The 57,671-nt window shown below is 43.4% G+C and carries 52 protein-coding genes, 2 pseudogenes and 1 other annotated feature; of the genes and pseudogenes, 40 read left to right on the top strand and 14 right to left on the bottom strand.

Translation table 11 applies throughout. The annotated features are described in order from the left end of the window. The first annotated feature begins 59 nt into the window (after positions 1–59). The 5 genes from ABLT31_RS19205 (at position 60) to ABLT31_RS19225 (ending at position 4,177) form a co-directional block, all read left to right on the top strand. The gene (locus ABLT31_RS19205) at positions 60–1,154 is read left to right on the top strand and encodes an AbrB family transcriptional regulator (protein WP_367754606.1); all 1,095 of its coding nucleotides are present in this window, start codon (positions 60–62) and stop codon (positions 1,152–1,154) included. A gap of 54 nt (positions 1,155–1,208) precedes the next feature. Beyond that, complete coding sequence (gene larE / locus ABLT31_RS19210; RefSeq protein WP_367754910.1) at positions 1,209–2,006, top strand: ATP-dependent sacrificial sulfur transferase LarE; 798 nt, start codon at positions 1,209–1,211, stop codon at positions 2,004–2,006. 209 nt (positions 2,007–2,215) lie between these two features. Beyond that, positions 2,216–2,509: a hypothetical protein gene (locus ABLT31_RS19215; RefSeq protein ID WP_367754608.1), complete on the top strand. Its 294-nt coding sequence runs from the start codon at positions 2,216–2,218 to the stop codon at positions 2,507–2,509. A gap of 106 nt (positions 2,510–2,615) precedes the next feature. Next, positions 2,616–3,896, top strand: a complete 1,281-nt coding sequence (gene aceA / locus ABLT31_RS19220) for an isocitrate lyase (protein ID WP_367754610.1) — start codon at positions 2,616–2,618, stop codon at positions 3,894–3,896. Between the two features lie 137 nt (positions 3,897–4,033). After that, on the top strand, positions 4,034–4,177 hold the full coding sequence (locus tag ABLT31_RS19225) for a hypothetical protein (protein WP_367754612.1): 144 nt from the start codon (positions 4,034–4,036) through the stop codon (positions 4,175–4,177). A gap of 157 nt (positions 4,178–4,334) precedes the next feature. On the opposite strand, the gene ABLT31_RS19230 is transcribed toward ABLT31_RS19225, so the two are convergent. After that, on the bottom strand, positions 4,335–4,781 hold the full coding sequence (locus ABLT31_RS19230; protein ID WP_367754614.1) for a MarR family winged helix-turn-helix transcriptional regulator: 447 nt from the start codon (positions 4,779–4,781) through the stop codon (positions 4,335–4,337). Between the two features lie 121 nt (positions 4,782–4,902). Between ABLT31_RS19230 and ABLT31_RS19235 the strand changes: the two are divergent. Continuing rightward, positions 4,903–5,331 (top strand): annotated as a pseudogene (locus ABLT31_RS19235) (iron chelate uptake ABC transporter family permease subunit); the annotation flags it as partial. A gap of 8 nt (positions 5,332–5,339) precedes the next feature. Further along, positions 5,340–5,609: a nitroreductase family protein gene (locus ABLT31_RS19240; protein ID WP_367754616.1), complete on the top strand. Its 270-nt coding sequence runs from the start codon at positions 5,340–5,342 to the stop codon at positions 5,607–5,609. Positions 5,610–5,728: 119 nt separating this feature from the next. On the opposite strand, the gene ABLT31_RS19245 is transcribed toward ABLT31_RS19240, so the two are convergent. The 3 genes from ABLT31_RS19245 to ABLT31_RS19255 all read right to left on the bottom strand — a co-directional run bounded on the left by ABLT31_RS19245 (position 5,729) and on the right by ABLT31_RS19255 (position 9,057). Continuing rightward, complete coding sequence (locus ABLT31_RS19245) at positions 5,729–7,189, bottom strand: aldehyde dehydrogenase family protein (protein ID WP_367754618.1); 1,461 nt, start codon at positions 7,187–7,189, stop codon at positions 5,729–5,731. A gap of 328 nt (positions 7,190–7,517) precedes the next feature. Further along, a complete protein-coding gene (locus tag ABLT31_RS19250) occupies positions 7,518–8,267 on the bottom strand; it encodes an IclR family transcriptional regulator (RefSeq protein ID WP_367754620.1) in 750 nt (249 codons plus the stop codon). 25 nt (positions 8,268–8,292) lie between these two features. Further along, entirely contained in the window at positions 8,293–9,057 is a 765-nt protein-coding gene (locus tag ABLT31_RS19255) for an IclR family transcriptional regulator (RefSeq protein WP_367754622.1), read from the bottom strand. Positions 9,058–9,206: 149 nt separating this feature from the next. On the opposite strand from ABLT31_RS19255, the gene pobA reads away from it, so the two are divergent. The 5 genes from pobA to ABLT31_RS19280 all read left to right on the top strand — a co-directional run bounded on the left by pobA (position 9,207) and on the right by ABLT31_RS19280 (position 15,135). After that, entirely contained in the window at positions 9,207–10,391 is a 1,185-nt protein-coding gene (gene pobA / locus ABLT31_RS19260; protein WP_367754624.1) for a 4-hydroxybenzoate 3-monooxygenase, read from the top strand. A 429-nt stretch (positions 10,392–10,820) separates the two neighbouring features. Continuing rightward, entirely contained in the window at positions 10,821–11,897 is a 1,077-nt protein-coding gene (locus tag ABLT31_RS19265) for a TRAP transporter substrate-binding protein (RefSeq protein WP_367754626.1), read from the top strand. Between the two features lie 74 nt (positions 11,898–11,971). After that, positions 11,972–12,457, top strand: a complete 486-nt coding sequence (locus tag ABLT31_RS19270; protein ID WP_367754628.1) for a TRAP transporter small permease — start codon at positions 11,972–11,974, stop codon at positions 12,455–12,457. Beyond that, positions 12,454–13,725 (top strand): TRAP transporter large permease, encoded by a 1,272-nt coding sequence (locus ABLT31_RS19275; RefSeq protein WP_367754630.1) that lies wholly within the window; start codon positions 12,454–12,456, stop codon positions 13,723–13,725. The genes ABLT31_RS19270 and ABLT31_RS19275 overlap by 4 nt, the downstream gene beginning before the upstream one ends. 213 nt (positions 13,726–13,938) lie before the next feature. After that, positions 13,939–15,135: an MFS transporter gene (locus tag ABLT31_RS19280; protein WP_367754632.1), complete on the top strand. Its 1,197-nt coding sequence runs from the start codon at positions 13,939–13,941 to the stop codon at positions 15,133–15,135. A gap of 126 nt (positions 15,136–15,261) precedes the next feature. Here ABLT31_RS19280 and ABLT31_RS19285 read toward each other — a convergent pair whose 3' ends face one another. Further along, positions 15,262–16,209, bottom strand: coding sequence for an amidohydrolase family protein (locus tag ABLT31_RS19285; protein WP_367754634.1), 948 nt, complete (start codon positions 16,207–16,209; stop codon positions 15,262–15,264). Positions 16,210–16,252: 43 nt separating this feature from the next. Continuing rightward, entirely contained in the window at positions 16,253–17,029 is a 777-nt protein-coding gene (locus tag ABLT31_RS19290; RefSeq protein ID WP_367754636.1) for an IclR family transcriptional regulator, read from the bottom strand. Between the two features lie 254 nt (positions 17,030–17,283). On the opposite strand from ABLT31_RS19290, the gene ABLT31_RS19295 reads away from it, so the two are divergent. The 9 genes from ABLT31_RS19295 (at position 17,284) to ABLT31_RS19335 (ending at position 26,467) form a co-directional block, all read left to right on the top strand. After that, entirely contained in the window at positions 17,284–18,759 is a 1,476-nt protein-coding gene (locus ABLT31_RS19295; RefSeq protein ID WP_367754638.1) for an aldehyde dehydrogenase, read from the top strand. A gap of 27 nt (positions 18,760–18,786) precedes the next feature. Continuing rightward, positions 18,787–19,566, top strand: a complete 780-nt coding sequence (locus ABLT31_RS19300; RefSeq protein WP_367754912.1) for a 2-keto-4-pentenoate hydratase — start codon at positions 18,787–18,789, stop codon at positions 19,564–19,566. Between the two features lie 39 nt (positions 19,567–19,605). Then, the gene (locus ABLT31_RS19305) at positions 19,606–20,490 is read left to right on the top strand and encodes an acetaldehyde dehydrogenase (acetylating) (RefSeq protein ID WP_367754640.1); all 885 of its coding nucleotides are present in this window, start codon (positions 19,606–19,608) and stop codon (positions 20,488–20,490) included. Between the two features lie 14 nt (positions 20,491–20,504). Then, a complete protein-coding gene (gene dmpG, locus ABLT31_RS19310) occupies positions 20,505–21,533 on the top strand; it encodes a 4-hydroxy-2-oxovalerate aldolase (RefSeq protein WP_367754642.1) in 1,029 nt (342 codons plus the stop codon). Between the two features lie 13 nt (positions 21,534–21,546). Then, positions 21,547–22,332 (top strand): 2-keto-4-pentenoate hydratase, encoded by a 786-nt coding sequence (locus ABLT31_RS19315; protein WP_367754644.1) that lies wholly within the window; start codon positions 21,547–21,549, stop codon positions 22,330–22,332. Positions 22,333–22,367: 35 nt separating this feature from the next. Beyond that, on the top strand, positions 22,368–22,562 hold the full coding sequence (locus tag ABLT31_RS19320) for a 4-oxalocrotonate tautomerase (RefSeq protein WP_367754646.1): 195 nt from the start codon (positions 22,368–22,370) through the stop codon (positions 22,560–22,562). Positions 22,563–22,591: 29 nt separating this feature from the next. Then, positions 22,592–23,395, top strand: a complete 804-nt coding sequence (locus tag ABLT31_RS19325) for a DODA-type extradiol aromatic ring-opening family dioxygenase (RefSeq protein ID WP_367754648.1) — start codon at positions 22,592–22,594, stop codon at positions 23,393–23,395. A gap of 246 nt (positions 23,396–23,641) precedes the next feature. Further along, positions 23,642–25,432, top strand: a complete 1,791-nt coding sequence (locus ABLT31_RS19330; RefSeq protein WP_367754650.1) for a thiamine pyrophosphate-requiring protein — start codon at positions 23,642–23,644, stop codon at positions 25,430–25,432. 93 nt (positions 25,433–25,525) lie between these two features. After that, entirely contained in the window at positions 25,526–26,467 is a 942-nt protein-coding gene (locus ABLT31_RS19335) for a ketopantoate reductase family protein (RefSeq protein WP_367754652.1), read from the top strand. Positions 26,468–26,795: 328 nt separating this feature from the next. Here ABLT31_RS19335 and ABLT31_RS19340 read toward each other — a convergent pair whose 3' ends face one another. Next, complete coding sequence (locus tag ABLT31_RS19340) at positions 26,796–27,575, bottom strand: IclR family transcriptional regulator (RefSeq protein ID WP_367754654.1); 780 nt, start codon at positions 27,573–27,575, stop codon at positions 26,796–26,798. 168 nt (positions 27,576–27,743) lie between these two features. Between ABLT31_RS19340 and ABLT31_RS19345 the strand changes: the two genes are divergently transcribed. The 4 genes and pseudogenes from ABLT31_RS19345 (at position 27,744) to ABLT31_RS19360 (ending at position 31,504) form a co-directional block, all read left to right on the top strand. After that, positions 27,744–28,514 (top strand): IclR family transcriptional regulator, encoded by a 771-nt coding sequence (locus ABLT31_RS19345; RefSeq protein ID WP_367754656.1) that lies wholly within the window; start codon positions 27,744–27,746, stop codon positions 28,512–28,514. 189 nt (positions 28,515–28,703) lie between these two features. Further along, positions 28,704–30,059 (top strand): aromatic ring-hydroxylating oxygenase subunit alpha, encoded by a 1,356-nt coding sequence (locus tag ABLT31_RS19350; RefSeq protein ID WP_462976512.1) that lies wholly within the window; start codon positions 28,704–28,706, stop codon positions 30,057–30,059. Beyond that, positions 30,059–30,559 carry a 3-phenylpropionate/cinnamic acid dioxygenase subunit beta gene (locus ABLT31_RS19355; protein WP_367754658.1) on the top strand — a complete coding sequence of 167 codons (501 nt, stop codon included), beginning with the start codon at positions 30,059–30,061 and terminating at the stop codon, positions 30,557–30,559. Before ABLT31_RS19350 ends, ABLT31_RS19355 begins: the two co-directional genes overlap by 1 nt. A gap of 204 nt (positions 30,560–30,763) precedes the next feature. Further along, positions 30,764–31,504, top strand: a pseudogene (locus ABLT31_RS19360) (ethanolamine ammonia-lyase reactivating factor EutA). A 796-nt stretch (positions 31,505–32,300) separates the two neighbouring features. Here ABLT31_RS19360 and kynB read toward each other — a convergent pair. Continuing rightward, on the bottom strand, positions 32,301–32,921 hold the full coding sequence (kynB, locus tag ABLT31_RS19365) for an arylformamidase (protein ID WP_367754660.1): 621 nt from the start codon (positions 32,919–32,921) through the stop codon (positions 32,301–32,303). Between the two features lie 19 nt (positions 32,922–32,940). Then, positions 32,941–34,056: an aminopeptidase gene (locus ABLT31_RS19370; protein ID WP_367754662.1), complete on the bottom strand. Its 1,116-nt coding sequence runs from the start codon at positions 34,054–34,056 to the stop codon at positions 32,941–32,943. A 170-nt stretch (positions 34,057–34,226) separates the two neighbouring features. On the opposite strand from ABLT31_RS19370, the gene ABLT31_RS19375 reads away from it, so the two are divergent. From ABLT31_RS19375 to ABLT31_RS19415, 9 genes are all read left to right on the top strand, one after another. After that, positions 34,227–34,460 carry a hypothetical protein gene (locus tag ABLT31_RS19375; RefSeq protein ID WP_367754664.1) on the top strand — a complete coding sequence of 78 codons (234 nt, stop codon included), beginning with the start codon at positions 34,227–34,229 and terminating at the stop codon, positions 34,458–34,460. A gap of 63 nt (positions 34,461–34,523) precedes the next feature. Beyond that, positions 34,524–34,904, top strand: a complete 381-nt coding sequence (locus ABLT31_RS19380; RefSeq protein ID WP_367754666.1) for a VanZ family protein — start codon at positions 34,524–34,526, stop codon at positions 34,902–34,904. Between the two features lie 304 nt (positions 34,905–35,208). Next, entirely contained in the window at positions 35,209–36,816 is a 1,608-nt protein-coding gene (locus tag ABLT31_RS19385; RefSeq protein ID WP_367754668.1) for a peptide-binding protein, read from the top strand. Positions 36,817–36,909: 93 nt separating this feature from the next. Further along, a complete protein-coding gene (locus ABLT31_RS19390) occupies positions 36,910–37,863 on the top strand; it encodes an ABC transporter permease (RefSeq protein ID WP_367754916.1) in 954 nt (317 codons plus the stop codon). A gap of 30 nt (positions 37,864–37,893) precedes the next feature. Continuing rightward, complete coding sequence (gene opp4C, locus ABLT31_RS19395; RefSeq protein WP_462976513.1) at positions 37,894–38,787, top strand: oligopeptide ABC transporter permease; 894 nt, start codon at positions 37,894–37,896, stop codon at positions 38,785–38,787. A 174-nt stretch (positions 38,788–38,961) separates the two neighbouring features. Beyond that, positions 38,962–39,960, top strand: a complete 999-nt coding sequence (locus ABLT31_RS19400) for an aldolase catalytic domain-containing protein (protein WP_367754670.1) — start codon at positions 38,962–38,964, stop codon at positions 39,958–39,960. 183 nt (positions 39,961–40,143) lie between these two features. Further along, complete coding sequence (locus tag ABLT31_RS19405; RefSeq protein ID WP_367754672.1) at positions 40,144–41,223, top strand: bifunctional 3-deoxy-7-phosphoheptulonate synthase/chorismate mutase; 1,080 nt, start codon at positions 40,144–40,146, stop codon at positions 41,221–41,223. A gap of 298 nt (positions 41,224–41,521) precedes the next feature. Next, positions 41,522–42,532, top strand: a complete 1,011-nt coding sequence (gene ccpA, locus ABLT31_RS19410; RefSeq protein WP_367754674.1) for a catabolite control protein A — start codon at positions 41,522–41,524, stop codon at positions 42,530–42,532. A 20-nt stretch (positions 42,533–42,552) separates the two neighbouring features. Then, positions 42,553–43,242, top strand: a complete 690-nt coding sequence (locus ABLT31_RS19415) for a 5'-methylthioadenosine/adenosylhomocysteine nucleosidase (protein ID WP_367754676.1) — start codon at positions 42,553–42,555, stop codon at positions 43,240–43,242. Between the two features lie 79 nt (positions 43,243–43,321). On the opposite strand, the gene ABLT31_RS19420 is transcribed toward ABLT31_RS19415, so the two are convergent. Together ABLT31_RS19420 and ABLT31_RS19425 are read right to left on the bottom strand one after the other, a co-directional pair. Next, positions 43,322–44,479 (bottom strand): acetoin utilization protein AcuC, encoded by a 1,158-nt coding sequence (locus ABLT31_RS19420; protein ID WP_367754678.1) that lies wholly within the window; start codon positions 44,477–44,479, stop codon positions 43,322–43,324. Continuing rightward, positions 44,476–45,120 (bottom strand): acetoin utilization AcuB family protein, encoded by a 645-nt coding sequence (locus ABLT31_RS19425; protein WP_367754680.1) that lies wholly within the window; start codon positions 45,118–45,120, stop codon positions 44,476–44,478. Before ABLT31_RS19425 ends, ABLT31_RS19420 begins: the two co-directional genes overlap by 4 nt. 217 nt (positions 45,121–45,337) lie before the next feature. On the opposite strand from ABLT31_RS19425, the gene acsA reads away from it, so the two are divergent. Beyond that, complete coding sequence (acsA, locus tag ABLT31_RS19430; RefSeq protein ID WP_367754683.1) at positions 45,338–47,053, top strand: acetate--CoA ligase; 1,716 nt, start codon at positions 45,338–45,340, stop codon at positions 47,051–47,053. Between the two features lie 284 nt (positions 47,054–47,337). Here the strand turns inward: acsA and ABLT31_RS19435 are convergent, their stop codons facing one another. After that, a complete protein-coding gene (locus tag ABLT31_RS19435) occupies positions 47,338–50,235 on the bottom strand; it encodes a transglycosylase domain-containing protein (RefSeq protein WP_367754685.1) in 2,898 nt (965 codons plus the stop codon). Between the two features lie 120 nt (positions 50,236–50,355). Continuing rightward, positions 50,356–50,534: a binding site (T-box leader), on the top strand. A gap of 81 nt (positions 50,535–50,615) precedes the next feature. On the opposite strand from ABLT31_RS19435, the gene tyrS reads away from it, so the two are divergent. After that, entirely contained in the window at positions 50,616–51,878 is a 1,263-nt protein-coding gene (gene tyrS / locus ABLT31_RS19440; RefSeq protein ID WP_367754687.1) for a tyrosine--tRNA ligase, read from the top strand. A 270-nt stretch (positions 51,879–52,148) separates the two neighbouring features. Here the strand turns inward: tyrS and rpsD are convergent, their stop codons facing one another. Beyond that, the gene (gene rpsD, locus ABLT31_RS19445) at positions 52,149–52,745 is read right to left on the bottom strand and encodes a 30S ribosomal protein S4 (protein ID WP_367754689.1); all 597 of its coding nucleotides are present in this window, start codon (positions 52,743–52,745) and stop codon (positions 52,149–52,151) included. 379 nt (positions 52,746–53,124) lie between these two features. On the opposite strand from rpsD, the gene ABLT31_RS19450 reads away from it, so the two are divergent. Continuing rightward, a complete protein-coding gene (locus tag ABLT31_RS19450; protein ID WP_367754691.1) occupies positions 53,125–53,724 on the top strand; it encodes a histidine phosphatase family protein in 600 nt (199 codons plus the stop codon). 25 nt (positions 53,725–53,749) lie between these two features. Beyond that, complete coding sequence (locus ABLT31_RS19455) at positions 53,750–55,564, top strand: sensor domain-containing diguanylate cyclase (protein ID WP_367754693.1); 1,815 nt, start codon at positions 53,750–53,752, stop codon at positions 55,562–55,564. Positions 55,565–55,605: 41 nt separating this feature from the next. On the opposite strand, the gene ABLT31_RS19460 is transcribed toward ABLT31_RS19455, so the two are convergent. Beyond that, positions 55,606–56,424: an endonuclease/exonuclease/phosphatase family protein gene (locus ABLT31_RS19460; RefSeq protein WP_367754695.1), complete on the bottom strand. Its 819-nt coding sequence runs from the start codon at positions 56,422–56,424 to the stop codon at positions 55,606–55,608. Between the two features lie 154 nt (positions 56,425–56,578). Between ABLT31_RS19460 and ABLT31_RS19465 the strand changes: the two genes are divergently transcribed. Both ABLT31_RS19465 and refZ read left to right on the top strand, forming a co-directional pair. Beyond that, complete coding sequence (locus tag ABLT31_RS19465) at positions 56,579–56,926, top strand: DUF4260 family protein (RefSeq protein ID WP_367754697.1); 348 nt, start codon at positions 56,579–56,581, stop codon at positions 56,924–56,926. Between the two features lie 36 nt (positions 56,927–56,962). Continuing rightward, positions 56,963–57,592, top strand: coding sequence for a forespore capture DNA-binding protein RefZ (gene refZ, locus ABLT31_RS19470; protein ID WP_367754699.1), 630 nt, complete (start codon positions 56,963–56,965; stop codon positions 57,590–57,592). Positions 57,593–57,671: the final 79 nt, after the last annotated feature.

Here is a 57,671-nt window from a genome sequence, read left to right on the forward strand (position 1 = left end):
AGTGTTAGTAGTGGTATAATTTTCTTTGCTTCATTTAAAAGGAATGGGGACCGCAGGTTATGAAAAAACAGTATTTTTCTATATTAGAAACAATAGGGATTGCCCTTTTAGGCGGACTCTTGTTTCTGTTCATTCATATGCCCTTACCGTGGCTGTTAGGTCCGTTAACTGTGGTCGCGATTTGGAGTCTTACAACAAGAAGATCTCTTGATTTGCCGCCTTTCGTTTTTGAGATCGCTCTCCTTATACTCGGCTATATGCTAGGGTCTTCATTCACCAAGGAAACAGCTCTTCAAATCGTATTGCAGCTCCCTTTTATGGTGGTAACAACGACTCTTATTGTATTGATCAGTCTAGGCCTCGGTGTGGTTACGGCCCGTCGGTCAAAGCTCGATCTCGCTAGTGTAGTAATCGGCAGTGTTCCCGGCGGATTAGCCCAAATGCTTGTATTAAGCAAGGAAATAAAAGGGATTGATCCAACCATCGTATTATTTACACAAGTAATCCGCGTATTAGCTGTTGTTTTTATTGTTCCATTTATCACCCTGCATGGAATAGGGGGAGAGACGGCTTCTCTTCCATCTTCGCCATCATCCAATACCATTGTGTCATCGGAAGGACAATGGTACCAATATATAATATATGGATTGGTTTCTATTTCTGGTTATTTCATTGGAAAACGTGTAGGTCTGCCCACTAGCGTTTTGACTGGGCCTCTTATAGCAACTGCGATGGTTGCAAGCTTATGGGGAGAAGCTGCACCGCCATTGCCATCCATCATCATTATTCTTTCACAGATAGCGACGGGGATCAACATCGGATTGCTAGTAAAACCCCATGTGTTTAAAAGTATAAAAACATTTGGAACGTATACAATTGGCGGAAGTATTCTTTTAATTCTATCCTCTTTGCTCATAGCCTATGGGATGACGATGGCCACCCCTATGAATCTTGCAACAGGATTTTTAAGTACAGCTCCTGGCGGTATAGCTGAAATGGGGATCACGGCCAGTATGATCGGTGCTGACATTTCTACAGTCAGCGGTTATCAGCTTTTTCGTATTCTTTTTATTTTACTAGTCATCTCACCGATTTTACAAAGATGGCTGAAGAAAAAAGAGGACAAGAATCTTAAGGAGAAACAAAGTTCTTAAGAAAGCAATGAATCTCATATTATGAACTATAACCTACGGGAAGGGTGTAATCTGATGATCATGGAAAAGTACAATGCTTTACAGAACATATTAAGGGAGATGGAGACGATCGTTGTCGCTTTTTCTGGCGGAGTAGACAGCACTTTTCTATTAAAAGCTGCTCTGGATACTTTGGGACCTGAGCGAGTACTGGCAGTCACAACGAATTCGGAATCCTTTCCTGCGGCAGAATTGGAGGAAGCAAAAAAAATTGCTATCCAATTAGGCGCCAAGCATTGCGTCATAGAAACATCTGAAATTGCCATTCCGGGCTACAAGGAAAATGATATAAACCGGTGCTATTATTGCAAAAAAAATCTGTTTCAGCTGCTTATACCGATGATGGAATCTCATGGATATAAAAATGTGGTCTATGGCTTGATTGCCGATGATCTGAGGGAACACCGACCGGGAGTGAAGGCCGCTAAAGAATTAGAGGTTAGAGGACCTTTGCAAGAAGCCGGCTTGTATAAAGAAGAAATTCGTCTATTATCTAAAGAAATGAACCTTCCCACCTGGGATAAGCCCTCTCTTGCTTGTCTGTCGTCAAGGGTCGCCTACGGGGAAGTGATTACATCGGAAAAATTAACAAAAATAGATCAGTCGGAAGAATTTATAAGAAGTCTCGGTATTCGGCAAGTACGCGTTCGAACGCACGAGGAAACTGCCCGGATTGAAGTCGAACCGAAGGATATGTCCACTGTTTTGAAAAACTATCAGGCTATCCAGCAAAAACTAGTATCATTTGGCTATACCTATGTTACTTTAGATCTTTCCGGATACGAAAGCGGGAGCATGAACAAGAAATTGTGAACATTGTAAGCTTAGTCTATTAGGACTAAGCTTTTTCTTTTGACTAGTTAAAAGGTTAATTATCTAATTATATTAGAAATAGTAGAAAAAAGGTGTAATCGACAGATATGTGGTGATGTTAGCGCTTTACACTTTGTATTATAACAGTTGTCAAATTATAATTATGTGTTATTATATAGTTAATACAGATTGAGGGAGGGTGTTACACAATGCCAACTACAAAGGCCACTGGAAAAGAATTAGTGCAGCGCTGGATAATCCAAAACGAAGGGTTAGGAAAAACAATGGATGAAATGATGGGAACCACCTTTGTATATGGAAATGAAGTATTGACCCTTGTCGCTGATGAAAAGGATTCTTTCAGAATCGAATCCCAAATAGGGCGTGTAGTTGTCTTCCGAAAAATCGATGAATTGGATTTGTCTCATTCCTGCAGAGCATGCGGACTGGAACATCACAGCCATAAAGAAGCGATAGAATGTTGTATGGATGTTGAATTGTAGTTTTTTTTTGGCCTGTCTGTTATATATCAATATATCCATATATATAACAATAGCGATGGTAATTCCCCCTCAGATTACTATATTAAAAGAATGGGAGAGATGAAAAATGAAAAGAGAAGAACAAATCCGTCAAATCGAAGAAAGCTGGAAGCAGGAGCGCTGGTTGGGTGTGGAAAGAACTTATTCAGCTGCAGATGTCGTAAAACTACGCGGTTCTGTGGTAGTAGAACAAACCTTAGCCCGTATGGGAGCAGAGCGTTTGTGGAATTTGGTCAATACGGAAGATTATATTAATGCTCTAGGGGCTCTTACCGGAAACCAAGCGATGCAACAGGTAAAAGCGGGTTTAAAAGCCATTTATCTCAGCGGGTGGCAGGTGGCAGCAGATGCTAACCTCTCTGGCCATATGTACCCTGACCAAAGCTTATACCCAGCTAATAGCGTTCCCCATGTTGTCAAGAGGATTAACCAAACACTTCAACGTGCGGATCAAATTCAGCAAGCGGAAGGAAAAGGGGATACGTATTGGTTTGCTCCCATCGTAGCGGACATGGAAGCCGGTTTTGGCGGTCCACTTAACGTATTTGAACTCACGAAGGCCATGATCGAAGCGGGAGCCGGTGGGGTTCACCTTGAGGACCAACTATCTTCGGAAAAGAAATGCGGCCATCTCGGAGGTAAAGTTTTGCTTCCCACTCAAACAGCCGTTCGCAATTTGGTAGCTGCTCGATTGGCCGCCGATGTCATGGGGGTTCCGACAGTCATCATTGCCCGTACAGATGCGAATGCAGCAAATCTGATCACCAGTGATGCGGATCCGTACGATCAAGCTTTCTTAACAGGAGAAAGGACTCCAGAAGGATTCTACTACACAAAACCAGGCTTAGATCAGGCGATTGCTCGCGGATTAGCCTATGCTCCGTATTGTGATATGATTTGGTGTGAAACATCTGAACCCAATATTGAAGAAGCTCGCCGTTTTGCAGAGGCGATTCATGCAAAACACCCAGGAAAGCTGTTAGCCTACAACTGCTCGCCTTCCTTTAACTGGAAGAAAAAATTGGATGATGAAACCATTGCCAACTTCCAGGCGGAACTGGGTAAAATGGGATATAAATTCCAATTTGTTACACTCGCCGGATTCCATTCGCTCAACCATAGCATGTTTGAATTGGCCCGTGGGTATAAAGACCGTGGAATGGCAGCATACTCTGAACTTCAAGAGGCTGAATTCGCTTCTGAAGTACATGGATACACCGCCACTCGCCACCAACGAGAAGTGGGTACAGGCTACTTCGATGAGGTTTCTCTCACGATTTCCGGAGGAAAGTCCTCGACTACCGCTTTAACTGGGTCTACCGAGGAAGAGCAATTCCAGCATTCCTAAATCAATAGGTTAATGAAAGGCGTGTCCAACTGTCAGTTTAGTTGACACGCCAATTTTTGGTTTTCGGCAATAATTCGTTTACTATTTCATCGAATTGTAATATTCTGATAGTACAGTGAGTATTGAGGGAGGTTTATATGGACTGTTCTAGGACCAAAACATTTTCAACGGAAGAGCTTGACGAAATGATGATGTTCTGCAAAGAGTTAGATTTAGATAGCGAAGAGATTCTTTTGCTGCTTGAGGCTAATGGAATGAAGAAGATCAAGGGTGGTTTTTAACCCGAAAAAGTCTGAAGGCATGTCCTTCAGACTTTTTTTGGATTACGGAATAAGATAGTATAAACTTAAACTACTTCGAATTAACATCCTTATTCCGCCTAAAAAGCTTCCTCTAAAGGTGGTCTGGCTACCTTGAGATGCTTCAATAAAGCTTTTTTTATTTGTCCTTTAAATTTTCAATCACACGATCCAAAACAGATAAGCAGACTTCCATCTCACGAAGGTCAATGCCAATGGCTGCTTCCTTTAAGGCGGTCATCACTTGGGCTATCAAGCCTTTTTGGATTTCTCTGCCGTAAGAACTTAAAAATATTAAGTTAATTCTACGATCCGTCGGATGAGGGACCCTTTTCACTAAGTCTCTTTTTATCATATTATCAATTAATCGGGATACGCTTGGTTGATCCTTGCCAGTAAGACTGGCTAAGTCATTTTGGGTAAGACCGTCATTTTCCCAAAGATGTACCATAATGGCCCATTGCTCAACGGTGATGGAAAAGTCGTTTTCCCTAAATCTTTGGTTCAAACGGTTCGTTAGAAGCCGGGAAGATTTCGCGAGCTTATGACCGAGGGATTTATCTAATCTATAATCACGATAATCCATAATTAGTCCCCTTTTTAACTTCTCATCTCATGATCATACAAAAAAATCCGCATTCCCGCAAGGATATACCTGAGTTTAACAGTTTCAAGGAAAAAAAGAGGATTGACAGTATAAGTGATACCTGATTCAAAATATTTCCTCCTGGCTGCAGGGTGATTTTTCTGTCATTTTAAAAGGTCGATACGAGCTTATATACCTGAGTATTCCGCTTGTTATCATTGCCTATCTTTATGCGAATCGGTTTACTGTGGCAGGGATGGGAGAAGAATTCTCTAAAAATTTGGGTCTCAATTACAAGCAAGTCGTCAACATCGGCCTAACTATCGTTGCCCTTATTTCATCTGTTGTCATGCTAACCGTGGGTATTATCCCGTTTTTGGGATTGATCATTCCCAACATTGTCACCCTCTGCCTAGGGGATAACCTAATGAAAAGTCTTCCACACACCGCTTTATTAGGAGCTGTATTCGTATTAGCCTGCGATATTTTAGGACGTCTCATCATTTATCCATACGAGATTCCGATTGGCCTGATGGCCCCATGTTTTTGATCGTTGTTATGAAAGAACATACTAATCTAGTAGTGAGAGAAGAGGATTATGCATCCACCAGCTGTGTTATCCATAACTTTAGTTTGCTGGCTTGGGAACAGGGAATTGGGTTAGTTTGGGAAACCTATCCTTTAATCCATGATCCAAACTTCCGCGAAGCATTAGGCATTCAACCGGGAGAAAAAGTGGTTGGCAGTCTTCATCTCGGCTATCCGGCGAGAGTTCCTCAAGCTAAGCCCCGAATACCGGCTTCAGAGCTTATAACAGAAATCTATTAGGTATAAGGAATAAGCTTGGCCATTCAGATCGGTCTATAGCAAGAGCTATTCTTAGCAAATCAGTATCGTTAGTAAATTAAAACGAGAAGCTGTCGATAATCTCGACAGCTTCTCGTTTTTTAGAATGGATATTGTCGGTTATTTGTTTGAACAGACACCCACTTCGTTACAGTGAATTCTTCGACAACCCAAGGGTTGCCAAATCTGCCTAGACCACTTGCCTTATTACCGCCAAACGGGATAAAAGGTGCATCATTAACGGTTTGGTCATTAATATGAGTCATTCCGGAATCAATTTGAAGTGCTAAGGCTTCGCCTTTTTTAAGGTCACTAGTGAAGATGGCAGAACTTAAACCAGCCTCCGTATCATTCGCTAGTGCAATCGCTTCTTCATCTGTTTCCGCTTTAATAATAGATGCAATTGGTGCGAATAACTCAGTTTGTGCTAACTTGCTAGAGTTACTTACGTCCGTAAAGACATATGGTGTCAATACATTTCCAATTCGTTGTCCTTCAAGTGCTACAGTAGCACCCTCCTGCTTTGCCACCTCAATATATTGAAGAGCTTTCTCGAGCTGTCGCTCGTTAACTAATGGCCCAATAACAATTTTTGGATCAGTTGGGTCGCCGCAAGGAAGAGACTTTGCTCTCTCAACAAATTTTTGGACAAACTCATCATACTTGTCCTTATGTACAATCAGTCGATTAATGATCATACAAATTTGTCCTTGGTGAATAAATTTACCAAATACAGCTGCATTCACTGCTTGATCAACATCAGCATCTGATAGGACAACAAACGGACTGTTTCCTCCTAATTCTAGAGCCACTCGCTTGAGGTTCTGTCCAGCGATCCCCCCAATATGCCTGCCGACAGCAGAGGAGCCGGTGAAGCTAATTAATTGAGAATGCGGGTTCGTCAACATATCATCGCCGATTTCTGTAATGTCAGTTAAAATCACGTTTAAGACACCCTTTGGAAGACCTGCATGCTCGAATGCCTTTGCGATGATGGAGCCCCCGGACAAAGCCACCTGCACATCTGGTTTATGCACAACACTATTTCCTAGCGCGATCGCAGGAGCAATGGTTCGCATCGATAGATTCATAGGGAAGTTGAACGGAGAAATGGAAGCGATTACACCAAGCGGTAAACGATGAATATGATTAAGCTTTCCTTCCACATGGCCAGGAACTTCTCTCACTTTATAGATTTCATCAGCATACTTAATCGATTCCTCTAGGAATTCTAGAGTTAAATGTAATTCCACATTGGCTTTTAGGATGGTACCGCCTGTTTCACGGCTAATAACGCTTACAATTTCTTCGCGGTTTACCTTAAGATACTCCGCAGCCTTATGCAGTACTTCTCTGCGTTCTTCAACTGTCGATTTCGCCCATTCCTTCTGAGCTTCCTTTGCGATTTCAAATGCTCCTTCCAGCTGCTTGGCAGTAGCGAGGCGAACGGAAGTGATCACGGAGTTGTCATAAGGATTTAATACGTCATACGTTCTTTCACTTAATCCCTCACACCATTCACCATTAATAAAACTTCTATTTAATTCTTCATATCGTTGCATATAATAAAACCCCTTTCATATGTATTGGTATTCAGGAGAACTATTAACTGAGTAGTTAGATAGGTTTTTACTACCTCCTTTTAGAATATAATTTATTTGCTGAATATATAAACTCATAAACCAATTATATTCATACTTAAAAGGTACGTATAGACCTTTGTTCTGTTATATGCAACACCTTTTCAATAAATCTAACAAATTCTTTTTGTTAAAGTTATTACAAAGAAGACATTATCCGGATATACAGACAGGTGCTGCCGGCAAACTAGCGGAAACTAATTCAAATAGGAATGAAAAGAGAGGAGTGCCCAGCATTCCTCTCTTTTTGCTATGTCATCATTTTTACTTGATCAGAGATCTCCTTTGCCGCCTGAACCACTAGTCGGGTTACTCGAGGAATGGCAATAGGGCTAAGTCGCTGTTTGGGACCGGCAACGGTTACGCAGGCTATCACCTTGCCCAGGTGATTTTTAATCGGTGCAGAAATGGACACGACCCCTTCGTGCAGTTCTTCTACGCTAACGGAGAAACCTTGTTTTTTGATCTCTTCTAGGCGAAGGAGAAAAGACGAGGGATTCCATACTTTCTGCAGGATAGGTTCTAGGAAGTCACGAGGCTGGTAAGCTAAGAGGACTTGACCGGAACTGGTGCATTCTGCAGGATTCCGTTTCCCGATATAGGAAAGCAATCGTACCGGATGGCTGCATTCTATTTTTGATAGATAAACAACATCCTGTTGTATCAAGATACCAATATGAGCAGTCTCTTGCGACACTTCAACAAGTTTTTGAAGAATAGGGTTGGCTTTATCAAGAAGCTTAATTCTCGATTGGATAGCATGTCCGAGAGCTAGGATGGATGCCCCTAACCGGTAGGAGTTGGTTTGCCTGTCTTTGCTGATGAATCCCTCGCTCATTAAAGTCGTTACTAGACGATGAGCTGTACTATTAGCTACACCTAAGCTTTCGGCAATTTCGTAAATCTTAAATTCCGGATCATCAATGGTGAATAAGTCCAGGACATTTAAGGCATTCTCCAGGGAGCTTGGCCTTTGGCGATGGGTTTGTGGATTATCCATATATTAGTGCCTCCTTTCGTAATAGTCAGATATATCCTAGCTGGTTTGAAAGTTCCTCAGCAGCCCTCTTCAGATTTTCTATATAAAAGGGGAATTTTCTTTCAGGCATTCTTTCTTTCGGCCCTACAACACTTATGGCTGCTATCACTTCTCCTGAATAGTCCCTTACTGGAACTGCTAGGCTGGTTACCCCCTCATGCAGCTCCTCGATGGCGAGGCTATATCCAAGCTGTTTGATTTCCTCAAAGCAGTGCAGCAATTTTGCCGGATCGGTAATGGTATTGGGGCCGTAAGGCAGTAGCTTGGATTGTAATACGCTTTCAATTACTTCTTTCCCTTGAAAGGCCAGTATGACTTTACCGGCGCTGGAACAAAAAGCAGGATTTCTTTTTCCTATATTCGATTGTAATCGAACAGGATGCTTGCATTCCACCTTATGAAGGTAGACAATCTCCTGACCTTCGAGTACACCAATATGTATGGCTTCTCCTAATTGTTCTACTAAGTGATTTAGGATTGGCAGCGCTTCTCTATGAATCTCTAAATGGGTTGTAATGATTCCGCTAAGACCTAGCAGTGCCCATCCTAGCAGATACCGATCATTTTGTTCATTCTTTTCTAGATAGCCCTTCTGAACCAAAGCAGTAACTAATCGATGCGCTGTACTTTTGCTCAATGATAAATCAGAGGCTATTTCAGTTATTCCTAACTCCGAGCGCTCTGCTGAAAATAGACGCAGGATCCTTAAAGCATTTCTTACAGACTGAATAAGATACTCACGATTTTCCATAAGCTCTCCCCATAATTTTTTCTTTCTGTTCCACATTGCAGAATTTCGATCTTCTATAAGGTACAGTTATATTATAACATTTAAATCAGAACGATTAAAAGATTCTCATTATAATTTCATTTAAAACATTTAGGAAAAGAGGGACATGTATGCGCACACAAGTTGGAATTATTGGAGCTGGCCCAGCCGGTCTGATGCTTTCTCACCTTTTGCACCTTCAAGGAATCGAGTCCATTATTATAGAAAACCGCACGCGGGAGGAAATTGAAGGAACCATTCGAGCGGGGGTGCTTGAGCAAGGAACAGTAGATCTTATGAATGCTACTGGTGTAGGGGAGCGGATGATGCGTGAGGGACATTTTCATAAAGGGATCGAACTCCGTTTCAATGGTCAAGGTCATCGAATCAACATGCATGAGCTTACCGGAGGGAAAAATGTTACCGTTTACGCCCAACATGAGGTCATCAAAGATCTGGTAGATGCCCGACTTAAAGCAGGTGGGGAAATTATTTTTAATGTCGGTGATGTAAGCCTCCACCATTTAGATACGGAGAAGCCGAAGATTCGCTTCAGAAACGATAAAAATGGGGATATTCAAGAGATAACCTGTGACTATATTGCTGGCTGCGACGGCTTTCATGGTCCTAGCCGACCATCTATTCCGCAAAGCATCCGCAAGGATTACCAGAAAGTCTATCCCTACGGCTGGCTAGGTATTCTCATCGAAGCTCCACCATCAGCTCCAGAGCTAATCTATGCCAATCATGAAAGGGGCTTTGCTCTTTTAAGTACAAGATCACCTGAGATCCAGCGTCTCTATATTCAAGTAAATCCCCAAGATGATATTGCCGAGTGGTCCGATGACCGGATCTGGGGAGAGCTTCACGAGCGTCTTGCAACCAAGGATGGCTGGAAGCTGATTGAAGGCCCCATTATCCAGAAAGGAATCATTGCGATGCGCAGCTTTGTCTGTGACCCTATGCAATATGGAAGACTATTCCTTGCCGGCGATGCGGCACATATTGTCCCGCCAACTGGGGCCAAAGGACTTAATCTGGCTGTAGCGGATGTACAGGTGTTGGCCCGCGCACTAGATTCCTACTATAAAGAAGGCAAATCCGAGCTGCTCAACCGATACACTTCGACTTGCCTGCGCAGAATCTGGAAGGCTGAGCGATTCTCATGGTATATGACTTCTATGCTGCACACTGATGATAAACATACGCCATTCGAACGGCGGATTCAGTTAGCAGAATTAGATTATGTAACCTCCTCTCGCGCAGCTGCGACAAGTCTTGCAGAAAACTATGTGGGATTGCCCATGGAATGGTAAAAATTACTTACTCATAACATAGCAAGTAGACAAAGCCTATCGGATATTGCCCGATAGGCTCATGTTTTATATCTTCCTTTCTACTGTAGCCATAACAAGAGTTGCAGATGCAAGAACTGTTTTTTTGTGAAATACTATAATTTTTTCTTGATTAATGGTAGAAAATCCAAAAAATATTTTCCTTTTGTTGCGCATACAAGAACATGAGTGTTGCATGATAAACATCTAAGAATTATTATAAATCTAAGCAATTAGAAAAAATAGTTAATTTGAATTATTGAACAAAAAGCTATTTGAATGAGCCGTAGTGAAATCGCATTCAAGAAACAGGTTCAAGCTAGAAGGGGGGCAAAAGGAACTCTAAGGTAGGAGTTACAGATTTTTTCTATTGTTTATATTATTTTACATAATATAGGAGGGTTACTAGATATGAAAAAACTGAGAGGTTCCTTTAAAAGCGTGTTAGCTGGTTTTGCTACAGCATCTTTATTAATCGCAACGGCTTGCGGTGGCGGCGGAACAAGCAGCACTACAGTGCCAGCAGAAAACAAACCAGCTGAAACAGCGCCAAAAGCCGAAACCCCTGCAGCTGGCAACTATGAACCAATGACCTTGAAGCTGGGACACCAATCTCCGGAAGCGACCAATGCTCATCAAGCATCCTTAAAATTAAAAGAGTTAGTAGAAAAGAAGACCGATGGTAAGGTCAAGATTGAAGTTTATCCTTTTAGACAATTAGGTACTGACCGCGAACTGATGGAATCGATGCAGTTTGGCAACTTAGATCTGGCTTTGATTAACAATGCGCCAATCACAAACTTCGTACCCGAATTTGCCGTGCTGGACGTACCATATTTGTTTGGGGATTGGAATCATATGGATAAGTTTATTCAGTCTGACATCTATAGGGAGTTATTAAAGACTTCCGACACGGCCGGAATGAAATCTTTTGGCATGTATTCTCGGGGCCATCGCCACGTAACAAGCAGTAAAGCGCCGATTGCTAATCCGGACGATTTTAAAGGGATGAGACTTCGGGTAATTGAAAGTCCTCTTTATGTAAGCGGTTATCAAGCTTTGGGAGCTAACCCTCAAGCGATGAACTGGCCGGATGCGTTTATGAGCATGCAGCAAGGAGCGATTGACGGACAGGAGAATACCATTGATATCATTCATGACGAAAATGTATTCGAGGTTCAAAAGTATGTGTCGAAAACAGGAGTAAACACTGCTTTTGGAGTCATCATGGGAAGCAAGCAAAAGTTTGATACATGGCCAGCAGAGGTTCAGCAAATCATTCAAGAATCGGCAGACGAAGTCGTGATGGAAATTAACAAGATGAACCAGGAAAAAGAAGCTGAATTTGAGCAAAAGCTCAAGGATAAGGGAATGGCTTTCAATGAAGTCGATCAAGCACCTTTCCGTGAGTTGACGAAAGGGGTCTACGACGAGTATGTCAAGGCCAACGGGGATAAGTTTGTAAAACCGATTGAAGACCTGAAGTAAGCGAAGTTGACAAGGATGTCTCATAACAAAAAATGAGGCATCCTCTCCTAATTTTCAGTGAAGGAAGTGAAAGGATGAAGTTTTTAGATCAGTTCAGTGAAGGGTTAAATCGGCTGGTGACTTTTGCTATTACCTTCTTACTTGCATGGATGACAATTGTGTTGGTCATTCAAGTAGGCGCAAGATATCTTTTGTCTTCCGGTATGCCCTGGACGGAAGAAATGGCTCGTTTTGCTATGATATGGCTGGTTTTCCTCGGTGCCACGGTTATGTCCAAAGAAGGAAGCCACATTTCAATTACGATTTTGGAAGATCGATATCCATCAATTAAACCATGGTTAGTTTCAATCCAAAAAATATTTGGAATCGTATATTTAATTATCATAGCATGGATCGGGATGGACGCCATTCAAGTGGTTTCAGCGCAAGTATCAGCCAATATGCGGATCTCTATGGGTATTATTTACGCCATTATTCCTGTTTCCTTTATTATTGCGCTCGTTCATATGGTAGTGGATTTTAGGAAAAAAACGAAAGCTGCTGAGGTGCATACATTATGATGGTTACGTTGTTTTTTCTGAGTGCTTTTATCCTGCTAGTCATTGGTATGCCGATTGCTACAGCTGTTGGCCTTTCTTCTCTGCTCTATATACTTCTTTCTGACATCCCTGTCATGATTGTCATCCAAAAGCTTTTTTCCAGCATCGATTCCGCGCCGCTTCTTGCGATCCCCTTTTTCACTTTGGCTGGTGGTTTAATGCTTACTGGCGGACTGGCAGGCCGATTAATCAAATTGGCAAATTCCCTGGTAGGTAATTTAAGCGGGGGACTCGGCATCGTAACCATTCTAGGCTGCATGTTCTTTGCTGCTATTTCCGGAAGCTCCATTGCCACTGCGGCTGCTTTAGGCAGCATTATGATTCCTGCAATGGTAAATAAGGGCTATGATCGGGAATTTGCAGGAGCGATCGTCGGGGCCGCGAGTCCTTTGGGCGTTATCATTCCTCCAAGCATTACCTTTATCATTTACGCATCCATCACGAATACATCGATTAAGGACTTATATACGTTGGGTATTCCAGCTGGTATTATCATCGGAATTGCGCTTATGATTGTGGCTTACGTTGTTTCCAAGAAAAATGGCTACAAGGGAACAGATGAGCCTTTTAGTATGAAGGAATTCATCAGTGCATTGAAAGATGCATCCTGGGCATTGGGTACTCCGATCATTATGGTAGGGGGAGTTTTCGGCGGAATTCTTACACCAACAGAATCTGCCGTTGTAGCTGTGGTATACGCCATACTCGTAGGTAAATTTATTTATAAGGAAATGCCTTTGAAGGATCTTTGGCCCATTTTCCGGGATTCAGCCAAGTCTACTGCTTCGGTAATGTTTATTATTTGTAATGCAGCTTTATTTGCTTATGTGTTAACGATCGAACAGATTCCACAATCCGTAACGAAAGGATTATTAGCGTTATCGGATAATGCGATTATTCTTCTGCTCATCATCAATATCATACTTTTGATTGCTGGAACTTTCATGGAAACGATCGCAATTCTGGTTATCATGGTTCCTATGTTTATGCCAGTTGTTCAGCATATCGGCATGGACCCTGTATTCTTTGGACTAATTGTGATTATTAACACCGCTATAGGCATGTGTACGCCTCCATTTGGTCTATGCTTATTAACAGCAGGCAATATTGGAAAAGCCAATACGGAAAAGCTCATAAAACAATCTGTCGTACCGATATGCGCCATGATCCTTGCCTTGTTTATCCTAACGTATTTCCCAGATTTAGTTATGTGGACAATAGAAAAATAAGAACAAGAGGTTCCTGAATAGTCGTCTATTCAAGGAACCTCTTGTTATATAACGCTATCTGATTAAATAAGAAGGGGATCAAGTATAGAAATTTCTTTGGAAAAGCCCTAGAAATTCAAGGTAAGATTAATTGGATTGTTGATATGACTAGTTGTAACATAATATACAGAAAGATTGAATGATTTAAAATTTGTGGAGCGGAGTAAAACTATCATGCAAATCCAAGTAAGCCAAAAAGAGGTTTATATCACAAGAACGTCTGTCAATTATAATCTTGTCATGTTTGTATTAGCATGCTGCGCCTTTTTTGTCGTTTGTAATGTCTACACCATGCTGCCTATTATTGAAGAACTATCGATGGTTTTTGCCGTACCAGGATCAGATATTGGTTGGGTGACTAGTTCCTTTACACTTTTTTATTCGATTGGCTTTCTTCTGTTTGGGCCCTTATCCGATCGGTGGGGAAGATGGCAGGTGATCGTTTACGGACTGGCAGCCCTCTCCGTGAGTACCCTCATTCTTTTTGCTATCGAAGATTTTAACCATTTGATTTTTTTTAGGGGGTTACAGGGTTTTTTTGCCGCTACTTTTGCTCCAGCTGCTTTAACCTATGTATTTGAAGTATTTCCTCCTGAAAAAAGAGGGCTTACAATTGTGTACATCAGTGCCGGCTTCTCGATATCTGGCATTATGGGACAAATATTTAGTTCCTGGATTACCAAGCTGCTGGACTGGAATTATGTTTTTCTCTTTTTTTTCGTGGTTTATTTGGTCTTGTTTGTACTTGCTTGGATCCATCTCCCGAAAGGACCAAAGAGTAAAGAGAATGCAGATTCTGTGCCTTTTCGGATCCAAGTAATGAAGGTATTAGGTAATCCTAACCTTATCAAGGGATATTTGATTGCCCTTACCTTGTTTTTCTGCTTTGTGGGAATGTACTCTTCGTTCGGCGGGTATTTAACGAGAGCGTATGGCTTGGATACGATGGAAATCCTTTGGATTCGCCTAATCGGTATTATCGGCATTATGTTTTCCTTCTTTACAGGGAGGATGGTCAAAAAATATGGTTTAAAACAAGTGTTAATCATAGGCTTGCTGACAGCTGCCATTGGTCTGGCAATGGAAGGGGCAACCTCCAATTTGACGTTTATTATTATAAGCACAGTAATCTTTGTATCCGGCTTCTCTATCGTAATTCCCATCATGATTCAGGTGATCGGCACAATCGGTCAAAAACATCGCAGTATCGCGGTGACGATTTATTCTTTTATCTTATTTTTGGGAGCGAGTATAGGCCCTCTCATGCTTAGAATCCCAGATTTTAATACGGTGTGTTTTATACTGGCAGGCGTATTGGGAGGGGCGGTTCTGCTATCCTTCATGATAAAGTTTCCAAATGAAACCAATTAATTGAATGAAAAAAAGAGGATGCTTATGCTGTTGCCAAGTATCCTCTTTTTAAAATCTAAAGTAAAAAAAGCTTCATTGAAGCGTAAAAGCCCCGTTCAAATCTGACGGGACCTAAAAAATCAAAATTTATCTGGTGGCACCTAATAAAGATTGCACCCCACTATTAGTATTCGCAGCAGGTGGCCACTCACATAAATCAAATGGAAAATCTGATCCAGGGACAACCCGGTCTTCTCCAACCGTTTCAATAAGGAAGTTCAGGCTGGTTCCGTTCCATAGTACGGAGTCAAACCAAAAGCGGCGCAAATATTGAATAGGTTCTTCCTGAAGTGCGCTTGAAACCGCTGTCCATTTTTCGTATCCCTTATTTAACCGGCCGATTTGGTAAGGCAAAAAGCCTCCACCGTGTGCCAATAAAATCTTTGCTTTGGGATACTTGTCGAGTAAGCCGCTTAACAGCAGGTCTGTTGCGCAAACCGTCGTTTCCCACGGAACACCGATTAGGTTTGGCATCATTCTTTGTTTTAACCGCGGATCTTCGGATAAGAGAGGATGTATGAATATGATGGCTTGCTGTTGATTGGCTTCTTCCCAGAAAGGAATAAAGAATTCATCGCTTAGCATCTTACCGGATAAGCCCGGTCCTATAATGGCACCTCTCAGCCCTAAACCCATCGCTTGCCTTAATTCACTGGCTGCGAGACTCGGCTCGTTGAGCGGAATAGTGGCCAAGGCCGAGATTTGATTCGGTTGTTCCTGAACCCAGTTAGCAAGCGAACGGTTGTACACCGCGGAAATTTCATTCGTAATCTCCTTGGAAAAATCGTACATGAAAAGCTGAGGGATGGGGGAGACCACCGAGTGGGAAACTCCAGCTTTCTGTTGGGCTTGCAGGTATAGCTGCGGGTCAACGAAGAAGTCTTTTAATTCAAAGCCCCACTTGTTATTGACTGTAAGAAACTCTGCCTGGTTAGGTCCTTTTTTCTCCCATTTAGCTTGTACGGTATGTTGGTTATCCTTCAGCCATCGCAAGACGTCCGGCGGAATGAAGTGAGTATGCAAATCAAACGACATGATCAACGCTCCTTTTTAGCAGTTCAATTAAACAGACAGGATGCTAGCTTTTCCAGTATCCTAAACTTTCGGATATTTCAGCTGCGGCGTTCTTTATCTTGTTGATGATGGTCACATTGTATGGGTTCAAGCGGTGCACCGGACCAATGACAGTGACGGCATACACGACTTTTCCCGTATAATCCCGTACAGGGGCTGCGATAGACGCCACGCTATCCGTAATCTCCTCAATGCTGATGGCATATCCTTGCTCTTTGACGGTTTTTAGCGCAGCAAGAAAATCTTTGGGGTCTGTAATCGTTTTAGCAGAGTATTTATGAAGACCTTTTTCAAGAACGCGATTGATTTCTTCCTGACTTTGGTAGGCCAGAATGGCTTTTCCTGAACTTGTGCAGTGAATCGGATTCCTTCTGCCGATATGGCTTAAGATTTGTACAGGGTGCTTGCACTCCACGCGGTTAAGATAGACGACATCATCTTCCTCCATGACAGCGATATGAGCTGTCTCGCCTACTTCATGAACGAGCTTCTGCAATATGGGATAGGATTCCCGATGCACCTCTAGATTTGATGTGGCGACGGTGTTGAGATGAAGAATGGATAGTCCCAGGCGATATTTTTGTGTTTCGGGATCTTTTACTACAAAGCCTTCACTGGCTAAAGTAGACAAAAGACGGCTAACGGTGCTTTTGCCGATTCCAAGACTGGCAGCCAAATCGGTTACCTTTTTTTCAGGCTCTTCCATAGAAAAACTTCGCAAGAGGCGGAGAGCATTTTTAACTGATGAAAGCAGATAATCTTGATTTGTGTTATTTTCCAACCTAATCCAACCTCCTTTCTTAATCTTGTTGCTTATAAAAGAACATTGATCTTTTATAGAATACAATTATAATCTTACCACATACTCCAGTAAATTCAATAAATTAAGTGGTTTCTCCAATAAAAATAATTTTTTTCACTTGTTCCACATAGAAGAACTACGATGTTGCATGGGGAACTCTTGTGCATTACTATTGAATTACGAAAAGATAAAAACTACTAAAAATTCCAACAAGGTTATGAGGAGGTCTTTATATGCAGGTCCAGGAAAAAACAGCAAACCAAGTAAAGCCAATCGAATGCTTGCATTTCATCAACGGTCAATATATGGCATCAAATACCGGAAAAACTTTCAATAACATCAATCCAGCTACAGAAGAAGTGTTGGGCAAGGTAGCAGAAGGCGGTAAGGAAGAGATCGACCTAGCTGTTGCTGCTGCAAGGAGAGCACTGAACGGTCCTTGGAAAAAGATGACGCAGAATGATCGCATTGCTGTCATTCGTCGAATCGGTGATATCATCTTGGAAAGAAAAGAAGAATTGGCTGCCCTGGAATCTATGGATACAGGAAAACCATTCTGGCTGGCGAATACAATTGATATCCCTCGTTCGGCTTATAACTTTCATTTCTTCGCTGATTATCTGCGTTCGATGGGAACAGAAGCTTATCAGACGGATGATGTAGCCCTGAACTATTCCATTCGCCGTCCGGTAGGCGTAGTCGGATTAATCAACCCTTGGAATCTTCCTTTACTGTTATTGACATGGAAGATGGCGCCTTGCTTGGCAGCAGGAAATACATGCGTAATCAAGCCTGCCGAATTAACGCCGATGACGGCGACGTTGCTTGGTGAGATTTGTAAAGAAGCAGGGGTTCCGGATGGAGTGGTGAACATTGTTCATGGATTCGGTCCAGATTCCGCAGGTTCTGCCTTGACAGAACATCCTGACGTGGATGCCATTTCCTTTACTGGTGAAACGACAACAGGAAAGATCATCATGAAAGCAGCTGCTCAATCCCTTAAAAGGCTTTCTTATGAGCTTGGCGGCAAAAACCCAAATATCATTTTTGCTGACTCGAATTTAGATGAAGTAATCGAAACCACGCTCAAATCGAGTTTCATTAACCAAGGGGAAGTATGTCTATGCGGTTCAAGAATTTACGTTGAGCGACCCATTTATGAAGAGTTCCTGCAAAAATTCGTGGCTAAAACCAAAGAACTTGTAGTTGGCGATCCTTTTGATCCGAACACCAAGGTTGGTGCGCTTATCGGGGAAGAGCATTATCAGAGAGTGAACAGTTATATTGAATTAGCTAAAGAAGAAGGTGGAGAAATCCTAACAGGCGGTCGCCGTCCTGAAGGTTTAGATAAGGGTTATTATCTGGAACCTACCATTGTCGCAGGATTAAACCGCAACTGCCGAGTCGTTCAGGAGGAAATATTCGGACCTGTGGTTACTGTGCTTCCATTTGATTCGGAAGAAGAAGTGATCGCCCAGGCGAATGACACTCATTACGGCTTAAGCGCTTCCATCTGGACAAATGACTTGAGAAGAGCCCACCGCGTGGCCGGTCAAATCGAAGCGGGTATCGTATGGGTAAACACTTGGTTCCTGCGTGATCTCCGTACACCTTTTGGCGGTATGAAGCAAAGCGGTATCGGTCGCGAAGGCGGCATGCACAGTTTTGAATTCTACAGCGAATTAACGAATATTTGCATCAAATTATAGGAGGGAATACAGTTGAGTGCAAATCATATAGAAAAAGCGGTAAAGCTTGCTGACCATTTAGCCCAGGCCACAATTCAGCGTCAGGGGGTTGCCCCCCTGACGGCAATCGATCCGGACATTACCATCGATGAAGCCTATCAAGTCCAATTAGTTACCATTAATAGATTAGTAGAAGAAGGCCAGCGAGTTGTAGGAAAGAAGATAGGACTAACCTCTTTAGCCATGCAGAAATTGCTAAGAGTGGACCAGCCGGATTACGGTCATTTAATGGATTCCATGGTTGTGGAAAATGGCGGTACGATTTCTTTTAATCGTGTACTGCAGCCTAAGGTAGAGGCAGAAATTGCTTTCGTATTAAAGAAAGATTTGGTTGGACCGCGAGTAACGGTCACGGATGTTTTACAAGCAACTGATTATGTTGTTCCTGCCTTGGAGATTGTAGATAGCCGTGTTGCTGACTGGAAAATAAAATTGCAGGATACCGTTGCAGATAACGCGTCTTCAGGACTTTACCTTTTAGGCGGAAAGCCACTGAAGATTGACCAGCTGGATCTAGCGCAAATTGGCGTTGTTCTTTATAAAAATGGGGAAATCATGAACACGGGTGTAGGGGCTGCTGCATTGGGACATCCAGCCACTTGTGTTGCATGGTTAGCCAATAAGCTGCATGAATTCGGAATTACACTCAAGGCTGGCGAAGTGATCTTATCCGGAGCATTGTCTGCTGCAGTCAATGCAGAACCAGGGGATTACTTCCAAGCTAGATTTGCTCATTTAGGTGAAGTTGGAGTACGCTTTACGAGCTAAAGGGAACAAAATAGGAAAATTTGAGGGGAGCGAGATTCAATGTCCAAATTAAAAGTAGCCATTTTGGGATCCGGTAATATCGGTACGGACTTAATGATGAAGTTGGAGCGTTCAAACACTTTGCAGTTAACTACAGTGATCGGGATCGATCCTGAATCAGATGGTTTAAGAAGAGCGAAGGAACATGGGTATGAGGTCATTGACACAGGGATTGAAGGGTTCTTAGAGCGTCCAGAACTAGCGGACCTTGTTTTTGATGCCACTTCCGCAAAGGCTCATATTCGCCATGCGAAGCTATTGAAAGAAGCCGGAAAGCTGGTGTTGGATTTGACTCCAGCAGCTGTTGGGGCCCTTGTCGTGCCGCCGGTTAACTTGGGAGAGCGCATTGAAGAAACGAATGTAAACCTTATTACATGCGGTGGCCAAGCAACCATCCCGATTGTTCATGCCATTAATCGAGTAAGCCCGGTAGCTTATGCAGAAATCGTTGCTACCATTTCCAGCAAAAGTGCAGGGCCCGGAACACGTGCAAATATTGATGAATTTACCGAAACGACATCTCGTGGAATTGAAGTAATCGGTGGAGCGAAGAAAGGAAAAGCCATCATTATATTGAATCCAGCAGAGCCGCCGATTCTCATGCGAGATACTGTCCATGCTCTTGTGGAAGAGGGAACGATGGATGAAGCAGCGATTTCTCAATCGATTCAAGAGATGGTGAGTACCGTACAGTCCTATGTGCCTGGTTACCGTTTGCGCACAGAGCCCATCTTTGATGGAAACCGTGTAACCGTATTCCTGGAAGTTGAAGGTGCGGGAGACTACTTGCCGAAGTACTCAGGCAATCTTGATATCATGACTGCTGCAGCCGTGAAGGTCGCAGAAGAACTTGCGAAGCATCAGCTTGCTCAAAAAGCTCTATAGGGGAGGGAATACTTATGACAAAACATCGAGATATTTTAATAACTGAAGTAGCATTGCGTGACGGAAGCCATGCCATCGCTCACCAATATACGGTCGATCAAGTGCTTAAAGTTGCGAAAGGCTTAAATGATGCCAATGTGCCTTATATTGAAGTGGCCCATGGGGATGGATTAGCCGGATCCTCTTTGCAATATGGCTTATCCCGTACGAATGAATTTGAGCTGATCGAGGCAGCTGTTTCGGTTTGTGACCAAAGCAAAGTAGCAGTTCTCCTATTGCCTGGTATTGGAACCATCAAAGAATTGAAGCAAGCCGCTGACTTGGGTGTAAAGATGTCCCGGATTGCAACTCACGTAACCGAGGCGGATGTATCTGCCCAGCATATTTCCAAATCCAAAGAACTTGGGCTGGAAACCGTCGGCTTCTTGATGATGTCCCATATGGCTCCAGTTGAAAAGCTAGTTGAACAAGCAAAACTTATGGAAAGCTATGGAGCAGATGTAGTGTATATGGTAGATTCCGCCGGCGCCCTGCTTCCTCATCAAGTGAAAGAGCGAATCCAGGCGTTGCGCCAAAGCTTGTCTGTCGATATCGGATTCCACGGCCATAACAATCTTTCTTTAGCAATGGCGAATACGCTTGTTGCTATCGAGGAAGGGGCGACACGCATTGATGGAAGTGTCCGCTGCCTAGGTGCAGGAGCAGGAAACACCCAAACGGAAGTGTTGGTTGCTGTATTGGATCGTTTAGGAATCGCAACCGGCGTAGATCTTTATAAAATAATGGATTTAGCGGAAGAAGTGGTTGCTCCAATCCTTCAGGTACCGCAAGAAATTACAAGAGATAGTCTCGTGCTAGGATATGCTGGCGTATATTCCAGTTTCCAACTCCATGCGCAGCGTGCTGCCAAGAGGTTTGGCATTGATTCCCGCGACATTTTAATTGAATTGGGCAAACGCAAAGTAGTTGGCGGTCAAGAAGATATGATTGTCGATGTGGCAGCAGAAATCGCAAAATCGAAAAAAGAAGTCGCGGTCCGGTAAAGGAGGGAAGATAATGAGTGGCTTAAACTATAAATCAACTGCAGAATTCTTGCATTCAGCCGAAATAGAGAAAAGAGAAGTGGTTCGGATTACAGCCGATTATCCAGAAATGACGGTAGAGGAAGCGTATAGGGTTCAAGAGGAATTGGTAGGGATAAAGCTTGAGCAGGGACATCGCATAGTCGGTCCGAAGATGGGTTTAACAAGTCAAGCAAAAATGAAACAAATGGGTGTGGAAGATCCCATCTATGGTTATGTCTTTGATTATATGCTGATCCCTGATGGGGGCACACTTTCCGTCAGCGATGTCATCCATCCGAAAGTGGAAGTCGAGATTGCTTTTGTGATGGGGAAGGACGTGGAGGGCCCAGGCATTACGGCTGCCCAAATCCTGGCAGCAACGGAGTATGTCATTCCTGCACTAGAAATTATTGATAGCCGTTATGAGAATTTTAAATTCACCCTGCCGGATGTTATCGCTGATAATGCATCGACATCTAGAGTAGTATTCGGAAACCGGATGGTTCGTCCTGATCAATTGGAATTGGACTTGGTGGGAGCTACTTTGTCTATCAACGGGGAAATCAAAGATTTGGGTGCTGGTGCGGCTGTGGTTGGACATCCTGCGAACTCTTTAGCTATGCTTGCCAATATGCTAGCGAAAAAAGGCGAAAAAATTAAAGCAGGGGAGGTCATTATGTCCGGTGGCATTACAGGCGCCATCATGCTGAACGTGGGTGATACCGTATCAGCGAAATTGGATGGGTTGGGAGAAATCAGCTTTAAGGTATCTGAATAAAGAGACGACTCTTAGGAAAAGGGTGAAGAGTGGATATGCCATTAATCAATATTACAATTCTGCAGGGTAGAACTGAAGAACAGGTAAAACAGCTCATTCAAAATGTTACGGTTACTGTATCCGAGACGTTGGGCGCACCAAAAGAATCGATTCGCGTCCTTGTCCATGAAATGCCAAAAACTCACTGGGGAATTGCTGGAACCCCGGTATCGGATATTCCTGGCAGATAAAAAACAAAAATGCTGGAGGAGGATGTATCATGACCATTGGATTGGGAGTCATCACTGCTCACGTACCGCGAATCTGCTTTGAGGATAAAGCCCCAGCCTTTTACCAGCCTTTAATTCAAGGCATGAAGGAAGTGGCAAAAGAGATCGAAAGAATCAAACCGGATGCTGTGGTGCTTATATCGACACACTGGCAATCCACTTTCGACCATTTTGTTGATGCGACACCAAGACATAAAGGCGTATTGACGGCTTTTGAGGCTCCGGATTTAATTTCTGATGTTCACTATGACTATCCGGGAGATGAGCAGTTAGCTAAAGAATTAGTAGCTGCCGGGAAAGAAGCCGGTCTGCGTGTCATTGAAGTGAATGATCCTACCTATGTTTTGGATTACGGAACAGTCGTACCGCTCCGTTACCTTGTTCCGAATGAGGACATTCCCGTCATTGAGCTTTCATGCTGCTGGGCGGCTAATTTGGAGGAAACCTTTAAATGGGGCCGGGTCATGGGAAAAGTCATGCGCGATAGCCAAAAGAAAATAGTCTTTGTGAGCAGCGGCGCTCTTTCTCATAACTTGGTCAGAGGGCCGGAAATCATGCCTACTCTATCAGAACAGGCGATGGACCGCCAATTTATCGAATATCTTGAGAAAAACGATCAAGAACAGGCTTGGAACATGCTTCCCCAATATGCAAGAGCGGCAGGAATTGAAGCCGGCGGAAGACATCTTGCGGCATTGCTGGGTGTTTTAGAAGGAAGCTATAAAAATCAGTTTCTTGGATATGGCCAATCGTCAGGAAGCGGCAATATCATCATGACCTTTACGCCTCAATAATAGAAGCATATAAATAAAATCTATCAAATACCGCTTAGCTTGCCTTCTTATAATAGGAAGGCAAGCGGATGGGGTAGTTGATACTCTTACTATCATTTGAACCCTAACTCCACCTCGGGAAGAATTTTATTCTTCCCCTTTTTTATTTAAAAAATATACTAAATTAATTGACAGTTTCAAAATTACGTATTATCATTTTATTATAAATGAATTAATTAGTTCACAATGTGGATTGGAGAGATGATGATGACAACACAAGGGTCCTTGACTCAGAAGGCTCAAAATACAGTAAATCCGCAAGACTTTAAGTACACGGCTTCAAGCGCCTTAATGGAAGCGCTACAAGAAGCGGGCGTTTCTTGTCTTTTTTCGAATCTTGGAAGCGATCACCCTGCCATTATTGAATACTGGGCCCAAGCCAAGCTAGAAGAAAAGGAATTACCGCAAATCATTATCTGCCCTCATGAATTTGTAGCTCTCAGTGCTGCACATGGATACGCGCAAGTAAGCGGGAAACCGCAAGCGGTATTAGTTCATGTCGAATGCGGAACGCAAAACCTAGGAGGATCCATACATAATGCTGCGAAAGGACGAGTGCCTGTGCTGATCTTTGCCGGGGCCTCACCACATACACAAGAAGGGGAATTGTTTGGAAGCCGCAATGAACATATTCACTGGATTCAGGACGTATTCGACCAGCGCGGGATTGTAAGAGAATACATGAAATATGACAATGAAGTCAGAACTGGAAAAAACATGAAGCAATTGGTGCACCGGGCTCTGCAAATTGCCCAAAGCGAACCCAAAGGACCTGTATACCTCATGGCCCCTCGTGAAGTACTAGAAGAAGAAGTAGATCCCGTTTCTTTTGATACGAAAGGATGGGGAGCTCTATCTCCAGGAGCGATTGCCCCGTCCTTAGTGGCTGATTTGGCAGAAGCGCTGTTGAAGGCGAAAAAGCCTTTGGTCGTTACTTCGTATCTCGGCCGGAATACAGAAGCGGTAGATGAGCTAGTGAAGCTGAGCGAGAGACTTGCCATCCCTGTATTAGAGTCCGTTCCGTACTATATGAATTTTCCTGCTGACCATCCTTTGCACGTTGGCTACCAGTGGAATGCACCTATCCAGAATGAAATCCTAGCGGAAGCTGACCTGGTTGTAGTGCTTGATAGTGATATTCCTTGGATCCCTTTTAAGAATAAGCCAGCGAAGGATTGCCCGGTTTACTATATTGATGTTGATCCGCTTAAAGAAAATATCCCATTATGGTACATTCCTTCCGAGCGTTTCCATAAAGCGGATTCTTTTATCGCCCTACAGCAAATCAACGCGTATCTGGATGGAGTAGAATCCATTGATCAAGAGCTAGTTAGCCAGCGTCATCAGGTCTTCTCTCAAATTCATGCGGAGCAGCGCAAGAGTTGGAAAGACGTTGAGCAATTGCAGAATCCTGATGTCATTACTCCGCAATATCTCACGGCTTGCATTCGGGAAGCAATTGATGAAGATACAATCGTCTTAACCGAGACCATTACAAATTATGAGACCGTTTCAAGACATCTCGGACGAAATAAGCCAGGCACTCTGTTTGGCAGCGGCGCAAGCTCGCTCGGCTGGCACGGCGGTGCAGCGATTGGCGCAAAGCTCGCTGCTCCTGAAAAGACAATTGTCAGCTTAACAGGGGATGGATCCTATATCTTCAGCAACCCTACTCCAGTTCATTGGATCTCCAGAAAATATGATGCGCCTTTCCTCACTGTCATCTATAACAATCGGGGATGGGGAGCTCCAAGAATGTCAACGCTAGGCGTTCATCCAAATGGCATTGCCAACCAAACGGATCAGTTTTGGGTAAATTTCGATCCTCGGGCCGATTTATCTAAAGTAGCCGAAGCAGCAGGAGGGGCATACGCTCGTAAAGTGGAAAAGCCCAGCGAGCTAATGGAAGCGATTATAAGTGCCCTTCAAGCGGTAAAAGAAGGCCGTTCCGCCGTCTTGGATATTTATCTTCCGCAAGTGTCTGATCAGCAGTTTTAACAGGAAATGAAGAGGATGTCTGTAAGAAGAGTACTTCCTACTGGCATCCTTTCTTTTAAATCAGGGATAAGGAAAAGGAGCAGAGATCAAATCATGAAAATTGCCATCGTAGGGGCAGGGGCCATGGGCTCCCGATTTGGAGCTATGTTTTACCAAAGCGGGCACGAAGTCGTTCTCATCGATAAATGGAAAGAGCACATTGAGCAAATTCATTCTCGCGGATTGGAGGTGATCTCCGAACAAGGGTCAACTTTTCTTCCGATAAACGCCAGTCTGAGAGCTTCTGACGTTGGCGAAGCAGATTTGGTCTTGATATTCACCAAAGCAACTCAAACGGAAGGAGCAGTGAGAGACTCGCTTCCTTTAATCGGTGAACAGACGCTAATCATGACCCTTCAAAACGGCTTAGGAAACGTGGAAGTGATCACCGAGTTCATCAGGAAAGATCAGGTCATCGCGGGGACTACCAATTTTGCAGCAGAGCTCATGGGCCCTGGCGTGATCCAGGCATTAGGAAGCGGGGAAACCCATATCATGAATGTGAGCGGTGAGGTTAGCGAAAAACTGATCCACATATCGGAGGCAATGAATAAGGCGGGAATGAACGTCACCATTTCACCGGACGTATTTAAAATCATTTGGACAAAAGTGGCGTTTAACTCGGTCATGAATCCTGTAACGGCGATTACGCGTTTAAAGGTTGCCGATTTAGGGGCATACGAGCAACGGGAGCCTTTTATGAGGAAAGTACTACAGGAGATTGTACAGGTGGCAAGCGCAGAAGGCATTTCGCTAGATTTGGAGGAGATCCTTGGAACCATTCGCGGCGTGCTCGATCCCAAGCAATCCGGGGAGCACCTTTCCTCCATGCTTCAAGATATTTTAACCAAGAGGCCGACAGAAGTGGAGCACATGAATGGAGCTATCGTTCGGCTAGGGGAGAGAGCGGGAATACCCGTTCCCCATAACGAGTCGCTCTATCATTTAATTCGTATGATGGAGACAACCTATGAGAGAAGACTCGAGCATTTGTGAGGTGAAACAGATGGATAAATTAATAGAAAAACGCACGATTTCGCAAGATGTGGCTATGGAGATGTGTGATGCTGCCATTCAAAAGGCAAAAGACCTGCAAATAAAAGAATCGAGGGTTGGGGGATAGGCCCGGCTGGTGCCGGGCCTTACCCTTATCGTAAATCTAAACTCCCGATTTTTGAAAAATTGTCCCAAACAGGTTCGCTTTGATCACGAGACGGCGGTAGAAACTCCCAAAGCGGTTGCCATTCCTGATAACAGCCCCCCAAACTACCCCCATAGAATAAAGGCTTGTCCACAAATTTGACTCTCTAGGGACAGCCTCGTTTTACAGATGAACATCGGAACTAAAGGCTAAAGAAATTTGCTTCGCACATTCGCAAACCTGCTCGACTAATGCGGCTGCGGGGTAATCTAAGATTGACTTGGTAGGAGCTACGATGGTCACGGCAGCGACGACCTCGTTCCATTTGTTCCTAATGGGGGCAGCGATGGCTCCAGCTCCTAAAATGATTTCATCATAGTCGATGCCATATCCTTGTTCCCTTATGTTTTCCAATTCTCTCATGAATGCTTGGGGGTCTATTAGAGTGTGATCCGTGTACTTCTTTAAAGGGGTAGATCTGAGTATCTGTTCTACCTCCTGTTCATCAAGGTATGCCATTAAAACCCTTCCCGGAGAACCAAAATGGGGGTCTCTGGAACGCCCAATAGATGAAGTATAGCCAACTCCTTCGATGCCTTCGCATTTATCTATGTAAACCAGGCGATGGCCCTCGAGCACAGTAAGGGTGACAGAAAAGCCTGTCTTCTGATGGAGGGAGGCTATATAGGAACTTGCGACCTTTCGGATGGGCAATCGGCCGAGGACGACTCCTCCGTATTGGAGTGCTTTCATCCCTAAGCAATAGGTGGCATCTTCTTCGTTATAATGTATTAGTCCATTCATCTCCAATGTATAAAGCAGGCGATAAGCTGTTGTTTTAGGGATGCCAACTAGCTTGCAGATCGTATCAATGGTGCAGTACTGCTGATCAAATGAAAAACAATCCAATATTTTAATCGCTTTATCCAGCGATAAGGTCGTTTTTATGTTCACATCTCTCACTAAGCTCACCTCAAATATTAGGAAAAATCAATATATTACTGTTCATTATACACTATACCTATATGCCCATCCAGTTAGGGTTAAGGCTTTACATCAAGACGGTGATATAATAGAATTATAGACTATAAAATGATTTGAATATTAAGATAATGAATTGAGGAATACATGATGCGGGATTTAAATGTGGAACCGATCAGGGCCGTAGAGAGGGCCATCCAAATCTTAAACTGCTTTAGTTTTGAACGACCGGATCTTTCCATTGAAGAGATTATTGAGAAAACGAGTTTGGCCAAGGCCACCGTTTACCGTTTGCTCTGGACGCTAGAACGAAATGAGCTGATTCAATACGATATGAAGGAAAATCGCTATCGTTTGGGTTATAAGCCTTTAGAATATGGAGGAATCGTCCTTGAAAATCTAGATATCCGGCGGGAAGCGGAACCTTTCCTGCTAGATTTGCATGAGATCACCGGCCATTCCACCATTCTTGCCGTGCAGCAGGGAAAGACGATCCAGTACCTTCTTCGATACGATAGCGATGAGGATTTCCAACCGCGAAACTTTGTGGGGAGAAGGCGTATCCTGCATCATGGGGCGCTCGGCATTGTTCTGTTAGCTTACAAGCCGCATGAGTTCGTATCCGATCTGCTTCAAGAGTTTCCTCTGGAAGCCCACACTCCCTATACAATGACGGATGAGGGAGAATTTTTAAAACGCCTTGAAGGAGTAAGACAAACGGGTTTTTATATAGATGTAGATGAAACCTTTGTGGGGTTCACAGCGATTTCGACTCCTGTATTTCGAGGGAAAGAAGCCGTTGCCGCGGTCGGGATATCCGGGCCCAGCTTCAAAATGGAGGGAAAGCTTAGAGCACAGTTAGTGCAGCAGGTGAAGGACACCGCCATGAAAATCTCTCGAAGAATGGGACATGTCACATAGTAAACCATGAAGCACCCTTACGGTAAAGGGTGTTTTTGTTTGTGCGTAAACAAAATAGACAAAATTGTTGTAAGATTTGACAATTTTCAAAGTTTGGGTTATATTTTAATTATCAAATCACCAAATGAATTATCAATTCATAGAGTGAATCGCAGTGGATTTTGCTGAACTACGGGAGGGAAAGAAACCATGATGAGAAGAACACGGTTAAGCAAAGAGACATTTCAAACGCTGAAAGAAAAGATGGATAAGGGCCTATTGCCTCAATGGGTAACAACAGACCCTGATATATATGAGCTGGAACAAGAACAGATATTCGGTAGAACGTGGCAATTTTTAGGTCATGAGTCAGAATTAAGAGAACCAGGAAGCTATGTGACCCGTTGGATGGTCAACGATCCCGTGCTTCTTGTTAAAACCAATTCAGGGGAGTTTAAAGCTTACCTTAACTCCTGTCCGCACCGAGGTGCTCATCTTTGTACAGCTGATTACGGAAAAAAGAAAACGTTTACTTGTGCCTATCATGGCTGGAGCTTTAATCTCGAAGGCAAGCTGATTGGCATAGTTGCAGGCGATAAGGTCTATGGGCAGGAGATGGAGAAGGATGAATGGGGACTTCGCCCAATCCCAAAGGTGGGCATCTACCAAGGGATGATTTTTGGGAACTTAGATCCGAATGCCATGCCTTTAGAGGATTATCTGGGAGATATGAAATGGTACTTTGATCTAATGCTAGGCCGCAGCGATGGCGGAATGGAAGTAAGGGGAGTGCCGCAGCGCTGGGTAGCGAAAGCAAACTGGAAAGCGACGAGTGAAAATTTCGCAGCCGATCCCTACCATGTCCAAACGACTCACCGTTCCACGGTAGAAATGGGCATCAGTCCTTCAGACCCGCTTTATGCAGGCTATGGGCATCAAGTCGTCTTGAATAATGGGCACGGAATCAATGTGATTACCTCAGCCACAGGCCGATCCAAGCATACATATCAAACCATGCCAGAATCGATGTGGCCGATGTTTGAGAGAAACCTAAACCCAGAGCAAGCAGACATTGCTTCCAGAACAACGGTTTTTGTCGGAGGGGTGTTCCCTAATCTGTCGTTTGTCAGCCCGATTCATGGAACCGAAGGGGATCTGCATAACTATTTGAACTTTCGCGTATGGAGACCGTTAGGCCCCGATAAGGTTGAAGTCTGGTGCTGGTTCATGATTGATAAGGCAGCTCCGCAGGAATACAAGGAATCGGCCTATAAAGGATATATCGGCTCCTTTGGTCCTTCCGGAACGCTTGAACAGGATGATACGGAAACGTGGGCCCGCATTGTGCAAGCGAATAAGGGACTGATGGCTCGAGATAAGGAATTAAGCTACAATAGCGTTTCCAACTACCTCATGGGATTTGAGCGGGTCGAACCGGACGCCAACTTCCTAGGGCCTGGTGTGGCTTACCCAACTTGCTACATCGATGCGATTTCCCGAAGCATGCACGAATACTGGCTGGAATTACTGACCAAAGATCTTTTTGAAGAGGAGGAACAAAACTAATGAATGCTGACATCGTTTGCCAGATTTCCAATATGCTTTATCATGAAGCGTATCTGTTAGACCATAGACAGTATGAGGAATGGCTAGATTTGCTATCGAATGACATCGTTTACAGAATGCCTTTGCGCGTCACCACAGAAGGCAGGGATGGTGCGAATATCAATGATGACATGACCTATTTCGAAGAAACCAAAGCTTCGCTGACGACTAGGGTGAAAAGGCTGTATACGTCATCTGCCTGGGTAGAAAGCCCTCCAACCAGGCAACGGCATTTTGTAAGCAACATTGTCGTTCAAGCCAATTCCAATCCTGATGAATATAAGGTTAGAAGCTACTTTCTATATAAAAGGAGCAGGGGCTCGGACATAGAATCAGAGGAGCTATTTGGGGAAAGAGCAGATGTTATTCGTAAAGAGGGGGATGATTGGAAGATTCTCTCCAGGACGATTTATCCGGACCACGCTGTGTTGAATGTGATGAATTTGAGTATGTTTTTGTAAAATGCAATGAGGTAGCTCATGAGGAATGGAGCTGCCTCATTTTTTTTGATGAATGTTGGATAAAACCATAGAGTTGTCCGCCTTGAACCTGGAGCCGTCTATATCGGTAAACAAATTGGGGTTTCTCTGGAACTGGGGAGTGTGGAGGACCCTGCCGTGGTGGAGCGGATGACGGAGTGGATGGCGTAAGCCATACTTGATATCCTGCAAAATGATAGACTGCCACATCACTTAGAAAAGCTTTATTTAACTTCACCATTACAACATGTGGATAATATAAAAGGAGTTATGTTCTCAGGCGGTGTAGGAGAATATATTTACGGCAGAGAGGAACGTTCATTTGGAGATTTAGGCAAAAACTTAGGACAAGCTCTCATGCTGAAAGGGGCAATGGGGAAGATCCTTTGGCCGTTACTTCCTGCAGGAGAATGCATCCGAGCGACTGTCGTAGGAGCCTCGGAATTTAGTGTCCAAGTCAGCGGCAATACCCTATACCTGTCGAATGAAGGCTTAGTGCCTCGAAAAAATCTCCAGGTATTAAAGCCATCCTATGAATTGAGAGGGGACATAGACTCCAATCGTCTATCAAAATCGATAGCTGAACAATATGAAGCCTTTGATCTAGTAGAAGGAGAGTCAGAAGTAGCATTGGCCTTCCTTTGGCATGGAGAACCTTCGTATGAGAGGATTTCAGCATTTGCCAAGGGATTGGCAGAAGGGCTGCCAAAAACGATTTAAAGCAAGAAGCCCATCTATATTGTATTGGATGGAGATATCGCCCGAACAGTAGGATCTATACTTAAGGAAGAGTTTGAAGTGAGGAATGAGATTCTATCCATTGACGGGATTACGTTACAGAATTTTGATTTTATTGACATCGGGCAAATGCTGCAGCCCTTCGGAACGATTCCAGTTACGGTGAAATCCTTGATATTTCAATTGTAACATATGTCCCAAAAGCTAGTCCAACCCCATGACTTAATGGAAAAACTCCACTTATTTTAAAAATGAAGAAGAACAATAAAGGGATAGTTGGAAAAAGTCCACCTATCATCGAAAAGACGCTCCAAAATGGAGTCGATTTCGTGATTAGTGGTACAAATTCCAACTATTTCATTTAAAATCTTATAAAGTTTTATTGTAAGTGGAGATTTTCCAACTACTCTCACCTTCGCGTCAAGAAGTATGGCTTCGTGGTGTCTCACAATCTTTAATAGTAGGCAATGGCCTTGTGGAATAGCCAAAAAAGAGCATTACCAGCCCGCTTGCCCAGAAAATTGCGGAAACTCCAGCCAGACCGCCAAGTCCGCCGAAAAGTAAAGGCAGCGCAAATTGAGAAACACGGTTTACAGTAATTCGAACCCCAAAGGTGTTCACCGTCTTTTCTGGAAGTAAGATAATAATAAGTAAACAGTAGCATAGATGGATAATGAAAGGAACACTTACGCTGCATATAACAGAACCTTTGGATAGAAGAGGGTGTCCCAAAAAGTCAGTAAAACCGATTATTTAGAATAGCCTCCTTTTTTGGGGGATAGGCCCATCGATGAGAGGAAAGCCAACCCTAATCGTTAACGCAAACTCACGATTTTTGAAAAATACTCCCAAACAGGTTCACTTTGATTACGAAATGGCGGTCGAAACTCCTGAAGCTGTAGCTATTTTAGATAACTAGCGGATTTTCCCAAAAGAAAAAAGGCTAGACCCAAAACTCTTTTGGGACAGCCTTAAACTGCTGACTTTATAGTGTTCGCAAAACGGCTCTTACAGGACTTCCGTCTGCTTCCTCTAGGGGAAGGGGAAGGGCAATAAGCTCATAAACTCCCTCTTTGATTCCGCTAAGCACAGTGCCTTCTAAAATGTGAATCTGATTGGCCAATAAGGCGTGGTGCGCGTCTAACTCATTACTTTCCATGGGATCGACGGAAGGTACATCTAAACCGATTAGTTGAATCCCCCTTTCTTTTAAGAAGGGAGCAATATCTGGCCTGAGATAGCAAAATTTCACAGGGAAGCGTGTAGGATCTTCCCATGAATCCGTACGGATGAGTACTCGTTTTACCCCTGAAAAATCATAGTGGGCAAGCTCTGCCGCACCTATGGATTCTTGGTTTGGGATGTGGACGAGCTTTGCTGTACCTACATAGAGGTTTAGATCTAGCTCTATCACTTTCTTCCCATTAGAATCAAAGTGATAGGGCGCATCAATATGGGTTCCGGTGTGGGTGCTCATTTGAAGTTGCCCGACATTCACTGACCCGCTTTCTTCTTTTGTCCAGGTTAATTGAAAGGAAAAAGGGGTGTCACCCGGCCATACCGGCACCCCCGTATATAATCGCTGAGAGATATCAATAAGACTCATGGCATGAACGTTCCCTTCATTACTTTAAGTTCTCCGGATTAAGGGCCTCGAGTTCGGGGAGAACAAAACGTCCATCTTTTCGAATTAATACGTCATCAAAGTAAATTTCACCGCCGCCGTATTCTGGTCGCTGAATGAGCACCATATCCCAGTGGATGGCAGACTGATTTCCGTTATAGGCTTCGTCATAGCATTGGCCAGGGGTAAAATGAATGCTGCCATGAATCTTTTCATCAAAGAGGATATCGCCAAATGCTTTCTCAATAAAGGGGTTAACCCCGATAGCGAACTCTCCGATATATCGGGCTCCTTCATCGGTATCAAAGATTTTATTAATGCGGTCGCTGTCATTGGCTGTCGCTTCGATTATTTTTCCGCCTTCAAAACGCAATGTTACATTTTCAAAGACAAAGCCATTATACGGGCTTGGCGTGTTATAAGAAATGACTCCATTCACCGATTCCCGCACAGGAGCAGTATAGACTTCGCCATCCGGAATATTCAATTCACCGTCACACTTGATGGCCGGGATATCCTTAATGGAGAAGGTTAAGTCTGTTTCTTTGCCTGTAATTCTCACTTTATCGGTTCGGTTCATAAGCGTTACCAAAGAATCCATTGCTGTGGACATCCTTTGATAATCCATCGTACAAACGTCAAAATAAAATTCCTCAAACGCTTCCGTGCTCATTTTAGAAAGCTGAGCCATAGCCGGATTCGGATATCTTAAAACGACCCATTTGGTTTTTTTTACGCGTATAGTGGAATGAACTCTATGGTTGTATATGGTATTGTATAGCTTCATGTTTTCTTCGGGGACATCTGCCGTTTCATAAATATTGTGTCCCCCGCGAATCCCGATATAGGCCTGCATCATCTCCATTTGCTTCGCATCATATTCAGCCCATGTTCGAATCTGTTCCTCGGAAGCATTCATGAGCAGCTCTCTCGTCACCTGATGGTCACGCAGGTTAACAAAAGGATGTCCGCCTGCTTTATGTACGAAACGAACGATGGTCTTAATCAAGGCATTATCAATACCGAATGCTTCAATTAATACATGTTCCCCTTTTTGAACTTTTGTCGAATAATTAACTAGGACATCCGCCAATTTTTCTAAACGGGAATCAATCATATCCAATGCCTCCAATTCGTTTTTATGATTTATTTTAACTTTTATATACGAAAAAACCAATAATTTCTATCTGCTGACTATTGCGATTATCTTTTGAAAATTCGGTTTGGGGTTTCCTAATTCTGGTTATACTGTTTTTAGAAGTACACCTTCTAAGGAGGCAAAACGGTATGATGCAAGCTGGTCGTGACTTTAATGAAGAAAACTCACCTATTTTTTCTATAAGTGTCGGACAGACCTTTAAGCCCTATGTATGGAAAGCAAGCCATGACATGGATTTCCGTTCAGAATGCTTATATTGCGATTCTGAGGTGCTAAAGGGCTACATGGTAGAGGACGAGTACGGCAACTCGGGCAGAATTGCCACATGTCCCTATTGTGACCGCGTAAACGCAAAATATTAGATACTGGTCGTAAAAGGCCTCTTCGTGTAAAATGGTAGAAGTGTACGAGGAGGTCTTTTATCTATGCATTATTGGTGGAGATGGCTGCCTTCCTTCGGATGGATGGGAGTCATTTTTTATCTCTCGGCCCGTTCGGGAAGTGAGCTTCAAGGGATGTTTCCCTTCTTTGACAGCTTTAATTTTGGGCACGTGATTGCTTACTTTATCTTAGCCGTACTATTTTATTGGGCTCTTCTCCCTTTTCAGCGGAAGGGGAAATGGGATATTCGAATTATAGCCATTTTATTGTGTTTTGTTTATGGACTAACCGATGAGTGGCATCAGTCATTTGTTCCTGGCAGAATGCCTGACGTTTTGGACATTGTCAATGACATCATCGGCGCGACGCTCGGTATGCTAGCCGTGACCCTTATTCAAAAATTACGCCTAAAGAGGTTGTCGTAAAATCCAACTATTTTGTGACAAGGAACCAAATATACTCTATGGCGTATACCCTCTCCAACCCTTACTGTGATTTAATCTGAAGTAGGGGGATTTAAAAGAATTTAGGGGAGGTTCATTCCATGGATGCACAAACCATTACAATGGCTGGCCTGATCGGTTCGATGGCCATTCCGGTTGTTCTAATTACATTATTGTTTGTTAAAGCAAGAAAAAAACCTAGCCAGAACTAAAAGAAACTGACCCATCGGGTCAGTTTTTATTTTATTCAAAAAGGGCAAAATGGGAGAAAAAGGAGTGGTGAAGTGTGCGGACACAGCCTTTTTTCTCTCTATTGGTAATTTTAATAGCCCTTACTTTGGTAGCTGAATCCCATGTTTCTTCTGTAGCGCAAGTAGATTCCCCGAAACAAGAAACCGTCAAACAGCATCTCATTGTGGGCACCATCGGTTCGCCTTCTCTAATCAATCCATATTTCTCTGCGGATGCCTCAAGCGGTCAGGTAGAAGCCTTGCTCTTTAACGGACTTGTCCGCTATGATCCGAAGCTTAACCCGATCCCAGATCTGGCAGATCGCTGGGAAGTATCGGAGGATGGCATTCATTGGACCTTCCACTTGAAGAAAGGAGTCTTATTTCATGACGGGGTAGAGATGACTTCTAAGGATGTGGTGTTTTCTTACAATCTCCCCCGAAGCCCAGGTTATACGGGACCAAGAGGCTCTGACTTTGAAAAAATTAAACATATTGAGGCGCTAGACCGTTATACGGTCAGATTTGTTTTGAAAGAGCCTTATGCACCTTTTCTCAACACCTGTGCTTATGCGATTCTTCCTTCTCATCTGTTGGGGCATGTGCCCATTGACAAGCTTGCCGAACAGCCCTTTAACACGAAAGAGCCTGTCGGTACAGGGCCTTATCGCTTCCACACATGGAAAGATGGCGAGTATGTCCAGTTAGAAGCTTTTGACCGCTACTTCCATGGAGCAGCCAATATTAAACACCTTTACTTCCGGATTATTCCAGATCAAAATGCGCAATTCATTCAATTGCAATCCGGCGGTATTGATGTCATGGGAATTCCGGCAACCGATTTGGCTGTTGGAAGACTTTTTGAAAAGCAGGGAAAAGTGAAGCTTCAGTCCAGCCCCTCCTTATCTTATACCTATATCGGATATAATCTGAAACATCCTTTTTTCCAAGATGCTCGCGTAAGGCAAGCGTTAACTTATGCTTTAGATCGCCAGCAAATGGTGGACATTGTCTTGGAAGGGGAGGGTCAGGTAGCCCACACGCATGGATCTCCACTCAGTTGGGCTTATGCTGAAGGCGTGCCTCGTTTTCCGTATGATCCGGATAAAGCAAAGCAGTTGTTGGCTGAAGCCGGCTGGACGGATAGCGATGGGGACGGGATCCTGGATAGGGATGGAGAAAAGTTTTCTTTTGTCCTGCTAACGAATCAAGGGAATAAAATTCGTGAAATGGTGGCGCAAATCGTCCAAGAACAGTGGGCCAAAGTAGGCGTGGAGGTCAAGCCCCGCCTCATGGAGTGGAGTGCTTTTATCAATGACTACGTGGAGACGAAGAAATTTGATGCCGTGATTCTTGGCTGGTCTCTTGGAGTGGATCCAGACCCGACTGCCATCTGGCATAGCAAAGAGATAGACAAGGGGTTGAATTTCATCTCCTATCAGAATGAAGAAATCGATCGCTTGCTGGAACAAAATACAGCAGCCATTGATCCTTCCAAACGAAAAGAAATTCTTGTGAAATTCCAACAAAGGATTGCAAAGGAACAACCTTATACTTTTTTATACTATTCAAATGGGATAACGGCTTACCCCATCAATCTGGATGGGGTAGTAGAGCATCCGGCTGGGGGCTTTTATAACATTCAGCAATGGCGTTATCGATAAGGAAGCCTAATCGGGCTTCCTTTTTTTCTTCTAAACAAGCCCTGCAAAACATATGTTAAGTTACAAATGTATTGTGGGGGAGTAGTGAGAGAATTGCAGATTTATATCATGAAGCGTTTGCTGCAAGCTGTCCCCTTGTTATTGGGGATTACACTAATATCTTTTTTTCTCATGTACTTGGCTCCTGGTGGACCAACTGACCTCATGATGGATCCTAAAATTAAGCCGGAAGATAAAGAAAAAATGATGATTGCCCTTGGGTTGGATCAACCGGCATGGGTTCAATATTTGCGATGGCTAGGTCATTTTATTCAGGGAGATTTAGGAACTTCTTTTATCCGGAAGGTCCCTGTTGCTGATTTGATCCTGGAACGACTGCCTCAAACCCTGCTGCTCATGGGAGCCTCTTTTTTATTTGCCGCCGCGTTGTCGATTCCCTTAGGAATTCTGGCTGCTCGCCGCAAAAACACATGGATTGATTACACGTCTACTTTTTTCGCTTTCCTTGGACTAGCTACACCCAACTTTTGGCTAGGCATCTTATTAATTATGGTTTTTTCCGTTTATATGAATCTTTTGCCCGCAGGTGGCATTCGAGGATTTATGGAAGGAGGGGGAGGGGCTTGGGATACCCTTCGCCACTTGATTCTTCCTGCACTCACCCTAGGGACAGCAGATATGGCTGGACTGACAAGATATACCCGATCCAGCATGCTGGAGGTATTGGGGCAGCAATATATGACCACAGCTCGAGCAAAAGGTTTGAATGAGTGGATTGTCGTCTACAAGCATGGCTTAAGAAATGGCCTCATCCCCATCATTACGGTATTTGGGTTAAGCTTGCCCTCGTTTTTTGGAGGAGCCGTGATTGTCGAGAAAATTTTTTCGTATCCTGGAATCGGACTGCTCTTTTTGGATGCGGTTTTTCAGCGGGATTATCCGGTGATTATGGCTATTACCACTATCTCCGCAATTTTAGTGGTGATTGGAAATCTTGTAGCGGATATCCTCTATGCCGTCCTCGATCCAAGAATCGAATACAAGTAATTGGCATGCGAATAAAGGAGAGGAAGCCTCATGCAGAAGCTTTCATTGGAAGAGTTTATGCGTCGTGATCAAAGCGCAGTTCAAATCGGTATGCGAAGGCTTATTTTACGGAAGTTTTTCAAAAACCGGTTAGCCGTCCTAGGAGGTATTACGCTTCTATTGATTATTCTAGCTGCTCTATGCGCCCCCTTCCTGACACCTTATCATCCTGCGGAACAAAACCTTCTTCAGCGGTTGCAGCCTCCTTCCTGGAGTCATTTGCTCGGAACGGATGAATACGGCAGGGACATTTTGACCCGGCTGTTATATGGGGCTAGAGTATCCCTGCTGGTGGGGCTGTCATCCGTTTCCGGAGCGATTTTTATCGGGACTCTTATAGGCGCTCTGGCAGGTTACTACGGGGGATGGATGGACAATGTCCTGATGCGTATCGTCGATTTATTCAATTCTTTTCCTTCGATATTTCTCTTAATTACGATTGTCACTCTTCTGGAACCCAATCTGACAAACATTGTAGCGGTTTTTATTCTCCTGGGTTGGACAGGGACGGCTCGGCTCGTTCGCGGAGAATATCTCAAGTTGAAAGAAGAGGAATATGTCTGGGCAGCCAGAAGCTTAGGGATGTCTAATATGCGAATCATGTTCATTCATATTTTGCCGAATGCCATCGCTCCCATTATTGTGGCCGCGACACTCGGTGTCGGCGGAGTGATTCTAGCAGAGTCCGGTTTGAGCTTCCTGGGACTCGGAATCCAGCCCCCGACCCCAAGCTGGGGGAATATGCTGCAAGGAGCGCAGAGTTTATCCATTATGGTATTGGCTCCCTGGTACCCCTTGTTTCCAGGCCTCATGATCCTCCTTACAGTCCTGTCGTTTAACTTTATAGGCGATGGGCTTCGCGATGCATTTGATCCAAAGGGGTAAATTTTTATATACTGTCAGATATAATGAGGAATGCTTAAATTTTCTTGGAATTCAATTAGAAATGTTTTGCAATCCGTCATATCCTCCGATATAATATAAAACAAAACTAAACACTTCAACGCATACACGCTTTAAAGTGAAAGTGGACGGTGAAGAGGAAGAGGAGGAAGACAAGTGAGCAAGAAGAGAACGACAGCTAAAATTGTCGATTGTACCATTCGAGATGGAGGTCTGGTGAATAATTGGGATTTTAGCATCGAGTTTGTAAGAGATGTCTACAAATCTTTGAGTGCTGCTGGCGTTGACTATATGGAGATCGGTTATAAAAACTCTCCTAAACTGTTGAAGGCTGACAACGTAGGTCCTTGGAGATTTTTAGATGAAGAGCTTTTAAGAAAAACTATTGGAGAAAAGTCCCATACGAAGCTTTCCGCCCTTGTCGATATCGGCAGAGTGGACGAGAATGACATCTTGCCGCGCAGCGAGAGTTATCTTGATATGATTCGTGTGGCTTGCTATATAAAGGAAGTAGACAAAGCGATCGAGTTAATCGAAAAGTTCCACAACCTAGGCTATGAAACCACCATTAATATTATGGCTGTATCTAATGCTACGGAGGTTGCGATCTCAAATGCATTAGACTTGGTGAACGAAAGCCCAGTAGATGTAGTTTACATTGTGGACTCCTTTGGCAGTCTCTATGGCTCGGACATCGAGTACTTAGTAAGCAAATTCCAAAAGCACGTACCAAACAAGGAATTGGGTATTCATACGCATAACAACCTACAGCTTGCCTTTGCTAATACAATTGCTGCCGAAGCTAAAGGGGTTACGTATTTGGATGCTTCCCTCTTTGGAATGGGGAGAGCCGCAGGGAACTGCCCAACCGAGCTGTTGGTAAATTACTTGCCAAACCCTAAGTATGATGTTCGCTCCATCATGGGTGTACTGGAAAGACGATTGATTCCATTAAGAGAACAAGTGGAATGGGGCTATATCATTCCTTATACGATTGCTGGCATGCTGAATGAACATCCTCGTGTGGCTATGGCGCTGCGAAACAGCGAAGACAAAGATAAATACGTGGATTTCTATGATAAATTAACTTCTGTGGAAAGCTTACCTGATCTAAGTTCCTCCAAGGCAAAATCGGATACAAAAGTCACTTCTTAAGAATGAAGGGGGAGGGCGTCCAATAAGTATGAATGTACTATCAAAGGGCGTCCTTCTTTTATCCTCGGGAATTTTGGGGACCGATTTAGGCGAATACGGCATATTAATGACAAAATATTAAGAATAGGATATAATGCATCATAATATTTCGATTTCAGACAAAATAAACGAGGTGGAGAGAGAATGAGTAACGATCAGTTAGAGAATTTAAGGTCACAATTGGATCAGTTAAACCTGCAAATCCTGGACCTTTTGAATCAGCGGGCAGCCCTTTCGCAAGAAATTGGGAAAGTGAAGTTGGCTCAGGGGATAAACAAATTTGATCCCGAGCGAGAGAGATTTATGTTGAATCAGATTACGGAGAATAATCAAGGACCTTTTACTGACAGTACAGTACAATATTTATTTAAACAGATCTTTAAAGCATCTTTAGATTTGCAGAAGGTAAGCAGCCAGAAAACATTGCTCGTTAGCCGAAAGAAAAAAGAAGAGGATACGATCGTTGAAGTTGGCTCTGTAAAAGTAGGGGTAGCTGGAGAACCCTTGCTCATCGCAGGTCCATGCTCGGTTGAAAGCACGGAACAGGTTCGTGAAGTCGCTAAAACTCTTCAAGCTCAAGGGATCAAAATGCTTCGCGGGGGAGCTTATAAGCCTCGTACTTCCCCTTACGATTTCCAAGGGCTTGGGGTAGAAGGCTTGAAGATTTTAAGAAAAGTTGGAGATGAGTTCGGTCTAAAGGTCATCAGCGAGATCGTAACGCCAGCTGACATAGAAGTCGCGACGGAATATTTGGATGTTATCCAAATCGGGGCACGCAATATGCAAAACTTTGAGCTTCTCAAGGCTGCGGGAAAAGTGAAGACTCCTATTCTTCTTAAACGAGGCTTGTCGGCTACCATTGAAGAATTTATTTATGCAGCAGAATATATCTTAGCTAACGGTAACAACAATGTCATGCTATGTGAGCGAGGAATTCGCACCTACGAAAAGGCAACTCGAAATACCCTCGACATTTCCGCAGTACCCATCTTAAAGCAGGAAACTCACCTGCCAGTGTTTGTGGATGTTACCCATTCCACCGGTCGTCGCGACCTCTTATTGCCAACAGCTAGAGCGGCATTGGCTATTGGAGCGGATGGCGTAATGGTGGAAGTGCATCCGGATCCAGAAACAGCTTTATCTGATGCAAAACAGCAGCTAAGCATCCCACAATTTAATGAGTTTCTGGCTCAATTGAAAGATACAAAAATGGCATCTATATAACAAAAAGGCGCGGGGATCTTCCAGAGATCCTCGCTTTTTTATTTTTTTCGCTCAATGAAAACACTTTCATTCCATGCATGTTTAGAAGGTCTTCAGTTAAGACTAACTATAATTATAAAATTATGGTGAATTCAAATTCATGCCCCACCCCGTGGGACAATCTTCGTCTTTAAAAAAAACGACGAATTCTTGAAAAAACCTTTGAAAACGAATTGCATGGTGGAGAAATTTGTCGTATGATATCAATAAAATTATGAAAATATGAAAACCAAATATTGGATATTAAGGAGGGTTTTTTATGCCCATTACGATTTATGATGTAGCCAGAGAAGCAGGAGTGTCCATGGCCACTGTTTCCCGTGTGGTTAACGGTAATCCGAATGTTAAGCCGACGACAAGAAAAAAAGTACTTGGTGCAATCGAACGCTTAGGTTATCGCCCAAATGCTGTTGCACGCGGTTTGGCAAGCAAAAAAACGACTACGGTTGGAGTAGTCATTCCAGACATTGCTAGCGCCTTTTTTGCCGAGCTTGCAAGAGGAATCGACGATATAGCCAGCATGTATAAATATAACATTATTCTGTGCGATTCAGATCAACGGCTGGAAAAGGAAGTACATCTTATAAACACATTGTTGGAAAAGCAAGTAGATGGCATCGTGTTCATGGGACGGGAAATTTCAGATGAGCATTTACAGGTCTTTAATACTTCTTCCGTTCCTGTCGTATTAGCCGGTACTAAGGAAAGTTCGGAGGAGCACCCTTCTGTTAATATCGACCATCGACAAGCAGGTTATGATGCAACGATGCGGCTGATTCAAGGGGGACATCAGAGAATTGCCATGGTCACAGGACCTTTCCAAGATCCTTTGGCGGGAGTGGAACGTTTTGAAGGATATCGCCAGGCTTTGACTGATTCAGGAATTTCTTTCAGGCAGGATTATGTCATTAGCGGAAAGCTTTCTTATGAAGCGGGATTGGAAGCTGCCCAAGCGTTTATGTCTTTAGAAGAGCCGCCTACGGCTATTTTTTCCGCGAGTGATGAAACGGCCGTCGGGGTAATCCATGGAATGCAGGATATGGGGAAAAGTGTACCACAAGATATGGAAGTCATCGGATTTGATAATATCCGTTTATCCGAGATGGTCCGGCCGAAGCTGACCACAGTCGTGCAGCCCATGTATGACCTTGGTGCCGTAGCTATGCGCTTACTAACTAAATTCATGAATAATGAAAAAGTAGATAACCATATCGTTGTTCTGCCGCATCGAATTGAGGAACGACAATCAACAAGGCCTATAGAACAGTAAGCGCTAGAGGAGGGCAGACCATGATTGGAATCATTGGAGCGATGGATGAAGAAATTCAGCTTTATAAAGAAGGCATGCAAGACATTACGGAAAAAACAACGGCTGGGATTACCTATTATACCGGCAAACTAAAAGATAAAGAAGTTGTTTTATGCAAATGCGGGGTCGGGAAGGTAAATGCCAGTATCTGCACCCAGATCCTGATCGACCATTTCGATGTAAAAGAAGTCATTTTTACAGGGGTTGCAGGTGCTCTAAATCCGGATTTAGAGATTGGTGATATCGTTGTATCCAGCGATTGCCAATACCACGACATGGATGTAACCCCCTTAGGATTTAAGAAAGGGGAAATCCCTTTTTCCGCGAAATCCATTTTTCGTGCAGATGATCGATTAGTTCAGCTTGCCGTTAAGGCAAGCCAAGAAGTGGTGGAAGGGAAAACGATCATTGGTCGAATTCTTTCAGGGGATCAATTTGTAGCAAGCCGTGATACGGTAAAAGCCCTCCACGAGGAAATGCAGGGTGATTGCACGGAAATGGAAGGGGCAGCTGTTGCCCATGTTTGCGATGCAAACCAAATTCCTTTCGTCATTGTAAGAGCAATGTCCGACAAGGCAGACGGTTCCGCTCATATCAATTTTCCTGAATTTACTGTGTTGGCTTCTAAAAGATCCTATGAAATGGTTTCACGCATGCTGCCTAATCTGTAGTATTGTTATAAGGGACGGTTCAAAACCTGTCCCTTTTTTTGATGTTTTTCATTTTTCAACCTATATGTATGGACTGGGCTTACCCTCTTGGACAGTACAGCAGGGACTTTTCTACTGTCTGACGGTTTTTGCTTGTTATCTCTGCTTTTCTTGGAATAACAGGGAAAGTCTCAGGAAGATCCATCATCTGTTCGGGCAACTCCACAGGACTTTCTAAGGACCATCGAGAAATCCAGTTCTTTGGTATAAGAGGGTTGTTCTCTATAGGACGGTCAGTAAGCTCGGCCCAAAGGAGTGTCCAAGCTCTTGGGACGACCCTCCAAATATCATAGCCTCCTCCACCCGTTGCAATGAGCCTTCCGTTACACAGCTCGTGAGCTAACTGATGAGCAAGCTTCGGGATTTGCCGATAAATTTCCATGGAGCAAGAAAGATGGGTAAGCGGATCTAAGAAATGGCTGTCACATCCGTTTTGTGTAACGATCACATCGGGCTTGAAACCGCGAGCTACCTGTGAGACAACGCTATGGTATGACTCTATCCAAGAGTTATCTTCGGTAAACGGTTCCAGGGGAACGTTTACATTAAAACCATACCCTTGTCCGTCTCCACGCTCGGTGATGGCGCCTGTCCCTGGAAAAAGGTATTTGCCCGTCTCATGTATAGATAGGCTCAACACGTTAGGGTCGTCATAGAACGCCCATTGAATCCCATCTCCATGATGCGCATCCGTATCGATATAAAGGACCCGTGCATCGTAATGTTTTCGAAGAAAAGCAATTACAACGGAACAATCATTGTACACACAGAATCCGGATGCCCGGCCTCGAAAACCATGATGAAGGCCGCCTGCAAGGTTTACTGCGTGATCACATTCGCCAGACATGACTAACTCCGCGGCACGAAGTGTACCCCCGACGATAAGGGAAGTGGCCTCATGCATCATAGGGAACATTGGCGTGTCTTCCGTACCCAACCCATAGCTGGATGCAACCGGCAATACCTCGTTTCGATGGCCAGACTCCTTTACCACCTTAATGTATTGCGGATCATGCACCAGGGCTAATTCCTCATCTGATGCGTAGCGAGGCTTTATGATCTGATCTTCTCGAATCAATCGCAGCTCTTGCAATAAGTCTATGGTCAATTCAAGCCTTTTTTGGTTAAAGGGATGTTCATCGTTAAATTTATAATTTTGGTATTCCTTGCTGTATATAAAAAAACTGGAGGGTCTCATATTCCGACCCCCGGCTCCTGTGGCCATAATACACGATAACCAGCTTGTTCTAAAGCGTTTTTTAGCTTTCTCGTATCAATCGTTTGCACGCGGAAAACCAAGTTCTTTTTGCCTTGATGCTGTCCGGGGAATACCAAGACGCTAGTCACGTTGCTGCCCATCTGTTTAAATATTGCGGAAACATCAGCAAGCATTCCCGGTTGGTCATTAACCTCAACTTCCACATGCGAGCTGGGAAATTGAACACCCATTAACTCAACCAAGGTATGCAAAATATCCGTCTCTGTAATGATGCCCTTGAGTTCCTCTTGGTCTACAACAGGCAAACAGCCGATCTTATTGCTATACAAGCTGTACGCAGCGTCTTCCACGAAATCCAAAGGATGGGCCGTGACAACATCTCGAAGCATCATTTCAGATACGGGGCGGCTATAAACCTGGTCGTTCTGATCTGATTCGAACTTGGACGGACAGGCATCGCGAAGGTCACGGTCTGATAAAATTCCAACCAACTTGTTTCCCTCATCCAAGACAGGCAGGTGGCGAATGCGGTGTTGGGCAGCGATCAGCATAGCCAAACGAATGGAATCAGAAGGCTTAACCGTGACGACATTTCGATTCATGATGTCTTCAATTAACATAAGCTCTATTCCTCCTTTAATTCCAATCCATGAAGTACGATCTTATTTACTAAATTATACATAATGTTCCTTCATAAAAGAATGGGAAAATTAATTTATCAGAAATAAAAAATTTTTAAGTTTAAAATTGAGAAAATTAAATATTGTGATATAATAGATTCATAGACAGCTCAGAAACTAGACAGAACTAGACAAACATAGTGGGGAGTTGGAAGAGATGCAAACGATAACATTGCAACCGGTTGAAGTGAAAAGTAACTTAGTAAGCTATGAAGAAACCTACAAGAATTTTGACTGGAAAGAAGTAGAGAAAGAATTTTCCTGGTACGAAACAGGAAAAGTAAATATGGCTTATGAGGCAATTGACAGACATTGCGAAACAGCCAGAAAGAATAAAGTAGCCTTGTATTACAGCGATGCCAATCGAGATGAAAAGTATACCTTCCTAGAACTTAAGAAGCTCTCAAACAAATTTGGGAACGCTTTAAGAAACTTAGGTATCGCAAAGGGCGATCGCGTATTTATCTTTATGCCTCGTACCCCCGAGCTTTATGTAAGCGTATTAGGGACGCTTAAGGTTGGAGCGATTGTCGGTCCATTATTTGAGGCATTCATGGAGGTAGCTGTAAAAGACCGCTTAGAGGACAGTGAAGCTGTTGCGCTGATCACTACACCTGAATTGTTGAAAAGGGTTCCAGTTTCTGAACTTCCTGCATTAAAACATATCATTATTGTAGGGTCTGAAGGGGAACTTCAAGAGGGACAAGTTTCTTTTGAACAAGCGATGGCGCAAGCCAGTGATAAATTAGATATTGAATGGGTAGATCGTGAAGATGGACTAATCCTCCACTACACTTCTGGTTCGACTGGAAAGCCAAAGGGTGTTCTTCATGTTCATAATGCAATGATCCAGCATTACCAAACCGCCAAGTGGGTACTTGACCTGCAAGAAGAAGACGTCTACTGGTGCACAGCGGATCCTGGTTGGGTTACAGGTACATCTTATGGAATTTTTGGACCTTGGCTGAATGGAGCATCCAATGTTATTCGTGGAGGTCGTTTTAGCCCACAGGACTGGTATTCTACGATCGAGAAATATAATATTACAGTTTGGTACAGTGCGCCTACCGCCTTCCGCATGCTCATGGGTGCCGGAGATGAGCTGGTTAAGGATTTCGACTTGTCCAGCCTGCGCCATGTTCTTAGTGTAGGGGAACCTTTGAACCCTGAAGTCGTTCATTGGGGTATGAAAGTATTTAATAAGCGAATCCATGATACATGGTGGATGACGGAAACAGGAGCTCAGCTCATTTGTAATTATCCTTCCATGCCAATTAAACCAGGATCTATGGGTAAGCCAATTCCTGGCGTAGAAGCAGCAATTGTTGACGACGAGGGGAATGTCTTGCCTCCAAATCGCATGGGGAACCTAGCCATCAAGGTTAGCTGGCCTTCTATGATGAGGAAAATCTGGAATAACCCGTCCAAGTACGAAGAATATTTCCGTCTGAGTGGTTGGTATGTGTCCGGAGATTCTGCTTACATGGATGAAGATGGTTACTTCTGGTTCCAAGGGCGCGTTGATGATGTAATCATGACGGCTGGTGAACGAGTAGGCCCATTCGAAGTAGAAAGTAAATTAGTGGAACATCCGGCTGTTGCTGAAGCTGGGGTTATAGGTAAGCCAGATGCCATCCGTGGTGAAATTATTAAAGCGTTTATTGCTTTAAGATCTGGTTATGAGCCTACAGAAGAACTACTTCAGGACATCCGTAATTTCGTAAAGACAGGTCTAGCTGCCCATGCAGCTCCAAGAGAAATCGAAGTGAAAGACAAGTTACCAAAAACAAGATCCGGTAAGATCATGCGTCGTGTATTAAAGGCATGGGAATTAGGATTGCCTACTGGTGATTTGTCCACTATGGAAGACTAATATTAGCTACACCTAAAGCCAGCGACTAGTCGCTGGCTTTTCCCGTTATCTACTATAGTCTGCCTATTGCCCAGAAAATGACGATCCAAATGGGAATACTAAATAGAATGGCGTTAAGGAAACCAGTATAAAAATGATTTGAAACACCAGGCTTGTCTCTTTCCATGAGGGACTCCTTGTACTCTTTTTCTAAGTAGTATTCTCTTATTTTAAAGGCTACATACATAAAAAGAGAGCTTTGCCAGTGTGGCAAAGCTCTCTTTTGTTTACCTTTAAAGTAAGTTTTAATTATTTGGAAGAGGAGGGGTTAACGGAATGTCAATTCCGCCATTCTGGTTTTTAGGCTTATTATTAGATGTGCCCGAATTTGATGACTGAGTTGGGTCCAAAGGAAGAATATCATCCAATGGAGTGGAAGAATCAGGCCCAGCATTGGTTTCGTCCTCATCTGATGATGAGCCAGAATCTGATGGCAACAAGCTATCATTCGCAATAGCTTGCGACGGACCGGATTCGTTCCCTGTTACATCAACCGCTGTAACATAATAAACTCCTTGCTGACTTAACGGAAAAGATTTGTCATGCGGTTGCAGCACTACTCCTACTTTCTCGAAAGCCGAACCTATTGTGGAGCGATAAACTCGATATCCGACAATATCAGCTTCAGAATTTGCCGTCCAGGTGAGCTTGCCGCTTTGACTAGATGTTCCTTGAGGAGGAGCAGGTACATTACCATCATCTACACGCGGGTCTTCGCGATCAGGCAAGCGCTTATCCCAATCTAAAGGCTTAAATGAAATGTTGTACTTATCAGGATTATTCGGAAGATCTAATCGATCCGGTGACTTAATTCCAATTCTTGTCTTTACCATGTCATCTGGTGTTTCCGCTTTTGCAAGGTAAAAACTTCCGTTATAAGGGATTACCCGTGCTTTAAAATGAAGATTATCTGTTTCAGTTGGTACAAATTTCCGATTGAAGATTTCCGTAACGACAGCTCCCGTCTCACGACAGAGCTCTGTAGGAAGTAAACCAGATTTACTGCAGATCGTTTGGCGAACAATACCTTCCGGCTGGGTAAACTTGGAATTTTCCGGATAGCGTTCAGGATATAGCTCGAAGAGTCCATTCATAAATTTTGCCCATACGATGGTGGACCTGGCAGGCTGTGATTTTGGAAGCTTGTATGGAATGTCATAGCCAATCCAGACGCCTAGGGTTACCTCCGGCGTATACCCGACGAACCAAGAATCGACATCATCGTTAGTCGTTCCTGTTTTTCCTGCGAAATCACGGTTGCCTTTTACCAGCTTTTGAAGCGCGGATCCTGTACCACGTTGGACGACTGTTCTCATAATGTCCGTAGTCAGATATGCTGTTTGTTCAGAAAATACGGTTTGAGGTTTTATCGAATGTTCAAAAATAGTTTCTCCATCCGAGTTTTCTATTTTTTCAATAAGGTAAGCATCAAGGAAAGACCCTTGATTAGGAAAAACAGAGTAGGCATTGGTGATTTCCTCAACGGTCAAACCTTGTGTCAAACCTCCAATAACTCCTGTTTTTGCTTGATAGTCATTCGTCCGCGGATTATCCTTCGGTGTGACTAGTGTGGTAACCCCCATCTTTTCTACATAGCTTAAAGCTTCGGGAATTCCAACGTTTAGGTAAGCCTTAATTGCTGGAATGTTATAAGATTGTCTTAAAGCTTCTCGAACAGAAATCAAACCATGAAACTTATTATTCCAGTTTGCAGGATAATGCGGTGGATTACCTGCACCATTTTCGAGAGCAATTGGAGCATCATCGATGACGGAACCAGGCTGCAATATGCCTAATTCAAAAGCTGGAGCATAAGCTGCAAGAGGCTTCATGGCCGACCCAGGTTGTCGAGGACGCATCGTATGATTCACTTGTGAAACCTCAAAATTTCGCCCGCCCGCAAATCCGAGAATTGCTCCGGTTTTATTGTCAATCAGGGTGGCGCCGACTTCCTCTAAGGCATCCTTGACTTCTTTATATTCAGATCCGAAGCGGGCCTTATACGTCCGATTCGGTCCAAAGTTATCTGGATTCTTAGCGATAGAGTCCATCATTTCGATGATTTTTTTATCAATTGTGGTATAGATATGATAGCCGCCTCTTAGAATATCTCCACGCTTCCTATCCAGTAATTCACGATATTCCTCTCTCGTTAAATCCTCTTTATTTTTGGTTGGATCATTGGCTAAATCCTGGTCTACTAACACTTTTGCAGCACGTTCCTCAATTTCCATCATGAGGAAGGGATACTGGCGATAAGCTCGTTCTCTCGGTTGAGCCAAATTCGCTTTAATGTCGTAGGCGAGTGCCTCATTATATTGTTGTTGGGTAATGTAGCCATTCTCTAGCATGTGGCTTAGGACTAATTTTTGTCTTTTTGTTCCAGCTTCTAGGCCAGTTGGATTATATTGCTCAAAAGGAATATATCTTGATGGAGCTTGGAGCATTCCCGCAATATAAGCCGATTGAGGAATGTTAAGATCTTTGGCATCTATACCAAAAATTCCCCTCGCTGCCGCTTGTACACCATAAATGTTCGATTTATTGGCACTATAGCCAAAATACATCTCATTCATATAGGCTTCTAGAATTTGATCCTTCGAAAACATGCGTTCTACGCGAAGGGCAAGAAAGATTTCACGTGCTTTACGCTCGTGGCTAACTTCTGGGGATAATATGGTCTGTTTTACTAATTGCTGTGTCAACGTACTACCACCCGTCTGAACGGGGCTTCCCATAATATCCTGCAGTGTAGCACGGACAATGGCTTTCGGATCAATTCCGCGATGCTCGTAAAAGTGTCTATCTTCCGTAGCGATAATTGCGTTTATAAGATGCGGAGAGACCTCTTCTTTTTTGACTAGGCGACGGTCTTCCTCGGCACGAAGTTGACCGATCAGGGCTTTGTCGTTAAAATAAGCAAATCCGGTTAGATGATTGGAAAAAACTTGAGTACTGACATCCTCATATGTACGAACAGGATCATCTTTTACTAAAGAGGCAATATATCCGGCCGCAGCACCTCCGGCAAAAAAGGCTCCCATAAATACGAACAGGATCGTTAGTTGTGTAATGCCCCACAGGATTCGCCAGACTGTTCTCCCCTTCCGCGGCTTGTCCTTGGTTTCGTTTTGCGTGGTCATAAATTTCCTCCCTAGATGTTGCCCCATGCTGCCCTTATTATAGCATAAGATCCAACTGAAGGTGAATTTGCATTGCATTTGCCATATTTTTATGGTAATCATATTTATAGGAACTTATATATGGTAATGAAGAAAGGTTTTCAGTATTTTCTATTTGATGGGTTCAGAGAGCCGGTGTTTGGTGCGAACCGGTCCACAGATGGAGAAGAATTACACCCTGGAGTTACCTAAGGAAGAGTGGAAGAACCGCAAGGTTCTTCAATTAGGGTGGTACCGCGAGCAAACATCTCGTCCCTAAGTGGGGAGGAGGTGTTTTTTTATTTTTTAATCAGAACAGGCAGTTCTAGGCTTTCTATTTAGCTGAAAGGGTGATATGAACAATGGCAGAAGAAACAAAATGGGAATTAACTGAAGAACAAAAAGGGGAATTGGATAGACAGTTATCGCTAATTGAACGAGGCGTGGCTGAAATCGTTCCCCGGGATGAACTAGTTAAAAAACTGGAGAAGTCGATTGTTACGGGAACTCCCCTTAAAATCAAGCTGGGCCTTGACCCGACAGCTCCCGATCTCCATGTCGGCCATACCGTCGTTTTGCATAAGCTTCGTCAATTTCAGGAGCTGGGGCATACGATTCAATTGCTGATTGGCGACTTTACCGGAAGAATAGGGGATCCCACTGGGAAATCAGAAACCCGTAAACAGCTCACGGAAGAAGATGTAAAGCGCAATGCCCAAACTTATGTGGAGCAGTTCGCTAAAGTCATGGATGTCAGCCAACTCGAAGTGTATTATAACAGTACTTGGCTTTCTCCAATGGATTTTGCCGATGTCGTTAGATTAGCGGCCAATGTAACGGTTGCCAGGATGTTGGAGAGAGAAGACTTTTCTAAACGGTACCAGACAGGGCTTCCGATCAGTATTCATGAGTTCTTCTATCCCTTAATGCAAGGCTATGATTCGGTTGCTCTCGAGAGTGACGTTGAACTTGGGGGGACGGACCAGAAGTTCAATTTATTAATGGGACGCCAATTGCAGAAGGAGTACGGCAAGGAACAGCAAGTGGCTATCATGATGCCAATCCTTGAAGGGTTGGATGGCGTCCAGAAAATGAGCAAGAGCTTAGGGAACTATATTGGAATTGGCGAACCTGCCAATGAGATTTATGGAAAAACCATGTCAGTTCCCGATGAATTGATGCTCAAGTATTATGAATTGGTAACCGACATATCAAATGAGGATCTTGAGAGTTTGCGAGTAGGCCTTAACGATGGAACCGTACACCCACGTGACGCCAAAATGAACCTTGCTAAACGTTTTGTCGCTATGTTCCATGGTGCGGAGGCAGCTGACGAAGCTGAGGAAAATTTCAAACGGGTATTCCAGCAGCGCGCTTTACCGACCGACATCCCTGAAGTGTCCATTTCCGCAGACCTTCTGGAAGAAGGGAAGATATGGATTGCAAAGCTATTAGTCGAACTCGGATTAACCCCATCTACAGGTGAAGCCCGCCGAATGGTTCAACAGGGCGGAGTCAAAGTGAACGAAGAAAAGGTTGAAGACTTACAGGCGCAGATTAGTGTGGAAAATGGAATGATTGTGCAAGTGGGCAAAAGAAAATTCGCGAAGATTTTGTTAGGATAAGGATCAGGCATTGCAAAAACAGGAGATTATCCGCTTATTGATCTATTTTCAAAGAAAAAGAGTAAAATAAGCGGATTTTCTCCGGTAAGTCCAATAAGATAAGGTTTTTTCGAGTATATTTTGGGAGTAGGCGGAGCATTCTCCCGTTATTTTATCGAATTCACCCTCATTTTTTTAAATAACCGGACTTTCTCCAATTATCTTAAATCCAACTCGCTATAGAGCTAAGGTAAAAAAAAAGAATCAGGAATATCCTGATTCTTTTTTTTATTAACGGGAATAGAACTCGACGATTAGAGTTTCGTTGATATCAGATGTCAACTCATCGCGCTCAGGAAGACGTACATAAGTACCTTCTAGAGTCGCATCGTTGAAGCTCAAGTAGTTAGGAAGGTAAGTGCGTGCACTTAAAGCATCCTTCACGATTTCAAGATTTTGGCTCTTTTCGCGAAGTCCGATTACATCGCCAGGTTGTACACGGTAGGAAGGAACGTTTACTTTCTTTCCATTAACTGTTACGTGTCCATGAACGGTTAATTGACGAGCAGCTGGACGAGACGCTGCGAAACCTAAACGATAAACTAAGTTATCCAAACGGGACTCCAAAAGTCTCATGAAGTTAGCACCAGCAACGCCTTGCATTTTTGTTGCTTGGGAGAACAGCTTGCGGAATGGCTTTTCATTCATTCCGTACATATGACGAAGCTTTTGCTTTTCTTGTAATTGGATACCATACTCGCTTAGCTTGCGACGAGCTTGTCCGTGTTGTCCTGGAGGATAGTTACGCTTAAGATCCTTACCAGTACCATCTAAGGAAATGCCTAGACGGCGAGAAAGTTTGTGACGAGGTCCTGTATAACGTGCCATTGTTCATATCTCCTTTATTATAGATTATCAGGTGTTAGCTTCCGGTAAGCTAGTTTATTCTTTAATCGGCACCCAATTCGGACGGTAGCGTTTCCGCAGTGTGCTCCACAGGGAAGACCAGCCGCGGTCCCTATGGGAATAAACTAAGAGGGTTGTTTACCGTTTTTACCTAAAATCATTGCTACCCTACTATAAACACATGAATATTATTATAAACGTTCCAAGACGAATGTCAAGCACAAGTTGACCTTTTGTATGGTTTAGACAATTTTACGAACAAGTGAAAGCTTGGTTACATTTTATCTTCGCAAACAGGGTGAAACCAGGCTGGGAATGTCATATAATTATTACAAATGTCTGAATTAAGGGGTTTTTTATCTTGGGTAACCATTTTTATTTGATTCGTCATGGGGAAACAGACTGGAATCGCCTGAAGAAAATTCAGGGCCATACTGACATCCCGCTAAATGGACTAGGAATACAGCAAGCTAATCGGTTGGCAAAGCGTTTAGCCGGTCTTCCCCTGAGGCTTATTTGCAGCAGTGACTTAGTGCGAGCGCGACAGACGGCAGAACAAGTCAGCAGATATCATGAAAATATACCTTTAGTGCAATACCAGGAATTTAGAGAAAGGAATTTTGGAAAGTGGGAAGGAATGGATCTGGAAGAAATTAAAAAGAACTTTCCTGACTATGAACCCGGAAAGCATGTAGGGGGAAGGTACGGTATTGAGAGTTTGGAAGACATGCAAGAGAGGGCAGTGATGAAATTAAAACAGCTTGCCCAAACCTACCCTGATTCCCATATCGCAGTAGTTAGCCATGGCGGTTTGATCAATGGCCTTTTGCTATTGCTTAGCAATGGCAGCTATGGTACCGGCAAGACGAAACTGAGTAATACCTCGTTTAATCACATATCCTACCAGAGTGGGGAATGGACTGTCCATACTATAAACGATTCGACCCACCTGGATGAGTAAAGGGAAGGAAAAGAGGGGCTAGCTTGTGAATGCATATCTCGATATCTATTCAACAACAGGCATCGAACAAAGCATACTCTCCAAAAAAGAATTACTTATTGACGGGTTTAAAACATTTTCAGAGAAAATTTCTCCTCGGCGCTTCGTAGCTTCCTTAGGGACCATCTATCTCATAGGGGAAAACCATTCTTTAGTTTCCAGCAAAGTCATCGGAGCTCTCCCTGTTGCCGATACTACAGTTGAGCTTGAACTAGACAAGCAAAAGCCTTGGTTTCGAGTCGTTCATTGCCAAGGAAAAACTTATAGCTTAGCATCCATTTTTTTCGATAGCATTGAGGGTGAGGATTTTTTTATCGGAACAAAAGCAGCAGGGCAGCTTTCCGAGGGAGATGTTACAAGTTTTTTGAATGGTCTACTTGTTGCGCTGGAAGTGCATATGGAACAGATGCGCACGCACGAAACGTTATTTCATATTACCAAGAAAATTCATTCCTCGATCGATGTAGATGAAGTCTTGCATTCCATTGTGAATAATATTCGAATCTTATTTCCTGCTATGAAAGTTGATTTATGGCTCTCTCATGATCCTTCTACTACAATGCCCTTCAAAACATTTAGCTACAATATGGAAGAACAGGAAGTGAGTTTGCAGGCTTTTATGGAAGGAAAGGTGTTGATTCGTCAACTAGACGACAGGCAGAACGGCAGGAACATTACCTTAGCAGCTCCTCTGCGAGGAAAACAAGGGATCTATGGGGTTCTCGAGATGTATGCAGATGAGCCGGTGGAAATGACGGCTAAGGATATTGAGTATATTACCATTCTTGCTGATACCGCCGGTAACGCGTTTGAAAACGCTCAGTTATATCAACAATCACAAAAGTTGATACGAGAGCTTCTTCTCATTAACGGGATGGCTAGGCAGTTGAATAAAAGCCTTAACCTGAAAGATATTTTACAATATGTATTAGACAAATTAATGGAGACTTATCATGCGGAGTATTGCGTAATCCTTCAGCGAATCCCTCAGGAGGAACGCTTTGTGGTTATCGCCTCCACGGTTCTGGAGCAGAAAGGCATGGAAGTGGAAGGGAAAAAAGGAGAATTGGCAAAGCTCTTGCATCAGAAGGAAGCGGTCATTGTTTCCGATAAGCAGCAAGAGACCCCCTCTTCTTTCTTGGGGCCTTATCGCTCTTTGCTCGGTGTACCGCTATTTAGCGGGTCTGAAGTAGAAGGTGCCATCTTTGTATCCGATCAGAAGCCAAACTCTTTCTCGTTTGATGATTTTAAGTTACTGGAAATCCTTGCGCAGCATGTGAATATGGCCATTAAAAATGCTTCCCTCCATAACGAAGTAGAAAGAATGGTTATTACCGACAACCTGACAAACTTATATAATCGAAAATTTCTCAATGACCATGTATCTCTATCTGTAAAGCAGAATAAGCAGGGAGCCTTAATATTGATGGATATCGACCACTTCAAGAGAGTGAATGATTCGTATGGCCACCAGGTCGGAGATGAAATTTTGGTCCAGGTTTCTGAAATCCTGCGGAGCAGTGTAAGAAAGACGGATATTGCTGCAAGGTGGGGAGGGGAAGAGCTGGCGATTTATCTTCCGGGGCAAACTCTGGAAACAGCTGTAGAAGTCTCAGAAAGAATTCGCTTGCGGATTGAACAGCAAACTAAGCCAAAAGTAACGATTTCCCTTGGGATCGCCGCATGGAGAGATGATCAGCATGAAGAAACCGTCGAATCTTTGTTCAACGCGGCTGATATGGCCCTTTACGAGGCCAAGAGAAAGGGACGCAACCAATTTCGCGTAGCCCCATACAGTTAAGCCCCCTACAATAGGGGGCTATTCTAGTTACTGACATATTCTTACTTATTGGGAAGATTGAAAAACAAGGAGTACATAAGCGGATAGTGATCGGAGATATGGGACACTTCTGTGAAAGCGTCTTCAAAAAGAAAATCATCTGTATAGAAAATATAATCGAGCTGAGTTTTCCTTGAATGGTGTTGATAGGTCACAATATCCATCTTCCTTTCATAAATTGGATCAATGTACAAGGATCGAATGGATTGTAGGGCAATTTCAACCGGTTTCGAGTTAAAATCCCCGAGGAGCAATTTAGGGCCATTCTTCAAAGACATTGTGGTAGCTATAGAGGAGATTTGTCTCGCAATTTCCTTCGAATTAAGCCCCAGATGGGTGGCATATACATCGATTGGCTGGGTTCCCGTATGGATTTGCGCGCGTAAAACGCCCCTGTTTTCGATACTGCTGGGGAGAAGATGCCGATCAAAGTCAGTGATCGGAAATTTGCTAAATATAGCATTTCCATAGGAACCAATAAGAAAGTTCTGATTAGGAACAAATAAATAATTCATTTGAAGAAGTTCACCTAAAATTTTGGTCTGGTTTTGAAAATGAGAGCGTGGTAGTCTAAAATCCACTTCTTGTAAAGCGATAATATCGGGGTCCATCTTTTTGATCTGTTCTGCGACCGCTGAGAGATTAACTTCTCCTTTTTCATTTCGTGCTCCCCTAATGTTAAAGGTCATGACTCGGATAGATTTGGCTTCGTTGAAGCCATAGTGAAATTGGTTGTTAACCGTACAGAGCCCTGAGGAAATATAGAGGGGAAGAAAAATGCAAATACAAAAGCAGAGGAGATAAAAGGTCTTTTTCTTCATTGAACTTCCCCCTAGTTGCAGTTGAGCGTATGTATAATTCAAAGATATCAAATTAATAGAATTATTTAAAGAAGAATTTTTTTGAAATTTCTAGAAAAAACCTATGTACCTTTAGTAGGGATATGGAATAAAATAGAAGAAGGAGGTGAAAAAGTTGGAAAGGATTCTATACCGAACAGAAAACGTTTTCATTATGGTGGTTGCATTTTATGTATTCTTGATTTATGGTACTACTTGGACCGGGTTCCTTATCTTTTTGGGCGTCCCTAAACTGTTGCTGATGCTTCCGTCCGAATGGTTAAGGAATGAAACCTATGAAAGGGTTCATCGTGCAGCCGTTTCTCTGATGCATTCCTATTCGGCGGCAGCAGCTGTAGCATTATTTACCTTCTTATTTATGGACCTGGTCCTTTGGTCGATTCTCGGTTGGGTGATTCACATTGCCATAGATCGAGTGATAAAATATAAAGAGAAAGACGTCCCGCATCCATTATTCCAATAGAGGATAATTTGGTGATATATTAAGGGGGATTTCATCGTGAGTAAAACGGCTAACCGTACTAAGGCACATATCGTGCGTGCCGCGATTGGACTTTTCTCGGTTCAAGGCTTTGGGGGAACCTCCATAAGGGAGATTGCTGAGGCAGCACAGGTTAACGCTGCACTTGTAAGCTATCATTTCAAAAACAAACAAGGTGTTTTAGAATGGATTATGGTGGAATATTTTGAAAGGCTATTTCGAGAAATGGAACACGGGGAAAGCAGACAAGCCTACGAAGAAGATATCTTCGGCGACCTGATGACGGCCGTGGAAATTGTAGTCCGCTATCAAAGCAAGAACATGGAAGTAACTAGGATTATCCAACGGGAACTCAGCGTGGATTCTATGCTTATACGGGAAGTCATGAGTACATATATCGCTAGGTTAAAGTCTTATTTTGCTTTTCATCTGGAAAGAGGAATTGAGACTGGGCACTTTCGGAAAGACTTAGACGTGGATATGCAGATTATCCATATGATGAGCAGTATATTCTTTCCTTACTTTAATCCACAGATTATTAGGGAAGTATTTTATGTTGAACCTATGGACGACAATTATCGGGAGGAATACGTGAGCTATTTGTCGAAAATTTGGCTTTCTCAATTAAAAAATGAAGAAATATGTTGAAAAAGTTTCTGGTCAAGCAGGAACTTTTTTTATGTTAAAAGAAATATAAAGAGATAACTCAATTGTGTGTGTTAATTAT

The sequence above is a fragment of the Ammoniphilus soli genome (assembly GCF_040813775.1).

Bases quoted from the DNA above. Each gene is read 5' to 3' on its own strand.
- ABLT31_RS19205 (WP_367754606.1), top strand. From the start codon at position 60: ATGAAAAAACAGTATTTTTCTATATTAGAAACAATAGGGATTGCCCTT.
- larE (WP_367754910.1), top strand. From the start codon at position 1,209: ATGATCATGGAAAAGTACAATGCTTTACAGAACATATTAAGGGAGATG.
- ABLT31_RS19215 (WP_367754608.1), top strand. From the start codon at position 2,216: ATGCCAACTACAAAGGCCACTGGAAAAGAATTAGTGCAGCGCTGGATA.
- aceA (WP_367754610.1), top strand. From the start codon at position 2,616: ATGAAAAGAGAAGAACAAATCCGTCAAATCGAAGAAAGCTGGAAGCAG.
- ABLT31_RS19225 (WP_367754612.1), top strand. From the start codon at position 4,034: ATGGACTGTTCTAGGACCAAAACATTTTCAACGGAAGAGCTTGACGAA.
- ABLT31_RS19230 (WP_367754614.1), bottom strand. From the start codon at position 4,781: ATGGATTATCGTGATTATAGATTAGATAAATCCCTCGGTCATAAGCTC.
- ABLT31_RS19240 (WP_367754616.1), top strand. From the start codon at position 5,340: ATGAAAGAACATACTAATCTAGTAGTGAGAGAAGAGGATTATGCATCC.
- ABLT31_RS19245 (WP_367754618.1), bottom strand. From the start codon at position 7,189: ATGCAACGATATGAAGAATTAAATAGAAGTTTTATTAATGGTGAATGG.
- ABLT31_RS19250 (WP_367754620.1), bottom strand. From the start codon at position 8,267: ATGGATAATCCACAAACCCATCGCCAAAGGCCAAGCTCCCTGGAGAAT.
- ABLT31_RS19255 (WP_367754622.1), bottom strand. From the start codon at position 9,057: ATGGAAAATCGTGAGTATCTTATTCAGTCTGTAAGAAATGCTTTAAGG.
- pobA (WP_367754624.1), top strand. From the start codon at position 9,207: ATGCGCACACAAGTTGGAATTATTGGAGCTGGCCCAGCCGGTCTGATG.
- ABLT31_RS19265 (WP_367754626.1), top strand. From the start codon at position 10,821: ATGAAAAAACTGAGAGGTTCCTTTAAAAGCGTGTTAGCTGGTTTTGCT.
- ABLT31_RS19270 (WP_367754628.1), top strand. From the start codon at position 11,972: ATGAAGTTTTTAGATCAGTTCAGTGAAGGGTTAAATCGGCTGGTGACT.
- ABLT31_RS19275 (WP_367754630.1), top strand. From the start codon at position 12,454: ATGATGGTTACGTTGTTTTTTCTGAGTGCTTTTATCCTGCTAGTCATT.
- ABLT31_RS19280 (WP_367754632.1), top strand. From the start codon at position 13,939: ATGCAAATCCAAGTAAGCCAAAAAGAGGTTTATATCACAAGAACGTCT.
- ABLT31_RS19285 (WP_367754634.1), bottom strand. From the start codon at position 16,209: ATGTCGTTTGATTTGCATACTCACTTCATTCCGCCGGACGTCTTGCGA.
- ABLT31_RS19295 (WP_367754638.1), top strand. From the start codon at position 17,284: ATGCAGGTCCAGGAAAAAACAGCAAACCAAGTAAAGCCAATCGAATGC.
- ABLT31_RS19305 (WP_367754640.1), top strand. From the start codon at position 19,606: ATGTCCAAATTAAAAGTAGCCATTTTGGGATCCGGTAATATCGGTACG.
- dmpG (WP_367754642.1), top strand. From the start codon at position 20,505: ATGACAAAACATCGAGATATTTTAATAACTGAAGTAGCATTGCGTGAC.
- ABLT31_RS19315 (WP_367754644.1), top strand. From the start codon at position 21,547: ATGAGTGGCTTAAACTATAAATCAACTGCAGAATTCTTGCATTCAGCC.
- ABLT31_RS19320 (WP_367754646.1), top strand. From the start codon at position 22,368: ATGCCATTAATCAATATTACAATTCTGCAGGGTAGAACTGAAGAACAG.
- ABLT31_RS19325 (WP_367754648.1), top strand. From the start codon at position 22,592: ATGACCATTGGATTGGGAGTCATCACTGCTCACGTACCGCGAATCTGC.
- ABLT31_RS19330 (WP_367754650.1), top strand. From the start codon at position 23,642: ATGACAACACAAGGGTCCTTGACTCAGAAGGCTCAAAATACAGTAAAT.
- ABLT31_RS19335 (WP_367754652.1), top strand. From the start codon at position 25,526: ATGAAAATTGCCATCGTAGGGGCAGGGGCCATGGGCTCCCGATTTGGA.
- ABLT31_RS19345 (WP_367754656.1), top strand. From the start codon at position 27,744: ATGCGGGATTTAAATGTGGAACCGATCAGGGCCGTAGAGAGGGCCATC.
- ABLT31_RS19350 (WP_462976512.1), top strand. From the start codon at position 28,704: ATGATGAGAAGAACACGGTTAAGCAAAGAGACATTTCAAACGCTGAAA.
- ABLT31_RS19355 (WP_367754658.1), top strand. From the start codon at position 30,059: ATGAATGCTGACATCGTTTGCCAGATTTCCAATATGCTTTATCATGAA.
- kynB (WP_367754660.1), bottom strand. From the start codon at position 32,921: ATGAGTCTTATTGATATCTCTCAGCGATTATATACGGGGGTGCCGGTA.
- ABLT31_RS19370 (WP_367754662.1), bottom strand. From the start codon at position 34,056: ATGATTGATTCCCGTTTAGAAAAATTGGCGGATGTCCTAGTTAATTAT.
- ABLT31_RS19375 (WP_367754664.1), top strand. From the start codon at position 34,227: ATGATGCAAGCTGGTCGTGACTTTAATGAAGAAAACTCACCTATTTTT.
- ABLT31_RS19380 (WP_367754666.1), top strand. From the start codon at position 34,524: ATGCATTATTGGTGGAGATGGCTGCCTTCCTTCGGATGGATGGGAGTC.
- opp4C (WP_462976513.1), top strand. From the start codon at position 37,894: ATGCAGAAGCTTTCATTGGAAGAGTTTATGCGTCGTGATCAAAGCGCA.
- ABLT31_RS19405 (WP_367754672.1), top strand. From the start codon at position 40,144: ATGAGTAACGATCAGTTAGAGAATTTAAGGTCACAATTGGATCAGTTA.
- ccpA (WP_367754674.1), top strand. From the start codon at position 41,522: ATGCCCATTACGATTTATGATGTAGCCAGAGAAGCAGGAGTGTCCATG.
- ABLT31_RS19415 (WP_367754676.1), top strand. From the start codon at position 42,553: ATGATTGGAATCATTGGAGCGATGGATGAAGAAATTCAGCTTTATAAA.
- ABLT31_RS19420 (WP_367754678.1), bottom strand. From the start codon at position 44,479: ATGAGACCCTCCAGTTTTTTTATATACAGCAAGGAATACCAAAATTAT.
- ABLT31_RS19425 (WP_367754680.1), bottom strand. From the start codon at position 45,120: ATGTTAATTGAAGACATCATGAATCGAAATGTCGTCACGGTTAAGCCT.
- acsA (WP_367754683.1), top strand. From the start codon at position 45,338: ATGCAAACGATAACATTGCAACCGGTTGAAGTGAAAAGTAACTTAGTA.
- ABLT31_RS19435 (WP_367754685.1), bottom strand. From the start codon at position 50,235: ATGACCACGCAAAACGAAACCAAGGACAAGCCGCGGAAGGGGAGAACA.
- tyrS (WP_367754687.1), top strand. From the start codon at position 50,616: ATGGCAGAAGAAACAAAATGGGAATTAACTGAAGAACAAAAAGGGGAA.
- rpsD (WP_367754689.1), bottom strand. From the start codon at position 52,745: ATGGCACGTTATACAGGACCTCGTCACAAACTTTCTCGCCGTCTAGGC.
- ABLT31_RS19460 (WP_367754695.1), bottom strand. From the start codon at position 56,424: ATGAAGAAAAAGACCTTTTATCTCCTCTGCTTTTGTATTTGCATTTTT.